The following is a 55,731-nucleotide window of genomic DNA, read 5'->3' as shown; positions in this document are numbered from 1 at the left end:
TTTTATCCCTGCTGAGTAGTTACCAAAATTCTTCATATATTCTCGATTACCGAACTGAAACCTAACATCTTATTAGATGACAAAAAGTCATATTCCCATCGGAAAGACGGCAAACATTTAATAATTAATAATAGACTTAGACTACTGTAATTATTATTTTAATCAATAATTTAAAATCAAAGATGAAATATAAATCATGTAGAAAGATGATAAAATGCAGTATTTACGACGGAAAGATTGCAAAATCCTAGAGTGTATAAATAAACATATGTTTCTTTGCCGTAAAATCAATGAAGAGTTACTCTATTTGATTAAGAAAATCCCCCCCAAAAATAATCGACAAATCTACAACCTCCCACCGTTGAGCTTTCCCAAGCAATGAATAACTTTCAGCAACAGCAAACAGGACGTTTGCTGTAAGTTCATACAGCACATCCATGTGCTGAATGAACTGGTGCGTTGAGAAAGTTATTGGTTGGTTGGATTAGAAAGCGATTCGCTATGCCTTTTTCTTTCATGAGTTTCTTTTAACAAAAAGTAAGTGACTTACTATAAGAGAAAAACAATATAAGTAATTAATTAAAAATACATTAACTAATATAAAAAATACCGATAAACTGAGCTTTTAGCTGTTAACAGTAGTAATTTACTAAGAACCTAAATTGTCATTAGCGCTTAAAGATATTTATGTATAATAAATTGTTAGCTTTACGCTATAATCAACTTTAATATTAGAGGTAATTATGAATAAAAAAATTGAAAGATATGGTGTAAATGCTGTTGAAAGACCTTCAATTAAAGCGACGAAAAACCTTGATTTATCGGGTGTATATGGTCAGCAAATTGTAAAATCTGAAACTAAACTAGCACTTAGAACACATAAAAAAACCTTTCAAAAGTTGGCTAATATGTAATGGATATTATTTGCTTTCCATTTGAAAGAGTAATTGAAATCAACAATATCATTTTATCAACCGAACCTGGTTACAAAGGATAAGTTGATGTAGCTAAGTTACAAGGTGCACTTGGACGCGTAGATAACGCAATTGTTTACCAAGGTCTTGATGATATTTTTGAAATAGCTGCCAAGTACACTGTTAGTATTTCTATTTCCCATGCCCTTCCCGATGCAAATAAACGAACAGGTCTAGCTGTAGCGCTAGAATTCTTATCTCTCAATGATTATGAACTCACTACTGATAATGACCTTTTTGCTGAAGCGGTCCGAGATTTAGTTATTGATGAGTTAACTGAACTAGAGTTTGCTGACCTTTTATATTCCCAATATATAAGCGAGCAATAATCTTAAGCGCATCACTATAGATATGTAGTAAGTCATCTTTTTTCTCTAGATATTCTCTTCAGACATAAAAAAAGCAAGCCGAAGCTTACTTATAAAGTTAGCGCTAAAACATATCTATGTTACAAAAGACACTTAGAAAAAGTTACTCAGCTGCTGGAGCTGCTTCTTTCATAGAAAGACGTACGCGACCTTGGCGGCTTATTTTAAAACCATGGCTTCTAGTACTTTAACTTTAACTTCTTGACCTTCTTTATTTTAAATAAATAAGAAGCTGCTAATAATGAGTAACCGAAACGTAGTTTCGCAGTGCGAAGAAGGAACTGATACTTTTTGAACACGCTCTTCACCATTATTTGAGGCATAGGTGGGATGTGAACTAAGCCGTCTTTTTCTTTATCAAACAATTTTCTTACAGGTATAAAAAAAGCAAGCCGAAGCTTGCTTATAAAGTTAGCGCTAAAGTGTCTCTATATTACAAAAGACACCTTAAAAAAATTACTCAGCTGCTGGAGCTACTTCAACTTTATCTGCTGCTTCTTTCATAGAAAGACGTACGCGACCTTGGCGGTCTACTTCTAGTACTTTAACTTTAACTTCTTGACCTTCTTTCAGGTAATCAGATACTTTTTGAACACGTTCTTCACAGATTTGTGAGATGTGAACTAAGCCGTCTTTACCAGGAAGAATATTAACGAAAGCACCGAAGTCAGCTAGACGTACAACTTTACCGTGGTAGATAGTACCTACTTCAACTTCAGCTGTAAGTGCTTTAATGCGGTTGATTGCATCTTCAGCTTGCTCACCAGAAGTTGCAGCAATTTTAACTGTACCGTCATCTTCGATTTCAATAGTTGTACCTGTTTCTTCACAAAGAGCACGGATAACTGCGCCGCCTTTACCGATAACATCACGGATTTTATCAGTGTTGATTTTCAGTGTGTGAATACGTGGAGCAAACTGAGAAATGTCAGAACGACCTTCAGAAATAGCTTCATCCATAACAGTAAGAATATGTAAACGTGCAGCTTTTGCTTGGTTTAAAGCAATTTGCATGATTTCACGTGTGATACCTTCAATTTTGATATCCATTTGTAAAGCAGTGATACCGTTAGTTGTACCTGCTACTTTAAAGTCCATATCACCAAGATGATCTTCATCACCTAAGATATCAGAAAGAACAACGAACTCTTCGCCTTCTTTAACTAGACCCATCGCGATACCCGCAACAGATGCTTTAAGTGGAACACCAGCATCCATAAGCGCTAGAGAAGAACCACAAACAGAAGCCATTGAAGATGAACCGTTAGATTCAGTGATTTCTGATACAACACGTACTGTGTATGGGAATTCTTCAACAGAAGGCATTACCGCTAATACACCACGTTTAGCTAGACGACCGTGACCAATTTCACGACGTTTAGGTGAACCAACAAAACCAGTTTCGCCTACACAGTATGGAGGGAAGTTGTAATGTAATAAGAAGTGATCTTTCTTCTCACCCATTAGGCTGTCGATGATTTGTGCATCACGTTGTGTACCAAGCGTAGCTGTAACTAATGCTTGAGTTTCACCACGTGTAAATAAAGCAGAACCGTGAGTACGTGGTAAAACACCAGTACGTACGTCAAGTGCACGGATGCTTTCAGGATCACGACCATCGATACGTGGCTCACCTTTAATGATGCGCGTACGTACAACAGTTTTTTCTAAATCATGTAGGTATTCGCCTACTTGTTTAGCTACTAATGCTTCGTCTTCAGCTAATAATTTTTCTTTAACTTCAGTAGTGATAGCTTTGATTGCGTCGTAACGCTCGCCTTTATCACTGATTTGGTAAGCTTGTTCAAAACGCGCTTGTGCTTCAGTTGCAATCGCAGCATCTAATGCTTCGTTACGAACTGGTGCAGACCAATCCCATTTAGGACGTGCAACTTCTGCAGCGAACTCTTTGATTGCTTCAACAACTACTTGTTGCTCATCGTGACCGTATACTACAGCGCCTAACATTACGTCTTCGCTTAGGATAGCGGCTTCTGATTCAACCATTAATACTGCGTTGTCAGTACCAGATACTACAAGGTTAAGATCACTTGTTTCTAATTCTGTTTTAGTTGGGTTAAGTAGGTATTGACCTTCTTTGTAACCAACACGAGCACAACCGATAGGACCGTTAAAAGGCATACCAGAGATAGACAGTGCCGCAGATGTTGCGATCATAGCAACGATATCTGGGTTAACTTCTGGGTTGATTGAAACAACAGTTGCAATCACTTGTACTTCGTTTTTGAAACCAGCTGGGAAAAGAGGACGAACTGGACGGTCAATAAGACGTGCAATTAGCGTTTCTTCTTCTGATGGACGGCCTTCACGTTTGAAGAATCCACCTGGGATTTTACCCGCAGCATATGTTTTTTCTTGGTAGTTAACAGTCAGAGGGAAGAAATCACGCTCTTGATCATCAGCATTTTTACCAACAACAGAAACGAATACACAAGTATCGTCCATGCTACACATTACAGCCGCAGTTGCTTGACGTGCAATTACGCCAGTTTCTAGTGTTACCGTATGTTCGCCATACTGGAAACTTTTTACAATAGGAGTCATTTTTTTTCCTTTAATAGTATTATTTTCATTTTGCTTTTTATCGCGCCGACAGTATACGTCAAGCAACGCGCTTTTAAAATTTTTTAGATGAATATTTTAAGATAAACAAACCTATAGAATCAAAAATTAACAGACACAGATTAAATGTATTAAAAAGTGTACAAATAAGTGAATACAACACCGACTTTATTTTTCGATACTAGCTCAGCTAACAGAGTACAGGTAATATATGACCAATTTACGTCTGTTTAATTGAGCCTATTAATGACCACACAATACTCCAACATGCCGATACTTTATTCACTGCAACATTGCCCTTATGCAATGCGAGCACGTATTGCGATTTTTAAATCCAAACAACCAGTATTAATACGGGCGATTAAATTAAATAATAAACCAGCAGAGATGCTCGCGTTATCAACGAAAGGCACCGTACCGATGTTGGTTTCTCAAGTAGATGGAATAGACACAGAAGTAGTTGAAGAAAGTCTCGATATTATGTTGAAGGTACTAAAGGACAACGACCCAAATCATTTGTTATCCTCTCAAGGTAACGAGCCTCTTGCTGAAGTTATTACAATTATTGATGACTTTGAAAAACACTTTTTTGTAGCGGTTGAGGCCTATAAATGTGCCAAACGTTATCAAGAAACCAATATCATTGAACGCCGACAAGCCTGTGAAGTGTATCTTCAAAAATTAGAAGTACGTTTATCTCAACACGCTTTTTTAAGCTCTGAACACGAAGGTTTATTAGATATTGCCTTGATGCCTTTTGTTCGCCAGTTCTCGAAGGTCGAGCGTCAATGGTATCAACAATCGCCCTACCCCAAACTTCGCGCTTGGTTAAATCATTATTTACAAAGCCCAATGTTTACTAAAGTAATGGCAAAGCATGAATTATGGGTTGATGGCCGTCGAGATATTATTTTTGGTGATGTGCAGAAGTAAAAGCTCACTATCAATATTTGGACATTGAGCTTAATGTAAAGTGTAAGACCAACACACCTAGACTATGTATTGGTGGCTATTGTTGATAGCTATTGTTGATGACTGTTTTTTGGTGACTATTATTGAAAATAATTATAAATAGCTATTATTTATAACAAGCATCAAAGAACTGTTTTTCTAATAACACCGCTTGTTGAAAGTAATCTTGCATTGTTTGTTGTTGCTCTACATCTGCATTATTAAATGCAGTATCAAGTTGAGAACGTAAATGCTCAACTACCGATTCAAAATATTCACCAGAATGTAAGGCAACCCATTCTCCAAAATAGAAGGGTAATGTTTTAATCAATTCAGCATAATCTGTACGTTCAAAAACAGGTTGTGCCCAACTTAAATACACCCACTCGGCAACACACAAAACAGCCACCATATTTCCGTATTCATCACTGTTAGCCGCTTTTAGCATTAACGCTTGAAAATCACGGGTTGGTTTTAATAATTCAGGGGTGACTCGTTCAGATTGAGCAACATCTAATATGTTAAAAGATCGTTGAAAATAGGTATTCTCCGGACCTGCGATATTCCCTAGAAAATGGGCTAATGGCAAACGGTCAGGAAGAGTTGGAGCATGGTGTATAGCAGAAGCCGCTAAGCGTACAAAGTTATCAATGAAAGTATAATCTTGAGCTAAATAAATTTTCATTTTATCTAATGGCAGACTGTCATCTGCAAGTTCAGCACAAAAAGCATGGTTTGTTGCTGCTGACCAATCGTCAATACACGTTTGTTTTAATTGTTCACTTGGGCGCATTACTCTTCCTAATTCAATTTATAATGATTAAAAGAAACAATATTACTAGTTTCAATTGATTATGTTCTTATTATATTTAATCCATTACCTATAAAGTCATTACCTATAAAGTCTAAAAATTGAATTTTTGTCGTCGCCCTCTCTTTAAACAAGCCTAACTTTACATAAAGTATATCCCTTGCTTGTTCGCTGTTACCCTTTGTTGGTTATTATTTAGGTTATCCATTACGTTAATTTTTTAGAAAGTAAATTATCACTAAGGAGAAAAGTATGTCCATGAACCCAGTCGGTTGGTTTGAAATTTATGTCGATGATTTAACCAGAGCTAAAACATTTTATGAGGCTGTGTTTGAGGTTATTTTAGAAGTACTAGGTGATCCTAATGACTCAAGCATTCAGATGCTGGCTTTCCCTTCTGATATGGAAAAATATGGTGCGACTGGCGCATTAGTTAAAATGGAGCATGTTATTGCAGGAGGAGGCGGCACCCTTGTTTATTTTGCATGTGATGATTGTGCTATTCAGGCTGAAAGAGCAAAAGCCGCAGGCGGTTCGATACAACGGCCTAAAATGGATATAGGTGAGTACGGGTTTATTTGTTTAGTGTTAGATTCTGAAGGTAATATGATTGGTTTACATTCAATGACGTAATTGCACTTACTATTCGAATCTAGGTTATGCGAATCTAGGCTATGGAAATCTAGAATTGGTAAACTATTTTCCTATAAAAAAAGAGCCCTTAGGCTCTTTTTACGTTACTGGAGTTCAGAGAACTTAAGCACCTAACAATAATTTATCATCATCTAACTCTTCGCCATCTGTACGTGCTTGGGCAAATAGATTTAATAAATCTTTCACTTCGTAATTAGCGCGTTGCTCACCGGCTAAATCAAAGATAATTTTGCCTTCATGCAACATGATTGTACGAGAACCGTGGTCTAACGCTTGACGCATTGAATGGGTTACCATCATCACGGTTAATTGCTTTTCAGCAATGATTTGTGAGGTGATATCCATGATTAATGCCGCTGTTTTTGGATCTAATGCTGCGGTGTGTTCGTCTAATAACAGAATAGTGCTTGGCTGTAGAGCCGACATCAATAAGCTCACCGATTGACGTTGACCACCAGATAATAACCCCATCTGACTTTCTAGACGGTCTTCAATGCCTAAATTCAAACGCGCTAACTGTTCACGAAAAATTTCTCGTGTTTTAGTGTTTAGTGCAGGTGAAAGACGTCCTCTTTTGCCGCGGCCATAAGCTAATGCCATGTTTTCTTCAACGGTTAAATCACCACAAGTTCCTGCTAATGGATCTTGAAAAACACGTGCAATATCTGCAGTTCTTCCCGTTGCAGGTACTTTAGTTACATCACGCTCACCAAATAGAATTTGCCCTTTGGTACTATTGATATCACCAGCAATTGTATTTAACAGTGTTGATTTACCAGCACCGTTAGAACCAATAACAGTAACAAATTCACCTTGCGGTATGGTTAAGTCAATACCACGTAATGCTAACTTTTCAGTGGGTAAACCACGATTAAACGTAACGTGTAACTCTTTACAACTAATCATGCTTCTTTCCTCGCTGCTTGTTTAGCTTTCCATTCATTACGTAGCTTAGGAAAGATCAATGCCAAGGCAACCAGTACTGCCGTGATCAAGTTTAAATCTGACGCACTAAAACCTAAGAAATCAGCATTAAGAGCCATAGAAACAGCTAGTCGATACAATACAGAACCAACAATACAGCTTAATACGATCACATACATTGAACGGCTAGCAAACAATGATTGACCAATTATTACTGCGGCTAAACCAACCACGATGGTACCAATACCCATAGTAGAATCGGCAAAGCCATTGGTTTGAGCAAACAATGCGCCAGCTAATCCCACTAACCCGTTGGAAAGTGCTAATCCAGCATAAACTTTTTGCTTGACCACAATACCGTTTGCTTGTGCCATACGCTTATTAGAGCCTACAGCGCGCATTGCTAATCCATATTGTGTTTTTAAGAACCAAGCGATTAATAACCCGCCAATCAACGCACAAACAGCTACAAATATAACGCGCATATACATATCAGGCAGACCAAATATGCCTTCGAAAGGCGTTAAAATCGTCGGTTCCATGATTAATGCTACGTTTGGTTTACCCATTACACGTAGGTTAATCGTATACAGAGCTGTCATGGTTAAAATACTGGCTAACAAATGTAGAATGTCAAAACGTAAGTTTAACCATGCAGTGACTAACCCTGCACATGCGGCTGCGATGGTACCTGCAACGGTTGCTAAAAAAACATTAACGCCCATTACGATCAGGGTTGCTGTCACAGCAGCCCCGAGTGTAAAACTACCGTCAACGGTTAGATCTGGAAAATCCAAGATACGAAAAGTAAGGTATACCCCAATGGCAACTAAGCCGTAAATGAGGCCAATTTCTAACGTACCTAAAAATGAAAAAAGTGACATATTGTTCCGTTCTTATTTAATAACTTTAGTTGCACGAGCAAGTACAGCAGCAGGTACTTCTATACCCATTTTTGCAGCCATTTTAGGGTTAACATAAAGGTCAGTTCCTTGCGCCATTTTGACATCAATTGAACCGGCTTTTTCACCTTTCAGAATACGCACAACGATATCACCCGTTTGACGACCTAAATCGAAGTAGTTGTAACCAACAGCGGCAACAGCACCACGCGCTACGGTATCTGTATCACCAGCAAAAACAGGGATTTGCGCATCGATACCCACTTTAATAACGGATTCAACAGCACTAATAATTGTATTATCAATTGGGCAGTAAATAGCATCTACTTTACCAACCAGTTGTTTTGTTGCGATCATTACGTCCGCAGATTTTGGCGCTGCAGATTCAATCACTTCAATGCCCATTTCCGCTGCTGCAATCTTTAATGCAGCGACACTTGATACTGAATTTGCTTCACCTGGATTGTAAGGTACACCGACTGTTTTTAAGTTAGGTACAAACTCTTTGATCAAGGCTAAATGTTGTCTCACATTCACCATGTCAGATAAACCCGTAACATTACTACCAGGCTGTTTTAAAGTAGGTACTAATTTAGCACCAATCGGATCCGTTACCGCAGAAAATACAACAGGGATATTACGACTTACACTCACAGCGGCTTGGGCTGAAGGTGTTGCAATCGCAACAATCACATCAGGTTCATCACCGACCATTTTACGAGCAATTTGTGCAGCAATAGCAGGTTGACCCTGAGCACTTTCGTAAGTGAATTTTAATTCGTCACCCGTGTAGCCATTTTCTTCTAATACTAATTTAACACCGTCTCGAACTGCATCTAGTGCAGGGTGTTCAACAATCGCTGTGGTTGCAACATAAACAGGTTTAGCTTGCAAACCTGTAGAGATGACTGCAGCAGCCAGTAAAGTACTTTTAATAATTGAATTTAGCTTCATAATTTAATCCCTTAGGTAATAGCAACCATAATAAATAAGTATTCTATTTATGACTAGAATCACGTATTTAATATAATCGATATAAGCTTTGTGTATAGAAGAGTTGATGTCATACCAATCAATAAACTTAAGATATTTATTTTCATTTGGCGTTAATATATTGAGCTTAACGGTACCAGTTAACTTCAATATTACCAAGTACCTATTGAAATACCTATGGGTAAAATGGTTAGTAGATCACTGTAATATTCTAATGTTCTTGTTAAGGCTAAGTCGACCGTTTTATTGTCTTAATTTAAGATCAAAAATATCTATGTTGATCATAAAAAATAGGACTTAAATTTTGTTTATTTGATAACAGGTAAATTTATCTATCAATTTACCTGAACACAAACAAAAAAAGAGCCCTTAGGCTCTTTTTGAAATCAGTGTTTAAGTCGAAATTAACGACGTAGACCTAATTCTGCGATTAATGCTGTGTAAGCTGCAACATTTTTACGCTTTAAGTAGTCAAGTAATTTACGACGTTGACTAACCATGCGTAATAGACCACGACGGCTGTGGTGATCATGGATGTGCTCTTTGAAATGGCCTTGAAGGTGGTTGATTTGTACTGTGTACAATGCAACTTGAACTTCAGGTGAACCAGTATCGCCTTCTGCGCGACCAAATTTTGCTACAATCTCAGCTTTCTGTTCTGCACTTAGTGACATAACGTACTCCGATATTTTGTGGTTATGTGAATAACCTATTTTAATTATTACTGCCGATCACTAATTCAGCAGTAAAGTGAAGGCCGAAGTTTACGGACTTTTCGACTTAGGTGCAACTATAAAACACGCTTATTTTAGTGCAATGATCCTTTATTAAAAAATAACTTCAACTCAATACAATGAAAGCCCTTCAGGATAATAATTTTTGCTTTATTGCTAGAAAAAATACTGCGACTAATCAGCAGCCGACTGGTAGCCAGCAATGATTCTTCTCAGTAATACTTGTACATATAGCCACGCTGTAAATATAACCACACTATAACGCTCATAATGTGGCTATATATTGCACGCTAAACCTATCTTAAAGGTTTCAATAGCTCTTTAATCACTGTACTTAAACTTAAAAATACAATTAATACCGCTAAAAGAGGAAGAACTAACCACATGCTCGGATGGAGTTGTATCGGTAATTCAAATCCCCAGGTCATTAAACTTGCTAATATAATCTCTGCGGCAATAGCGGCGACAAAACCAGCACTAACCGCTAACAAACCATATTCAGCCCATAAGGTATGGCTAATGCGTTTTTTGCTTGCGCCTAAAGTACGATATAAGGTGATCTCTCTTTTACGTTCGCTCAAGCTTAGACGCAATAAGGTAAAGATTAATAAGATCCCCGCCATCACACCTAAGGCAGCAAGGCCAGTCAAAGACCATGAGATTTGTCTTAATAACCCCTGTATTTTATCGGCCATGGTACGCAGATCTAATAACGTCACCGTTGGGTATGAACGTGCAAGTTCATTAACTAATGGCGTTTGATCTTGTCCGGCTCTAAAGCTCACCATCCACGTAGTTGGCAAATCAGCAATCACGTCTTCGCTAAAAATAAACACAAAGTTAGGTTTTAAACTTTGCCACTCCACCGCACGAATAGAATTAACCGTCGCCGTAAAGGGTTGGCTATTTACTTCAAAAGTAAGCTTATCACCTAAGGTAACCCCTAATTCACTGGCAACCTCCTGTTCAATAGAAACGGTTTTTTCTCCCGTCCATTCTCCAGCAATCACTTCGTTATAGACAGGTAACTGTTTCGCCCAAGTAAAGTTAATTTCACGTTTTAGAATACGCACGTCTTTATTTTGGTAAACAGCGAGTTCGGTAGTGCTGACTTCGTTGATATCCGTAATTCGGCCTCTAATAATTGCAAAAGCTTCACTACGTGGTAATTGCAGTTGATCGATCTGTTGTAAGTAACCTTGCTGTTGTTCAGGGCTAATGTTAATAGCAAATACATTGGGTGCATCGGCAGCTAACGTCTGCTCCCAGTCCCCTAATAGGTCACTTTTAATTAACCAGATTAATGCCACCAGCATCAATGAACCCGATAAAGCAGCCAATTGCATCATGCTATTTTTAGGTGAACGGTTGATACGACTTAACGCTAAACTAAATGCAGCACGCCATTTCAATTTACCTAGCGCTTTTAATAACCCGTAACTGAGTGATGCGAGTAAAACAAATAACACCAATAAACCAATTAACACCATCCATACTAATTTATTACTACCATAAAATACCACCAAGGCAGTGATCGGTAAGAGTAGTAACCACCAACTCGTTTTTGAATAACGTGTGGTCACCTGTTGTTGAATAACACTAATTGCAGGTGCATCTAACAGACGAGTTAAGGGGATCAATAATGCAGGCAAACCAATACAGAGTGCCACACCGATAGCAAACATAAATGGTTGTAAGCCAACAGTTGGTAATTGTTTAGGTAAAATATCAACCAATGGTAGGCGTAATAAGAACTCTAGTAATAATCCAGCAGCACTACCAACAACAAAAGCAACTACAAACATGATCAGCACTTGTGTACTTAACCACACTCGTAACCAAGCGCGACTAGCCCCCATACTTTTTAACATGGAGACGGTTTCGCTACGATTTCGAGCATAATGTAAACAAGTTAGGATCAAGGTAACGGCAGCCATTAAGATCACCATCAAGATGGTTAATGATAAATACTGCTTAGCTTTTTCCATTAATCCGGCAGCACGACTTTCTTTACTTTGATCAACCCAAGATTCACCTGCTTGTAATTCATAATCCTGTTGCAATTTGGCTAATGTGCTTAAGTCTCCGTTAATAAATAACCGGTAGCGTACACGGCTCCCAACCTGCACTGCGCCCGTTTTATCCAGATCGCTGGCATGAATAAATAGATTAGGAATGCTGTTGAAAGGGTTATAAGCTAATTCAGGCTCATCTTTAATTAATCCGGTAATAGTTAAATCTGCATCACCAATGGCTAAGGTCTCACCTATTTCAGCATCTAAAAGAGACAGTAAACGTGGCGCGATCCATAATTCTCCAGGGTTCACATGATGCGAGATGTAATTGCTTTTATTGGTTAAATTTAATGCACCTCGTAGTGGATAACTAGCTTCAACACTTTTAACTGTTACCAACTGCATTTTCAGATCACTAAATGCCATGGTCTGGAATCGACTTTGCGATGAAACCGTTAATCCAGCTTGCTTGGCCTGTTCTACCAAGGCATCGGGAATAGGATTAGAGGAACGAAATACGAGATCTGCAGCTAATAAAGAGCGACCTTGGTTAGTCATCACTTTTTCAACACGTAACGCCAGTGTTGATAAAGCAACCACACAGGCAATAATGAGTGTTAATGCCACCATTACTGGCCATAATTGCCCAAACCAGATCTCTCGCCAGCTCCAGCTTATTATCATTTTATTGGTTTTCATTCACTTTCCTGACATTGCCCATCGTTAATAATCAGCGTGCGTTGGCAACGCTTAGCGAGGTTTGCATCGTGGGTCACTAAAATCAGTGTTGTCCCCTGCTCTTGATTCATTTTAAACAACAGCTCAATAATATTTTGTGCGGTTTGTTGGTCTAAATTGCCCGTAGGTTCATCGGCAAAAAGAACTTTAGGCTCCGTGACAAAAGCACGTGCCAAAGCTACACGCTGTTGCTCCCCACCTGAAAGCTGTGTGGGTAAGTGAGTTTCACGACCTGTTAAGCCAACTTCTTTTAAAAGTTGTTTGGCTTTTTGGTTATTACTGCTTTCATCTTCACTACCACGTAATACCATCGGTAAAGTGACATTTTGTAATGCATTCAAAGAGGGAATGAGTAAGAAGTTCTGAAACACAAAACCAATTGATTCACTACGAATTTTAGCTCTTTGTTCATCGTCCATAGCTGAAATTTCTGAATCTAAGAGAGTGATCGAACCTGATGTAGGTTGGTCTAGCCCTGCAAGTAAACTCATCAAAGTTGACTTACCGGCACCCGAGGTTCCCATAATAGCAACCGATTCACCGGCATTGATGTTAAAGGAAATCCCCTTTAGGATAGATAGTTCGTTATCATTACTTATTACTGATTTAGTAATATTCTTAACACTTATAATGGATTGACTCATGATTAAACTCGTTTCCTTATTATTCTCATTGCTATTTTCGTCTTTGGTTTACAGTAACACGTTACTGATTGTAGGAGATAGCCTAAGTGCCGGTTACCAAATGCCAGTGGAGAAAAGCTGGCCAGTGTTATTACCTGAACAATTAAAACAAAAAAATCAAGAAATTACCGTTGTAAATGCCAGTATTTCTGGAGATACAAGCGGTAATGGATTAGCACGTATACCGGCTTTATTAAAAAAGCATCAACCTGATTTTGTTTTAATTGAATTGGGAGCAAATGATGGATTACGTGGTTTTTCACCCACTATTGTTAGTAATAATTTAAGCATTATTATTGATAATATCCAAGCACAAAATGCACAACCCATTTTAATGCAAATTCGAGTCCCAACTAATTACGGCAAACGCTATAGTGAGGCTTTTTCTAGTATTTATCCTGCCTTAAGCGAACAGAAAAATGTACCACTGATGCCCTTCTTTTTAGAGCATGTGATCACTAAACCTGAATGGATGATGCGTGATGGTTTACACCCAAAAGTTATTGCTCAACCTTGGATAGCAGAATTTATTGCAACCGAACTAGGCAAAATCATTAAATGATACTCAGCTAGCTAACAATAAGATCACTTAGCTAGCGATATTACTATACCCGTTATCATCCAAGGTAAAAAAATCAGCAAGCCCAAATGTAAAGGTATTTTAAATTTGAAAAGAAGCGCTAACGGCTCTTAATAAATAAGTGAAAACATTTGACTAATCAAAGCACTAAATAAAAGTAACAATAATTTAACAAAAAAGTGTTCAAAATCACAAGGTTGATTTTAAGTTATTCAAAAATTTAGCTTTTTAAAGTAAAAGTAATTTGAAATTAAAATGAGGCGGGAATAAAAACTTTCAAATTAAAGTCTCTCCGTATTAATACCATCAAATGTCTAACAGAGGCATCCCATAGAGTAACCCGCCATGATCAAAAACCAAAAAACCGCCACGCTATTTGCGCTACTTGCAGTATTGATGTGGTCGACAGTTGCCACTGCGTTTAAGATAACTTTAACTTACTTTAGTGCATTACAAATGCTGCTTGTAGCCAGCTTGGTCAGTAGCTTAGTTTTGCTATTTATTTGTTATCGACAACATAAAATCACTTTACTTAAAACGAGTTTTTTTAAAAGACCCTATTTCTATCTTTTAATGGGTGCAATTAATCCATTTTTATATTATTTACTGCTTTTCCAAGCCTATGATTTATTGCCTGCGCAACAAGCACAATCACTAAATTATACTTGGGCGATCACCCTCTCGTTATTAGCCGTGCCAGTACTAGGGCAAAAATTACGTAGAAATGACATTATCGCCATTACCTTAGGGTATTTAGGAGCATTGGTTATTGCCACCAAAGGCAATCTATTAGCGCTTGATTTTGAAAGCCCTACAGGTGTTGTTTTGGCTTTATTAAGCACTATCCTATGGGCCTGTTATTGGATATTTAATAGTAAGAATGATGCTGACTCAATGATTGCTTTATTATTATGCTTTTTATGTAGTTTACCCATGGTATTACTGACAGTAATAATATTCGATGATATCAATATCACTGCTTGGCAAGGTTGGTTGGGGGCAACTTACATCGGTCTATTTGAAATGGGTCTGGCTTTTGTGGCTTGGTTAACCGCACTTAAATACGCAGAAAGTACCAGTAAAATAAGTAATTTAATTTTTATCTCGCCCTTTGTTTCTTTACTGCTATTAAGTCAAATCATTGGAGAAACTATCTATCCTGCAACTATCATTGGGTTAGTCTTGATAATCACAGGGCTACTGATCCAGAAAAAGGCTTAGCCGCGCAAATACATCGCAAAAACTAAGTTTATGTTATGTCTGCCATTAATGTTTTTTAAGAAACCTCAACACAAAAGAAAAACGGGCTAAAACAAAAAAAGCACCAATCACAAGGATTGATGCTTTTTTAAAAGGCTATTTTATTAAACGACTTAATTACATTAGCTAATAATATCTAATAGTAATAATACCTAAAAATCGATCTAGGTATTGATTAAACATTATTTTTTCGCTTTACGTGATAATGAAAAACCAACTAACGCTAAGCCGAGAATAGCAATAGTGCTTGGTGCAGGCACATCAACAACTAATGATGCGTTATTAAATCCAGCGCCTTGGAAAACAGGCTCTTCACCAAAAAGAACAAAACCATTGTTTTCTGAGTCGCCGTTTACCCAACCTTGGATAATACTAGTAACATCAACACTGTAAGTGCCAAATGAATCTGTTTTAACGTTACCTAGAGCAACAGACTGGCTAGTTGATGAATTTGCGTATTCAAACAAAGGTAAAGAACCAGAAGCATCGCTCCATGCACTTTCAACTTGTCCTAATAAAACACTTAAGTCATTAATAGTATTAAGACGAGAAACAAAATCAATTTCAAACAATGCAGAGAACGTTGAAGCATTAACGACATCTGACGTTAAGTTACTTAAATCAAAATCAATAAAAGTGGCAATACGTAAGCCTCCCTGAGATTGATTACCTCGCTCACGTGCAATAATTTCAGTATTAGATAATGAACCACTATTAACAGAACCAGCTGAATTAAGGTCACCGTCTAATGAAACACTAACGATAGTATCTGGTGTTGAAGTAATCAAAGAAGCTTGTGCCGTTGTCGATATTAATGCTGACATTAAGCAAAAACTAGTTGTTACAGCAATCAATAATCTTTTTGAAGTTAACATATTATATTATCCTTTTAATTATTACCGTCATAAGTAGGTAATGCATACACTATTATTAGGTATCTCTAAAAGAGTATAAAGCATAATTCGTGCCGTTATATATATCTGTTTATTTTCAATAAGATAATTAAATTAACTCGTTGAGATTAACTTATATAGTAAAATAATCCGACACCTATTTCGGGCTATTTTTCAATTTTATGCAATAAAAACTATATTAAACCTGTTTTAATGTAAAAATAATCGACACTATGTGACTAGATAAAGCAACTGATTAACTACCAACTTACCTTCCAAGCGCTACAGCCTTGCAAAAAAGAAACCTACACAGCTAAAACCTACAAATTTTAGGCATGTCTAATAGCGTATTCTTTATTAAACAATAATTTATTTCACAACACTTATATCAAATTGTTCTATTTTGATAAAACAGTCCACTAAATAAAGCCATTAATAACGTTATTAGAGAAAAACATATTGCCAACCACTTACTTAATAAACAAAAAAACTGCTTGAGATCTATTTAAATAACCCAATCAGGATATTTAAACCAACAACAACGAATTGAGTTAGATTGATGAGTTATTAATATTATTTAAGGAGCTCAAAATAAGGAAGAGAGTAACAAAGACAATAAATTAGGATCTTGAATTTTAGATAAAGAAGAGGCTTAAATTTTAGATATAGAAAAATTAGCTTTAAGCTTGTTCTTTTATGAAAATTCTTTCTTGGAATGGACTTGAACCGCCACGACCAGAATTAGATGCGGGGATTTTAATATCAAAGAGCCGATATATTAGAGACTCAAATTTTAGATATAAAAAAACCAGCTATAAGCTGGTTCTTTTATGAAATTGGTGCCCGGAGACGGACTTGAACCGTCACGACCAGAATTAGATGCGGGGATTTTAATATCAAAGAGCCGATATATTAGAGACTCAAATTTTAGATATAAAAGAACCAGCTATAAGCTGGTTCTTTTATGAAATTGGTGTCCGGAGACGGACTTGAACCGTCACGACCAGAATTAGATGCGGGGATTTTAATATCAAAGAGCCGATATATTAGAGACTCAAATTTTAGATATAAAAAAACCAGCTATAAGCTGGTTATTTTATGAAATTGGTGCCCGGAGACGGACTTGAACCGTCACGACCAGAATTAGATGCGGGGATTTTAATATCAAAGAGCCGATATATTAGAGACTCAAATTTTAGATATAAAAAAACCAGCTATAAGCTGGTTCTTTTATGAAATTGGTGCCCGGAGACGGACTTGAACCGTCACGACCATAAGTCGAGGGATTTTAAATCCCTTGTGTCTACCGATTTCACCACCCGGGCAAAGATTGTAATGGAGGCGGAACCCGGAGTCGAACCGAGGTGGATGGATTTGCAATCCACTGCATGGCCACTCTGCCATTCCGCCAAAACATTTGGAGCGGTACACGAGACTCGAACTCGTGACCCCGACCTTGGCAAGGTCGTGCTCTACCAACTGAGCTAGTACCGCATCACTATGTTTATCTCAAGAAGAAGCAGTAACTGTTTCCCCTCTCGATGTGTGCGCATTCTAATGATTCTTCACAATGAGTCAATAGATATTATCGACTTTTTTACTTCTTTTAGGTTGTTCGACGTTTTTTTAGACGAAGCGTTTAGATATTCAGCAATTTACAGCTCATTACTCTTTTTTAATAAAGGCCATGCCGCTGCAAGATAAACAATCATCGACCATAGCGTTAATGCCGTTGCCACATATAAGAAAGTAAAGCCTACCCATTCCATTTCTATCGAGTGTTGCCAAATTAACAAAAATAACGCTAACATTTGCGATGCGGTTTTAATTTTACCAATAGATGAAACAGCAACACTTGCTCGCTCACCCAACTCAGCCATCCATTCACGTAATGCAGAAATAATAATTTCGCGGCCAATCATAATCATTGCAGGTACTGTTATCCAAATAACCGAATAATGTTCAACAATCATTACCAATGCAACGGACACCATGATTTTGTCTGCAACGGGATCTAAAAATGCGCCAAAGGGTGTTTGTTGATTTAAACGACGCGCTAAATAACCATCTAACCAATCTGTTACGCCTGCGAGCCAAAAAATAAAGGTGGCAAGGGGGGCTGACCAAGATATTGGTAGATAAAAGATAACTACAAATACAGGGATCAGAAGAATTCGAAAACAGGTTAATAAATTGGGAATGTTGAGCATTAAAATATCCTTTAAGGTAAGCCTGCTTATTTTTGCATTTTATGGTTTACATTTGCAAATGCTTAACTCATAAAGTAGGCAATTAATAGCAATATATTTCAGCTTACAAAATGAATCACCTCCATCTGCATTGATAAAGAGAGATAGATCAAAAAATACGGTGCATTAAATACATTACAGTAATAATGAAGATCGCACTTCGTATAGGAAATCAATGCCAGTATTTTCATTGAAGTGTATCGCGATGATGTTGCAAAATGATATTGCAAAATGATGTTCAAAAGTTAAAAGCTCTTGATTAATCGTTAAGACCTAACCCTACTTAATTTAAAAAACCTTTAACGCTTGTGTCCCTTATGAAAATTCACTATTAAACAATCAATACTAATGATGCAAGAGAGTCTAACTTTCTTTGATGATGTCTAATGATGCAAAACTTCATGAATCGTTTCGGCCAAACTTTTGCTTATTCCATTTAACTTAGCTAACTCATCAATACTCGCAGATTTCACTCCCTGTAAACCGCCGAAATGCTGAATTAAACCGTATAGCTTAGCATTTGGCGGCGTTTCACAGCTATGTACGAATCATGTCTAATGATGCAAAACTTCATGAATCGTTTCGGCCAAACTTTTGCTTATTCCATTTAACTTAGCTAACTCATCAATACTCGCAGATTTCACTCCCTGTAAGCCACCGAAATGATTGAGTAACATTTGGCGTCGTTTAGCGCCTACGCCAGCAATTCCTTCTAGCGTACTTGTACGCCTTACTTTATCTCGTTGCTGACGATGCCCCATGATAGCAAAGCGATGAGATTCATCTCGAATCTGTTGAATCAGGTGTAAGGCAGGAGAAGTACTGTCTATCTCTAATATTTCATGGCTATCAGCCAAAATAAGTGTTTCTTCACCCGCTTTACGTGCAACACCTTTAGCGATACCAATCAACAGCGGGTATTTATCGGGGAAGTTATGCTCCAGTGAGCTAACAATTGTTTCAGCTTGGCTCAATTGCCCTAAACCACCATCAATAAAGATAATATCAGGCGTTGTTTCTGCACTTTGTAAATCTTTAAAGCGACGTGCTAATACTTGCCCCATGGCCGCATAATCATCCCCAGGAGTGATCCCAGTAATATTAAAGCGACGGTAATCAGATTTTTTAGCGCCTTCACGGTTAAAGACAACACAAGAAGCCACTGTTTTTTCACCCATCATATGTGAAATATCGTAACATTCCATACGTTGAATAGGTTCGGTCAGTTCTAGTTTTTCTTCGAGCAAGTTATAACGTTGTAAGATAGATTTTTGCTGACTCAAGTGCGTGCTTAAGGCCACATTCGCATTCGTTTTAGCTAATTTAGTAAAGCGTAAGCGCTCGCCACGCATCACTATTTTAAGTTTAGTTTTATAACCACTATGCTCTGAGAACAGTTCTTCAAAAATTTCGCGGTCACTAAAATCATCACTTAATAATATTTCACGGGGAATAGCGCGACCATTTTGCCCAGATAGGTAAAATTGACTCAAAAAGCTACTAAGCACTTCTTCTTCAGAGCTATTTTTGGGCACTTTAGGAAAGTAATTACGACTACCTAATACACGCCCCTGTCGAACGAATAACATATGAATACTGGCAACACCATGCTGATAGCTAAAACCTAATACATCTAATTGTTCAACTTCACCGCTCACCCACTGTTGCTCTTGTACTTTTTTCAGGGATTGAATTTGGTCGCGTCTTACGGCGGCTTTTTCAAACTCTAGTGTTTGGCTCGCAGTCTCCATCTCATTCACTAATTCTTCAATTACATGCTGACTTTTACCCTGTAGAAAAGCGGTCGCTAAATCGACCTGATGCGCATATTCCTGCTCAGGCATCGCATTCACACAGGGCCCTAAACAACGCTTTAATTGGTATTGTAAACAAGGTCGAGAACGGTTTTTATAATAGCTATCTTCACATTGACGGATCGGAAATAACTTTTGCATTAAATGCAAACTTTCTCGTACCGCCCCACCACTTGGATAAGGACCGAAGTAAGTACCTTTGCGCTTTTTATTTTGCGAACGCACTAGGGTTAACTGCGGGTGTTTATGGTCACTTAAAAATAGATAGGGATAAGATTTATCATCACGCAGCAACACGTTATATTTAGGTTTATGCTGTTTGATGAAGTTATGCTCAAGGATCAACGCTTCCGTTTCGGTATGCGTGATAGTGACTTCAATACGAACAATATGACTCACTAAAGCCAATGTTTTAGGGTGTTTTTGAGTTAAGCTAAAATAACTGTTTAAACGTTTTTTAAGATTTTTAGCTTTACCAATGTAGATGATTTGATCTTTATCATCGAACATACGGTACACGCCAGGCTCAGTGGTCACTGTTTTTAAAAATGCATCTGAATTAAATTTGCTCATAAGCAGAATGTGGCTCACCGGTAAAGTTTAGTCGCTGATTAAGTGTAAACTGAGGATATAAAAAAGCACCTTATATTAAGGTGCTTTTTGAATTTTTTAACAAAGTATCTGTTTATAGTGTATCCGCATCCAGCATTCCATAACGAATAGCCAAATGAGTCAACTCTACATCTCCATGTACTCCTAATTTATCAAATAGACGATAGCGATAACTATTGATAGTTTTAGGGCTGAGACTTAATTGCTCAGAGATATCAACAACACGTTGTCCCTTGGTGATCATGATCATGATCTGTAGTTCGCGTTCAGACAACACACGAAATGGATCTTCATCATTAGGTGACAACTGTGATAATGCCATTTGTTGTGCGATTTCAGGCGTTAAATAACGCTGTCCTGAATGCACGATACGAATTGCATTTAACACTTCTTCAGGGCAAGCCCCCTTACTTAAATAACCAGCTGCACCTGCTTGCATTACTTTGGTTGGAAATGGATTTTCAGTATGCATGGTTAACATAATGATTTTAATATCTTCATTGATGCGCAAAATTTTATGCATCGCATCAAGTCCGCCAATACCTGGCATATTAATATCCATTAAAATTACATCTGGTTCATTACTACGGCACCACTTAACAGCGTCTTCTCCGCTTTCAGCTTCGCCAATTACTTTCATGCCTCGAACATCATCAATGATACGGCTTATCCCTGTACGAACTAATTCATGGTCATCGACCAGCAGGATATTTATCACTAAACTTCTCCGTATGAGTAAAGAATTACTCATGATACTAATATGAGCTAATACTAATTGTAATAATTAAACGTGCTATTTTAGTTGTTAAAATAGCTTAGTTTTTGGTGGTAAGTTAAATAAACGAAATAACCCTTTATAGCAACCTACACCGCAAACTAAACTATCTTTCCGCGTAAAATTTAAAACACATACATAATACAATCGGCATAACACTGATTTAACGTGCGTCATATTACCCAAGCTAAAACATATCGTATAAATAAAATGTACGATTTGTTAACCACTTAACAATTGTTACAATAGACAAGTGGCATTCGCTCCATTATATCAAACGATTTAAAGACTTAACCTGATCTTGCACCATTATGTATGCAGTTATTTTTGTCACTTGATTATTCATCTTTAGGTTCAGGAATAAAACCTAGCGCAAAAATAAACAATCAAAATAGCGCTCATTATTACAGTCTTTAAATCGAATGGTAGCCAATACTACTAGCATAAGATCGCTAAATAAAGCGCTTACCATTTGCTACTTTTTGCTAAAAACCAGCACTTTTTCAGTTAGATAATTTATTATCAGGAAAAAAAAAGGCCGCTCGAAAGCGACCTATCCTATCATAAAATAGGTTATTTACTTATATCGTCAAAAAATGTTTTTAAGCTATTCAAAAAACCTTCTGACTTAGGTTGATGCTTTTTACTACTACCTGAACCCAGTGAGTTTTCAAACTCTTTTAATAATTCACGCTGTTTGCTTGATAATTTAACTGGTGTTTCAATAGTCACTTTACACATTAAATCACCTGTAGAGTGACTACGCACTGATTTAACGCCTTTATTACGCATACGGAACATACGTCCTGTTTGCGTTTCTGCAGGTATTTTCAATTTCACGCGGCCATCTAAAGTAGGGACTTCAATTTCCCCGCCTAACGCCGCCTCTGTAAAGCTAATTGGGACTTCACAATATAAGTCATTACCGTCGCGCTCAAACACATCATGCGGACGTACATTCATCTGTACATACAAGTCACCAGCAGGTGCACCTTGTTCTCCCGCTTCACCTTCGCCGCTTAAACGGATACGGTCGCCAGTATCAACGCCGGCTGGAATTTTAACTGATAAGGTTTTACTGCGCTCGTAACGACCTTCACCGTGACACTTGTTACATGGGTCAGTGATAATTTTACCTTTACCACGACAAGTAGGACACGTTTGATTAACTGCAAAGAAACCTTGACGCATTTGCACTTGGCCTTGGCCATGACAAGTGCCACAAGTCTTAGTATCTGTGCCTTTCTTAGCGCCAGAACCATTACACTGTTCACAATGTACTAATGTTGGAATTTGGATTTCTTTAGAGATACCTTTAACGGCCTCTTCTAATGTTAGCTCCATGTTGTAGCGTAGGTCTGAACCTTGTTGAGGACGCTGCGCTCCGCCACGGCGGCCACCACCAAAAATATCTCCGAAGATATCGTCAAAACCGCCACCGCCGAAACCACCACCGCCTTGACCTTGCTGATTAACACCATCGTGACCATATTGATCAAATGCGGCTTTCTTTTGGGGATCGCTAAGAATTTCGTAAGCTTCTTTTACTTCTTTGAATTTTTCTTCTAGCGCATCATCACCTTTAGTACGATCTGGGTGGTACTTCATCGCTAAGCGTTTATAAGCTTTTTTAACTTCTTTCTCTGACGCATCTCGGCTTAAACCAAGTACCTCATAACAATCTCGTTTAGACATGGTTATTTCTCAAATCTCTGTTTATTGAAAACAAACACGCGGATTATAGATAAATCCATAACCCGCGAGTTGAAACGATCTTACTTATTTAGGGGTTACCTAATTATTTTTTCTCGTCTTTTACTTCTTCAAACTCAGCATCAACGATGTCATCATCTTGCTTAGCTTGTGCTTCTGGTTGTTCTGCACCGGCTTCACCAGCTTGTGCTTTTTGTTGAGCAACTTCAGCTAGTTTTTGTGATGCTTCAGCTAGCGCTTGAGTTTTAGTTTCAATTGCTTCTTTGTCTTCGCTTTTAATTGCAGCTTCAAGTTCAGTTAACGCAGCTTCGATTTTTTCTTTATCGTCAGCTGGTAGTGCGTCGCCTGCTTCTTCAATTTGTTTGCGAGTGCTGTGTACTAATGCATCACCTTGGTTACGTGCAGTTACCATTTCTTCGAACTTTTTATCAGCATCAGCATTTGCTTCTGCGTCATTTACCATTTTTTCAATCTCTTCATCAGATAGACCTGAGCTTGATTTAATCGTAATTTTTTGTTCTTGGTTTGTATCTTTATCTTTAGCAGATACATGCAAGATACCATCAGCATCCATATCGAATGTTACTTCGATTTGTGGTGCACCACGAGATGCAGCACGAATACCTTCTAGGTTGAATTGACCTAAAGATTTGTTATCCGCAGCACGTTTACGCTCACCTTGAAGAATGTGGATAGTTACCGCACTTTGGTTATCTTCAGCAGTTGAGAATGTTTGTGACTGTTTAGTTGGGATAGTTGTATTTTTATCAATAACTTTCGTTAATACGCCACCCATTGTTTCGATACCTAAAGATAACGGTGTAACGTCTAATAATAATACGTCAGTTTTGTCACCTGAAAGTACAGCACCTTGAATCGCCGCGCCCATTGCAACTGCTTCATCAGGGTTAACATCTTTACGTGCTGCTTTACCAAAGAACTCAGCAACTGCTGCTTGTACTAAAGGCATACGAGTTTGACCACCAACTAAGATAACATCATCGATGTCACCAACAGATAAGTCGGCATCTTTAAGTGCAATACGTAATGGCTCAAGTGTTGCTTTAACCATATCTTCAACTAAAGACTCTAATTTAGAACGAGTTACTTTAATGTTTAAATGTTTAGGACCTGATGCATCTGCAGTGATGTATGGCAGGTTGATATCAGTTTGTTGTGCAGAAGAAAGCTCGATTTTTGCTTTTTCAGCAGCTTCTTTAACACGTTGCATCGCTAGTGGATCTTTAGTTAGATCGAAGTTCTGGTCTTTTTGGAACTCTTTAACTAAGAAGTTGATTAGACGGTTATCGAAATCTTCACCACCTAAGTGCGTATCACCATTAGTTGCTAATACTTCAAATGTTTTTTCGCCATCTACTTCGTCGATTTCAATGATTGAAATATCGAAAGTACCACCACCTAAGTCGTATACAGCAACAACGCTGTCGCCTTTAGAATTGTTAACACCGTAAGCAAATGCAGCAGCCGTTGGCTCATTGATAATACGTTTAACATCTAGACCAGCGATACGGCCAGCATCTTTAGTTGCTTGACGTTGCGCATCGTTAAAGTAAGCAGGTACTGTAATTACAGCGCCAGATACTTTTTCACCTAGGTAATCTTCTGCTGTTTTTTTCATTTTTTTCAAAACTTCAGCAGAGATTTGTGGAGGCGCCATTTTATTGCCACGTGCTTCAACCCATGCATCACCGTTATCAGCTTTTACAATTTTGTAAGGCATAATTTTGATATCGCGTTGTACTTCTTCATCTTCAAAGCGACGACCGATAAGACGTTTGATAGCAAATAAAGTATTTGTTGGGTTAGTTACAGACTGACGTTTAGCAGGTTGACCTACTAAGATTTCGCCATCTTCTGCATAAGCAATGATTGAAGGAGTAGTACGTTCGCCTTCTGCATTTTCAATGATTTTAGCTACATCGCCATCCAGTACAGAAACACATGAATTCGTAGTACCTAAATCAATACCGATAATTTTACCCATTTTAACTCTCTCCACACTTGTTAATGTTGTTACTTGTTTAGTTGACTAACTGCACGCTGGCAGTGTCTGTTCGATACTTTATATATAAGGGGCTATTTTTTTGTTTCAAGGGCTACAAGCAAAAAAAATGACTTTTTTTTAAATAATGCTTATTGCAGTAAATCACTAAGCTGCCCTATTGTTTAAAAACAATGATTAAAGCGCTACATTTTTATAAAGCAACAAACAACCGCTCACTTGTCTTTAGGCATAATATTGATTTAATCAATATTATTTAAAGCAATGCCTTTAACCGCTCCTGCCTAACATTTAATAGTTAGGGCGATGTAGTCATAAAAAAAGGTGCTAAAGCACCTTTTTATTCATTTTTATTTTAGCCAATACTTTTACAAGCTTTTAGCTTTCAAAAAAATTATTCTGCAGCTTTTGAAACCACAACCATTGCTGGACGAATAACTTGACCGCCATTTAACTCATAACCTTTTTGCATAACAGCAACAACTTGGTTAGGCGCAACACCTTCAACCACTTGCATACTCATTGCTTGATGCTTTTCAGGGTTTAATGTTTCACCAATTGGGTCGATTTGTTGAATACCGATGCTTGCAATCGCTTTCAATAGTTCAGTTAAAGTCATTTCAACGCCATCAACCATAGGTTTTAAGGTTTCATTCTCTTTATCTGCGTGTTGAATTGCTAGTTCTAAGTGATCAACAACTGGCGTTAATGCATTAGCAAATGTTCTTAAAACAGATTTACGACGGTTTTCAGCGTCAATACCTGCTTTACGGATTTCATTTTGAGAGAAAGCTTGAGCACGGATCACAAGATCTTTTTGCTCTGATAATGCTTCTTCAGCCAACGCTAATTTTTTAGTTAACGTTTCAATTTGAAGAGCTTGCTCATCAACAACTTCGACAGCAACATCTTCAGTTATTGTTTCTGCATTTTGCTCGGCAGCTTCTTCGCCTAAAACGGTTTCAATTGCTTCTTCAACAGTCTTTTTTTGTTCTTCGCTCATAATTCAATCCTACTTAATATTATTTGGGTCAGTTTTATAAGCTCTATTATGGGGATAGTAATAATAGTTTCAAGCCTGTTAATAAAAACATTTATAACAGGTATACTGAAAGTCATCATTTTTTCGCAAGTAGGCATTCTATGAGTCTGGATAATCAGCAACAATCTGAATTTAAAACCATTGGGTTAATCGGCAAACCACAACACAGTGAAGCGCTACAGACACTAACTAGCCTGTATTATTTTTTAGAAGCTCGTGGTCATTCAATCATTGTTGACCTGCGTTTAGCAGATGATTTAGAGCTACCACAAATACGCTATGAAGATTTAGTGGGGATTGGCCAAAAATGCGATTTAGCGATAGTCGTCGGTGGCGATGGATATATGTTAGGCGCTGCTAGAGTGCTAGCACGATTCGATATTTCAGTGATTGGTGTAAATAGAGGTAACTTAGGTTTTTTAACGGATTTAGACCCTGATAACTTTGAACAACCACTTAGTGAGGTATTAGAAGGTAACTATCAAACTGAACATCGTTTTTTATTAGAAGCGCAAGTACATAGCCACGGCCATATGAAAAGCAGTAGTACAGCGGTTAATGAAGCAGTGTTACATCCCGATAAAATTGCACATATGATCGAATTTGAAGTATATGTTAATGATAACTTTATGATCAACCAACGTGCAGATGGTTTGATCCTATCTACACCAACCGGTTCGACGGCTTATTCTCTGTCAGGAGGCGGCCCAATTTTAACGCCAAAACTGGATGCGATTAGTTTATTACCAATGTTTCCTCACACCCTTAACAGCCGCCCTATTGTTATTGATGCCAATAGTATTGTGCGATTAAAAATGGCACAGTCTAATACGATAGAAATGCAAATCAGCTGCGACAGTCATGTTAATTTATCAGTGTTACCTGGCGATGAAGTCATTATTAAAAAGACGCAGCATAAATTGCACTTGGTGCACCCTCATAATTACAACTACTTTAACGTGCTTCAAACTAAATTTGGCTGGGGTAATAAACTGTTTTAATATATTTAACTGACTAAAAACCAGTACAGACTACCCAAGGTTTGTATTGGTTTAAGTGTTCCCCTAACCATTACCATTCAATCTCCCCTTTCAACACGTATTTGTTATTAACCAAAACAACATTTCTATATCAATAAGAAAATGAACAGTATTAATAAATTAACGAAAATTAGACAAACAGCACTTTACTGTTTAAAAAAACAGTATTAAACTGCAATCATAAACTGTTTATTTAAACAGTGCTTTTAAAACGAGTGTTTTAAACTACTGCTTTTAACTAATGGTCATTTCGTTGTTAATATAATCGTTAAGATAATCATAGGATATCTATTTTATGCTAAGCCAATTAACTGTTCAGAACTTTGCAATTGTGAAATTTCTAGAGCTTGATTTTCACCAAGGTATGACCACAATCACAGGTGAAACAGGTGCAGGTAAATCAATTGCTATCGATGCATTAGGCCTATGTCTTGGTGACCGCGCGGATGCAAGCATGATCCGCCAAGGTACAGATAAAGCAGAAGTGAGCGCTCGCTTTAACCTGAGTGACACACCAAATGCACTTGCATGGTTAAGTAATAATGATTTAGAAAATAGCCTGAGCGATAACCCTAACGAATGTTTATTACGCCGAATTATTACCAAAGAAGGACGTTCGCGTGCTTACGTTAATGCAACCCCTGTACCGCTTTCTCAGTTAAAAAGTTTAGGCCAGCTATTAGTTAACATTCACGGTCAACATGCACACCAAAGTTTATTACGTCCTGATATACAGCTATCGATTATTGATGAATATGCCAACCATCAACAACTAGTACAAAAAGTAAAAGACACTTACCAAGGCTGCCACTTTCTAAAAAAACAATTACAGCAACAACAGTTAAGTCAGCAAGAAAAACAAGCACGTAAACAGTTATTGGAATACCAAATCATTGAATTAGATGAATTTGCATTAGCAGAGGACGAGTTTACAGAAATAGAGTCCGAGCATAAAAAATTAGCTAACAGTGGCGCGCTCTTAGAGAATACACAAATCAGTTTAAGTTTATTAACGGATTCAGACGACGTTGATGCACTAACACTATTACAGAAAAGTATTTCATTACTTGAATCACAAGTTCAGCACGATAGTAAGCTTGAAAGCATTGTCACTTCGTTACAAGAAGCCGTGATTCAAATTGAAGAAGCAGGCTACGAATTACGCCAATACAGTGAACAACTAGAACTGGACCCAGAGCAGTTTGAGCAATTGGAGTCACGTTTAAGCCAAGCACTAACATTGGCAAGAAAGCACCAAGTTCAACCTGAAATGTTATATACGTTCCACCAAAAACTTAGCAAAGAATATCAACAACTTAATAATAGTGAAGCACAGATAGAGAAACTGACGATTGATCTTGATAGCGCAAAACATGACTACATTAAACATGCACAAAAACTCAGCCAAAGCCGTCAGCGTTACGCAAAAGAATTAAGTAAAAAGATTACTCAAAGCATCCAAAAGCTTAATATGGAAGATGGCCAGTTTGAAGTTGCAATGACTCAACACGGTGCTGACAACCTGAGCCCTCTTGGTATTGATGGCATCGAATTCCAAGTTGCAGCTAATGCAGGGCAAGGCTTACAAAATTTAGGTAAAGTTGCATCGGGTGGTGAATTATCACGTATAAGCTTAGCGATTCAAGTGATCATCAGCCAACGAGTTTCAACACCAACGTTAATTTTTGATGAAGTTGATGTAGGTATCAGTGGCGCAACTGCCGCAGTAGTTGGTAATTTATTACGTCAATTAGGTGAAAGTACACAAATATTTTGTGTTACGCATTTACCGCAAGTAGCAGGTAACGGTCATCAACATATGATTGTTAATAAACATAGTGACGGTAAAAGTACCAATACTAATATGCAATTATTAGATGAGTCAGAACGCATTCATGAACTCGCAAGGCTATTAGGCGGAGATAGTATTACCGAACATACATTAGCCAACGCAAAAGAATTGTTAATTTCATAAATGAGTTAATTGGTTAATTGGTTAATTGGTTAATTGGTTAATTGCCCGCCCCCATTATCAATCAAAATGCATTACTCATTAAAGGTAATGCATTACCTACCACCTAACTATTAAGCCTTGTTCCGCCTTCACTTATTTTTTGCAATAAAAACTAATTAAGTCCAGCGAGTAGGTAATATCAGTTATTACGCTGATTATGGAAACTAAGTGTAATGATACTGCGCAGAATAATGAAATCACGCAAAGCAATAACCTACCTCACAAAACAAAGCGGCGCTAAATAATCTATTAAATGTTTAAGGCGGTTAGTGAGACAAAACCAAAAGAACAAAGCGGTCACTAAAATAGTTTGATATATTAAAACCACTTTTCTCGACTGGCTTTAACAATGAAAAAATTACTTTCACTGATATTTATTATTACCCTCTCTGGTTGTTCTCAATTTAATAAATCAGATTCTGAAGACAATACGCTATTAACAAATCAGACTTGGGAACAGCAACAGCAAGCATTACAACAACTTGATCACTGGACACTCACCGGTAAGCTGGCTATTTTCCTTGAGTCGGATCGACAAAGTGCCAATATTTATTGGCAACAACAAGGTGATGATTATTCAATTCAATTAACTACTTTTATCGGTACTCGTATTCTACAAGTCACTAAAAATGAACAAGGTGTTGAGATTATCAACAATGATGATGAAGTGTTTACAGGACAAGATGCCAATACTTTAATTAAACAACTCTCCCCAGGTTTAGATCTTCCTATTGCTGCGTTACAACAATGGATCAAAGGTAATCCTGCGAATGCCTCTTACCAACTCAATGATCAACAGCAAGTCAGTGAACTAGTGGGTTTAGATGCAAGCCAAAACCTTTGGGAAGTTGACTTCCAACAATATCACGTTTTCTCTGGCACCGTTTTACCCACCAAAGTAAATCTTAAGCGCGATGATATCCGCGTCAAAATAGCTATTAATCAATGGAAAGTAACAAATTAATCGAGTTTATTATGCAAACTGAATCTATTCGCTGGCCTGCACCTGCGAAGTTAAACCTTTTTTTATATATCACCGGACAACGTGCCGATGGTTACCACGAATTACAAACCTTATTTCAGTTTATTGATCGCTGTGACCACCTCACCATAACTGCGAATAACAGTGGCAACATTAGCATCAGTCCTGCTATTGAAGGTGTGCCACTGGAAGGTAACCTTATCTATAAAGCTGCGATGTTATTAAAACAACATACAGGTTGCCCATTGGGTGCGCATATTGATTTAGAGAAAAACCTCCCGATGGGTGGTGGCTTAGGCGGCGGTTCATCCGATGCAGCGACAACATTAGTCGCACTAAATTACCATTGGGATTTAGATTTAAGTGAACAGACCTTAGCTGAGCTGGGTAAATCATTGGGCGCAGACGTACCTATTTTTATTCATGGAAAAGCCGCGATTGCGGAAGGCGTGGGCGAAATTTTGCATTCCGTTCAGCCGAAACAAGCTCATTATTTAGTAGCGGTACCAGATTGCCATATTTCGACCCCTGAAGTATTTAAAAATCCATATTTAAAAAGGGATACAAAAAAGCTTCAACATGAGCAACTTATGAGCAATAAATGGACAAATGATTGCGAACCTTGCGTCAAAAAACACTATCCGGTGGTTGCTAATACCATCGACTGGTTGCTAGAATACGCCCCGACTCAAATGACTGGGACAGGGGCATGTGTGTTTAGCACATTTGACCATGCTAATGAAGCTGAGTTATTAGCACAACAAACGCCAAAATGGTTGAATTGCTTCACCGCGGAAGGCTTAAATACTTCACCTCTACGTGAATTATTATCTACAAAAAAATCAGACTAATTAGTTGAAATTTCAACTAATTACACTTGTTAATGACATTGCGTCATTGACTAAATCAACAGGATGAAAGAGGTCCTCAAAGTGCCAAACATGAAACTATTTGCAGGTAACGCAACACCCGATCTAGCTCAGAAAATAGCAGATCGTCTTTTCATCAAATTAGGAAGCGCAGACGTAGGTCGTTTTAGTGATGGCGAAATTCACGTGCAAATTAATGAGAATGTTCGTGGTGATGATATTTTCATCGTGCAATCTACTTGTGCACCAACGAACGACAACTTAATGGAATTGATTGTAATGATCGATGCACTTCGTCGCGCATCAGCTGGTCGTATTACAGCTGTAATCCCATACTTTGGTTACGCTCGCCAAGATCGCCGTGTTCGTTCAAGCCGTGTTCCAATTACTGCTAAAGTAGTTGCTGACTTCCTTTCAAATGTTGGCGTTGACCGTGTAATGACTGTTGATTTACATGCTGAACAAATTCAAGGTTTCTTCGATGTACCTGTTGATAACGTATTTGGTAGCTCTGTGCTATTAGAAGATATGTTAGAGAAAAAACTAGAAAACCCAATGATTGTTTCTCCAGATATCGGTGGTGTAGTTCGTGCACGTGCACACGCTAAACTATTAGATGATGCTGATCTAGCAATCATTGACAAACGTCGCCCTAAAGCAAATGTTGCTCAAGTTATGCATTTGATTGGTGATGTTGAGGGCCGTAACTGTATTATCGTTGATGACATGATCGATACCGGTGGTACATTATGTCAAGCAGCTGCTGCACTAAAAGAACGTGGCGCATTATCAGTTTATGCTTATGCTACTCACGCTGTATTCTCTGGTTCTGCTGTTGATAACATCAAAAACTCTGTAATTGATGAGTTTATCGTAACGGATTCTATCCCATTAACAGATGAAATCCTTGCGACTGGTAAAGTTAAGCAACTGACTTTAAGCGGAATGTTAGCTGAAGCTATTCGCCGCGTGAGCAACGAAGAATCAATTTCTGCGATGTTCCATTACTAGGTTTCATGTTTTACTTTTATAACTAAGGAAACAACGAGATAGTTACCCTCTCTTTGTGTTCTATTTTGAGAAGCGCTTATTTGTTATAAATAAGCGCTTTTTTTATGCATTTAATTTGTACAAAAGCGTTTACTGAGTTACTATGGCGCGCCTTTTTTATACACCCTAACGGGGAAAAAGGCGGTTATCGCTGGTCGCAAACGATAATCTATTTTAATTTGAAAAGACATTTTGTTTTTTCAACAATGGAGTTTTACCATGTCAATTACATTAGTAGCAACAAGCCGTACAGATTTAGGGAAAGGTGCGAGCCGCCGCCTACGTCACACAAACCAAACACCTGGTGTTGTATACGGTTCAGGAAAAGATCCTGTATCTCTTACTTTCGAACACAAAGAATTAATGAAAGTTGAATCTATTGAAGCATTTTACTCTTCAGTATTGAACTTAGAAATTGATGGTGTTTCTGAGCAAGTATTGCTTAAAGCTATTCAACGTCACTCTTTCAAAGAGCGTATCCAACATTTAGATCTTTTACGTGTTGATGCAACACATAAATTACAAACAACTGTACCGCTGCACTTCTTAAACGAAGAAACTGCTACAGCTGTTAAAAATGGTGGCGTTATTGCTCACTTAGCAAATGAGTTAGAAGTAACTTGTTTACCAGCTGATTTACCTGCGTTCATCGAAGTTGATATCGCAAATGTTGAAATTGGTGGAACAGTTCACATCTCTGATATCACATTACCTAAAGGTGTTGAGTCTGCTGAGCTTGCTAAAGGCGAAGAGCATGATTTACCAGTACTAGCTATCACAGCTAAGAAAGTAGCTGCTGAAGGCGAAGAAGAAGAAGCAGAAGCAACAGAAGCAGCTGACGCTGCTGAGTAATCGTGTCAACTACGATTAAATTGCTTGTGGGCCTGGCTAATCCAGGCCCCGAATATGCAAATACTCGACACAATGCCGGACAATGGTACATACAACAACTCGCCTCACAAGAAAACATTCAGCTAAAACCTGAAGCAAAGTTTTTTGGTCTTACCGGTCGTATTCAGTTTGCGGGTAACGACATTCGTTTATTAGTTCCAACTACATTTATGAATCTTAGTGGTAAAGCTGTTATCGCAATGGCAAAATTCTACCAAATTAAACCAGAAGAGATTTTAGTAGCCCATGACGAGTTAGACATTTCCCCAGGAGTAGCAAAGTTTAAACTGGGTGGCGGTCATGGTGGGCATAATGGCTTGCGAGATATCATTTCCAAGTTAGGCAATAATAAAAATTTCTACCGTTTACGTATCGGCATCGGCCATCCGGGCGATAAAAGTCGTGTTAGCGGTTATGTACTTGGTAAAGCAACAAGTACTGAACAGAATTTGATCGAGCAAAGTATCGATGAAGCTGCCCGTTGCACACACATTTTAGGTGTTGACGGCATAGAAAAAGCGATGAATCGCTTACATAGCTTCAAAGCACAATAACAGTTAATTAATAGGATAAAATCATGGGTTTTAAATGTGGTATCGTTGGTTTACCCAATGTTGGTAAATCGACCCTTTTTAATGCATTAACAAAAGCAGGCATTGAAGCGGCTAACTTTCCTTTTTGTACAATCGAGCCAAATACTGGCATCGTTCCTGTACCTGATCCACGTTTAGATCAACTGGCTGCGATTGTAAATCCGCAGAAAGTTTTACCAACGACCATGGAATTTGTTGATATCGCCGGTTTAGTTGAAGGCGCATCAAAAGGTGAAGGTCTTGGTAATAAATTCCTAGCAAACATTCGTGAAACAGATGCAATCGGACACGTTGTGCGTTGTTTCCAAGATGACAATATCGTTCATGTTGCGGGTAAAATAGACCCACAGGAAGATATTGACATCATCAACACTGAATTAGCACTAGCCGACTTAGAAAGTTGTGACCGCGCTATTTTACGCTTAGGTAAAAAAGCCAAAGGCGGCGATAAAGACGCTAAATTCGAATTACCTATTCTAGAACGTATCAAAGCACACTTAGAAGCTGACGGTATGGTTCGTGGTTTAGAACTTGAAAAAGAAGAACGTGCAGCAATAGACTACCTAAGCTTTTTAACGCTTAAACCGACTATGTACATTGCTAACGTAGCTGAAGATGGTTTTGAAGATAACCCATTCTTAGACAAAGTACGTGAAATTGCAGAGAAAGAAGGCGCGGTAGTTGTACCTGTTTGTGCTGCGATTGAATCTGAAATTGCAGAATTAGATGATGAAGACAAAGCTGAGTTTTTAGAAGGTATTGGTCAAAGCGAACCAGGTCTTAATCGAGTTATCTACAGCGGTTACGAGCTATTACACCTACAAACTTACTTCACAGCTGGTGTTAAAGAAGTACGAGCTTGGACAGTGCCTGTTGGCGCAACTGCACCGCAAGCAGCTGGTAAAATTCATACTGATTTTGAACGTGGTTTCATCCGCGCTGAAATTATTAGTTTTGATGACTTTGTTGAATTTAAAGGCGAAGCCGGCGCAAAAGAAGCAGGTAAATGGCGTTTAGAAGGTAAATCTTACGTCACTAAAGACGGCGATGTGATTCACTTCCGCTTTAATGTTTAAAGGCTAATCTGCTTACTAAATATCAAAAGGCAACTTCGGTTGCCTTTTTTGTTTTTAGCTTTTTTCTTTTTTCCCTGCACAGTTAAAAACGATAAGCTAAGAAAAACCTAAATTAAGCAATTTCTAACCTGTTTCTACCATTCTTTTTCGCCTCATATAAAGCATCATCGGCACGTTTTAAAAAGCGTCCAAAATTTTCATCTTGCTCTGATATTTTAGCCATACCGATACTGATAGTGACATTAATATTGTGCGGGTTAAGTGATTCAATCGCATCCAATAAACCCACGGCTTTATTAAATGCCTCTTCATCTTCACAGGGATCAAATAGGATCACAAACTCTTCACCACCGGAGCGAGCAATCAAATCTTGATCGCTACAATCCTGCGCTAATGTTTCTGCTACTGCTTGTAAAACAACGTCACCCACTGCATGGCCATGGGTATCATTGATCTTTTTAAAATGATCAATATCTATCATTAAGACCCAAAGTGCAAAGTGATGACGTTTTGCAGTCAACACCTCTCTTTCTGCAATATCCATTAAATAATGACGATTATATAATCCAGTTAATTGATCATGAAAAGCCATTTGGTTGAGCTTATCTCGTTGCAATTTAAGCGTTAAATGTGTTTTAACACGAGCGACCACAATTGCAGGTCGAACCGGTTTAGTAATGTAATCAACGGCGCCAATTAATAAACCTCTTTCCTCATCTTTCTCTGCGTCTAAACCAGTAAGAAAGATCACAGGGATCGCAGCAGTCAGGGGGTTTTTCTTAAGCTGCTCGCAGACTTCATAACCATCCATATCCGGCATAGTGACATCTAATAAAATAAGATCAGGTTGAGGATGTATTTGAGCTATTTGCAAACATGCTGCACCATTAGTCGCAATTTTAACTTGATGCAAATCTTTTAGACATGAGGCTAATATTTTTAAGGTGACATGTGAATCATCAACAATCAACACCGATTCATTTTTAGACATAACTTTCTAAACTTCCCTATGTTTCGAATGCTGTTTACTATTATTCGCTTAAAAATATAGCATTTTGACTTTATTCTATTTACCTAATATTCCAGTGACTCATATTTCATTGGCTAATATTGCAGTTTATTAGCCTGTATAGCGTAGCTAACTTGGTATTGTTTGCAACTCATCGAGGTTAATCAGCGCAAATTTTAATATCAATCCCCTGCTCTGAAAATAAGGCTAATAGCTTAGGATCTGAGCTTGAATCTGTTACTAGGCAATCAATTTTGTGCGCATCACAAACTTTATGCGTCGCCATTTTACCTAATTTCAAATAGGACGCTAAAGTCACCACTTGCTCTGATTGCTCAATAATAGTGGATAATGTTTCCGCTTCATCAATATGATTAATGCTTAACCCTTGGCTTGGATGTAACGCACACACCCCTAAAAAACTACAGTCAAAATGAATCTTTCTTAACATAGCATTAGTGGTTGCACCAAGTGCCATCACCGAAGGTTTGAATATTTTCCCACCTAACAAAATCAACTCGATATTATTATGGTGGATAAGCTTAGTGGCCACCAGCGGACTTGGCGTAACCACGGTAAAATTAAAATGCGTCGGTAAATTCATTGCAAGTTGTAGGCAAGTACTTCCAGAATCAATCAGAATCGTTTGCCCCTCTTTAATTAACGGAATAGCAGCTAGTGCAACCCGTTGCTTTAAGGGGTCGATTTCTTCATGTCGTTGGCGATACTCTTGGCTTTCATGCTGCAAAGGCAAAGCGCCACCATGCACACGACGTAATTGCTTAAGTTCATCTAATAACTTTAAATCTCGGCGTACCGTATCTTCAGACACACCTAATTGCAGGCTCAATTCAGTTGCATAAACACGGCCTAATTGACTTAATAATTCAAGAATTTTGCTGTGCCTTTGTTGTTGTAACATATTATCCCCTGCGGTTTTTTTCATGATCTTACTTGATTATGCCGTAATATCTATTAATTATTCAGTGTGTTGTGCGCGAAAATACCTGCTTAAACCGTTAAAGCGCACTTTGTTTGTATTGGCGCATCACCGTTAGATCTTTAGTTTATGCCTACAACCTTTTATCTAACGGATGTCCTGCACCTTTTACGTACCAACTGAATCATCCGCAGCATTTGAATCTGCGGAAGCAGTACTACCAATAAAATGATATTCAGGGGCTAATTGACTAAATCCGGCTGACGCACCTTTAGTCACGTGAATTTGATGATTAATACGCTCTTTTAGTGCATCCACATGGGAAATAATACCAATCAGCTTTCCAGAGGCATTAAGTCTTTCAAGCGCCTCTAAAGCGACTTCTAAGGTGTTTCCATCAAGGGTGCCAAACCCTTCATCTAAAAATAACGATTCTATCTGTGTTTTATGACTCACCAAGTTTGATAATGCTAGCGCTAACCCTAAGCTCACTAAAAAGCTTTCACCGCCCGACAATGTTTTCACATCTCGCACTGTATTTGCTTGCCATAAATCCACTACTTGTAATGCTAGTTTGTCTTCTTGATTACGCTTTAATTGATAACGCTGGTGTAAATTTCCCATCTCTTGGTTAGCTAATTGCACTAGGTTATCTAAAGTTAGCCCCTGTACAAACTCTCGATACTTATTGCCGTCTGCAGCGCCGATCATCGTATTTAAGAGTTGCCAATATTCCGCATGTTCCTTACGTTTTTGTTGCTCAGCGATAATTCCCGCTTGCTTCTGTTGATTCACTTTATCGCTACTGAGCGTTGCTTTATCCGTTAACCATTGCTGATTAATCTGTTCATTTTGTTGCATATAAGTCGCGAGTTTTAACTCTAATTCAGTGAGCGAGTCTTTACTCACTTGCTGTTTAAGATGCGCTTGATGACGCTCAGTTAAAGCGGCTAATTTACTTCTATCACTTATTAGCTGTTCATTGAGTTTCGCTTGTAATGTCTGTAGCTGATTGATTTCTAATTCCGTTAACATCGCACTCTGCAACGCTTTTGGGTCATCAAAATCACTGGCTGCAAGTTTTTCAGCAAACAGCGTTTGTTGACGTTCCTTTTCTAACTGTTGTTCTTCAAGTTGCGTGTTAAGCGATGATAGTTGACCAGATGATTCATTTTGCTTATTCAATAATGTTTGTTGCACAGACAACGCCTGATCGCGCTGTAGTTCCGCAGCAACTTGCGCTTGTTTGATCTCATCCACTAATACTTGCTGTGGTTTATCACCAAACTGCTCAAGACGTTGTTGCTTATCTTTTGATAACTGCTCATCAATCAAGGTCAACGCAGCACTTAATTCACTTGAAGTCGCTTTAATTTGATTTAACGCTTGCTCCTTTAACAACACACTTTGATTAAGTTGCTGTATCTCTTCAGATAAGGTTTTTACCTGTTGTTTATCCTGTTCAAATTCATTGATTTTTTGTTGTTGCGTGGTTAACCAAGTTTGCGGTGCGGCAAATAATTGTTTCGCCTCTTCTTCGCTCAATAAAGCAGTGATACTTTGCTTTTGCGCCGCTAATAACTCATCCTCTTGCGCTAACAGATGTGCATTGGCATTAATATCAGCTTTTACACTGGCGATGTTTTGCTCACAACTGTTGAGCTTTTGTTGCTGTGCGCTTAGCTGTTGCTGTAACTGCTGCGCTTCATTCTGTGCTTTTTGTAATTGTTCATTAAATTGTTGTAACGAATTTTGCACATCGCTAAATTTCTCTAGCTTTTGTTTTAATTCAGGCAATTGCTCACGTAATTGATTTAAACTTTGCTCAAGGTAAGGTTGTTGATAGCCAGCTTGCCACTCTGCTAATAAAGCTTGTTTGGCGGTGTTCAGTTCCTCTAATTCATTAGTTAAATTAGAAAGTTGCACTTGTTGCGCTTTATAATCTGATTGTATTCCCGCGTAATCACTGCGTGCAGTAATTAACTCTTCTTCTTTATTTTGCAAACGCCTTTCAGTATTACCATCATCCACAGGTTGATAGTTTTCTAGCGCGGGATGATCTAATGACCCGCATAAAGGACAAGCTTGATCAGGTTGAACCTGTTGCTGTAAACCCGACAAGCTTAAGATAATTTGTTCCTGTTTAAGCAAACGCTTTAAATCAGCAACATTCTGCTTAAGGATTAATCCTTTATCTTTTAAGCCCTGTAACGTCAACGCCGTTTCCTGGTGTTGCGACTTTAATAGATTAACCGCCTGCATTTTCTTTGCATTAGCGTCACCATTCAACTGAATTTTTTCTGCTAATTGAATTTGCAAAGAAACAGTCTGTTGTTCATTGTATAACTGATTAATAGCGCTATTAAGCTGGCTTGAATCAGTTAACTGATGCGCTAAAAATAATTGTTCAATTTGTTGTTTTTTATGGCTAACCAACTGCTCAGCTTGTGACTGCTGTTGTACTAATAAAGCGCCTTTTTTTTGCTCTTCAGAGTGCAGGTTCTGCTGCGTAGTTAAATGCTCAGCTAATTTTTTATCTTTATTGTTAAGCGTTAATTGATTGTGTTGATGCTTGATGAAATCACTTATCTGATGCTCAACTAAAGGCAAGTTCTTCTGTAACTGCTCAAGCGCTGGCTGTGCAGCATTTTTCAACTCCAGAGCTGTTAATGTTTTCTGCTTACCGCTTAAACTCGATTGTTCTGCTAGCAATGCGCTTTGCTTTTCGTCTATCTGCTTAGCCAATAATGTAGCGTCATGCTTTTTGTCTACTAAGCTTTGCTGCGTTGATTTAATGCTCAGATCCAGCGGGATCAACAACTTATTAATCTCAGAGAGCTGTTTTTCACTACTTGTAAAAACCTTCTCTTTGGCTTCAGAAAGGTCAGAAACCTTAAGCGCTTGTAACTTTATTTCTTCTGCTAATTGATCCGCTTGTTGCTGTCTAGTAGTGAGCGTACTTTGTAACTGCAGGCATTTTTCAGTCACTGCCTGCAAATATTCAAAGCTTTGTTTTAAACGTTGTGCTTTTTCAGCTAGCTGCAAACGCGCTTTATCTACTTCAAAATCATTCACCGCTGTTTGCGCAGAATCGAATTGTAGTTGTTGCACGGTTAACTCGTCGGCTAATGACTGTGCCGTTTGGTGCCAACGAATAGCTAACTCTAATGCTTTAACGGATTTATCATTCTCTGATTTTTTAGTCTCTAATAATTCAATATTTGCCTGTAACTGAGTAACCTCTTCTTCACCGAGTAAGGTCAATACTTGAGACTGGGCACTTAACACTTTCAACTCTGCTTGCACGATTTTATTTTGCTCAAAAACTTGCCTTGAGATTTGCGCGTAAATCTCTGTGCCCGTTAACTCTTCTAATAATTCGCCACGCTCCTTGGCCGGTGCATTTAAAAAAGCAGCAAACCCACCTTGTGCTAACAACATAGACTTTGTAAAACGAGAGAAATCTAATCCTGTTATTTCGACCACTTGCTTTAAAACGTCACTGACTTTACTGGCAATAATTTTTCCGTTGTCATCGGCTAACTCAGCAAAGGGAGGTTGTAACTTACCCAAAGCACTTTTTCTGGCTCGGCTTTGTCCCCAAAAAACACGATACTTTTTACCTTTAACAGCAAACTCAACCTCTGCTTCACAATCCCCTGTGCCACGAGTCATTAGCTCATTTTTACTGTGCGTTATTTTATCTAAGCGCGGAGTTTGTTGGTATAAAGCCAAACATAGCGCATCTAAAATAGTACTTTTACCCGCGCCCGTTTGCCCAGTGATAACAAATAACCCATTATCGACAAAAGCTTGCGATTGAAAATCTATTTTCCAATGACCTTTTAATGAATTTAAGTTTTTAAAGCGTAAGCTACAAATTCTCATGATTGCGCCTCCACATCGGCTAACACTTGTTTGTATAACAAGGTTAATTGTTCCTGCTGAACGTCGCTGAGATGTTCCTCGCTGCTTAACCGGTATTCAAATAACTGCGTAGGTGTTAACGTTTCAAGTGTCACCCCTTGCTGTTCGCTCCATTGGCTGGACTCATTCACCTGCGGACTACTCACTTTTAAAATCTCAATACCACTATCAACCACTATTTCATTCAATACCGACTGTAAATCTATTTCCACATAAGCTTGCTTTAATTTCACTTCAGCCCAAATTTCATCATCCTTTGACTCATTAACTAGCGCCGTTAATTGCTCACTTACTTGCTTTAAATCCCCCGTGATCACCATCAATGGCTGAAAACAAGGAATTGGATATTCATTAACTGATAAATCTTCCCCATCAGCTTCAATAATAACCACTTGTTTTTGGTGCTTACTTTCATCAAAACTTAAAGGGATAGGTGAACCTGAATAACGAACCGTATTATTTTTTTGCACCATTTGAGAACGATGAAGATGACCAAGCGCAATATAATCAAAGGCAGGAAATAAGGTTGATGGAAAAGCCGTTAAGGTACCGATATAAATATCGCGAACAGACTCAGTAACGGAACACCCGACAGCGGTTAAATGACCAGTTGCCATTACTAGTTGATGTTGCTCAGTTTGTTTTTGTTTTGCTAACTGATAAATGTCTTCATAGGTTTGTGCGATACCCTGTTGAAGATTCATCTGCTTTTGTTTGGCAGATAAACCATGCTCGCCACTCATCACATCCGTTGCGCGTAAAAAAGGTAAAGCACAAACCAGCCCTTTCTCACCTTTACTGTTACTTATTTCAATTATATGGTCGTTTAAATTTTCACTTAAACCAGCAAGCACAGCGACATTTAACGCGTTTAATAAAGATTTACTTTCATTTAACACCGCAACGCTGTCATGGTTACCTGAAACAATCACTAACTGTGAACAATAACTCTGCTGTAATTGCACCACAAAGTCTGCATACAACTTACGCGCATAAGAAGCAGGCGAAGCACTATCGAAAATATCACCCGCGACAATCACAGCATCTACCTTTTGGTCGTTCACTGTTTCAATTAACCAGGATAAAAATTGCTGATGTTCTTTTTCACGCGTTTTCATCATAAAATACTGGCCAAGGTGCCAATCTGAGGTGTGTAATATTTTCATGTTTCACTTTTCTTGAATTAAATGAGAGCCAGTTTATCTTTTTCAGCCATATAAAACTCTATTCAGCGTTGTTTTTGATTATGTTTGCACAAAATAAAAACAACTTGATTAGCAATTAAGCAAAAAAACAAAAAAACGTTTTTTTTATTAAAAAATAGTTGACGAGGTTCACTGATATCCGCATAATGCGCCCCATCGAAACGACGTACTGTTCTGCAGCGGTTGTTAAGATTAAAGTAAAAAATGGCTACATAGCTCAGCTGGTTAGAGCACATCACTCATAATGATGGGGTCCCAGGTTCAAATCCCGGTGTAGCCACCATTTACTTTACGCGGAAGTGGCGGAATTGGTAGACGCGCTAGATTTAGGTTCTAGTATCGTAAGGTGTGAGAGTTCAAGTCTCTCCTTCCGCACCATTCTTTATTCAATAAAGAATCCAATCAGAGAAGTTCAACTCTTTAAAAAAACAATTCGGCGCAAGCCAAGAGATTAAACTCTTAAAAATAGTAATTGGGATATCGCCAAGCGGTAAGGCACCGGGTTTTGATCTCGGCATTCAGAGGTTCAAATCCTCTTATCCCAGCCACATTCTCTAATTCGTTTTTAACGGATTGGAATCCTTGAAGAAGGCTAAACTTGAAAGAGAATAAACTCTCTAAAATTTACAACTGGGATATCGCCAAGCGGTAAGGCACCGGGTTTTGATCTCGGCATTCAGAGGTTCAAATCCTCTTATCCCAGCCAAATTTTGCGGAAGTGGCGGAATTGGTAGACGCGCTAGATTTAGGTTCTAGTATCGTAAGGTGTGAGAGTTCAAGTCTCTCCTTCCGCACCATTCTTAACCACACCAGTTAAGAAATAAATTAACCAGCTTATTAGCTGGTTTTTTTATGCCTAAAATTTGAGAAATTGCAAAAGACTCTCAAATTTAAACTTACGAAAGTGGCGTAATTGATAAACACACTAGAATTAGGTTCAGCTATTAATACCAATGTAGTTAACTATCTAACCTACCTTACTGGTTAAAATCAAAACTACCTGCGTTGTTTTCAATCCCAATAGCTAGCTATTACTCAATCAAACGCCTTGCTACTTTTTATTTTTCCTGCGTAATATACGGTCATCTACTCAACTAGATTGGTATAGAACGCGTAAGGTGTGAAAGCTCAAGTCTCTTCATTCCGCACCATTCTTAACCACACCAGTTAAGAAATAAATTAACCAGCTAATTGCTGGTTTTTTTATGCCTGAAATTTGAGGAATTGCTAGACGCACCAGAATTAGGTTCAGCTAATCCCAAAGAACGCGTAAGGTCTGAGAGCTCAAGTCTCTTCATTCCGCACCATCTATTTTTGAATAAAGAATAATTAAATCAGTTTTTACTCCTGAAAATAAAACAGACAACAGAGGCTTGAATCTTCTGTATTTTCGTTATGAATATAGAATATTTCTATTGTTTAATTTTTTTAAACTTTATTAACAACTTTAACTAATTGATTTATTGTTTCAGACAGGTATTGTTCTATGGAATTTAAATAAATTAAAGGTATTGCGATATGGGAATGGATGAATCTATAAATGTATTTGGTGAAGCACTAGAAGTTTGTTGTGGGGACCCAATTACTGGTTTTTACCGTGATGGCAAATGTAATACCAATAAAGATGATGTTGGTTCACATACTGTCTGCATTAAAGTAACAAAAGAGTTCTTGGAATATTCAAAACTTAGAGGAAATGACTTATCTACTCCTGTACCTGAATTTAACTTTAAAGGTTTAAAGCCTGGAAATTGTTGGTGTTTATGTGCAATGCGGTGGTTGGAGGCAGAAAAAGCTAATATGGCCCCCAGAATTCATCTCACAAGGACTCACATTAAAGCGCTAGATATTGTGTCAATGGAATTACTAAAAAAATACGCAGTGGACCTAAATTAAGGCGTAAAAAAATAACTAGTTTATCGCGCATATAGCCAGCAACTTAGTAAAGTCTATCAAAGCGCTCCTTTATTAAAATTTAAATATTATCGTATAGCTATTTTAATTGATTTACTTAACTTTGTAGGTATTTCTAATTTTTATTGCGAATTTAAAAGTCCTAATGCTAGTAATTTCTTTAATTTAAATAACCCTCCATATTAATAAAAAGTTATTCGCTGGCATTGGTACTTTATGAGCGAGCTGCATGCCAATCGCCCACTCTGTTAGCTCTTCGATATCTCGAATTCCACCGCAATCACTCTCAGCAAGGTGTTGATCAAAAGATCGGTTACCGTCACTTGTGTATTCACCATTAACATTAAAAGGACCATATTGACAAAACACACCGCCACTAGGTAAATGGGTTGCCACCATTTCCATCATCAACTTAGCTTCTTCACGTTGCATAATATGCGTTGTATTAGCGGTGAAAATTGCATCGATATCTAAATCTGGCCAATCATTTTTACCAAAGTGAAACTCGATAGGATCAACAATATTCTTTACCTCCTCATCTTGCTTCCATGCTTTAATACTCTTGTGATTATCAAGCATATCACTAGTGTTCCATATTAAATGCGGCAGAGATTGCGCAAAAAACACAGCATGTTGTCCTGTACCCGAGCCTATTTCAAGTACTTGTTTACTATCTTTAAAATAAATAGAAAGTTGCTCTAAGATAGGTTGCTGATTGCGTTCACAAGAAATAGAAAAATCTTTCGACATAATAAAGTCACCAATGAAAAGAATAAAAATATTTTTAAGTTAATGTTATAAAGAAGAGCCTAATAGTAAATTTATGACCTTAGAGTTACTGTCTCGATATTAAAATTAATGTAAGGCGATCGCCTAGACAATGTAATCAAAGGAAATTATCAGCCTGCTCCTCACTTTAGCTAACACTTCGCATTAAACTGAGGAGGTTAAACTATTTTCCCGTTTAAAAATCATGTCAACAATTATACTTATTTAAACTACACTCTGGTTTTATTAAGCAGCCAATAAAGCGAATGAAGTGTGGTCATGGGATATCACTTATTGCCACTCAAAAGTGCGGGGGCAATATTATTATCTGTACATCGACAGAGTGCTGGACAAAGTGCTGGACCCCCATAAACTTTAATTAAGATTAATACTTTATTAACAACCACTTAACTTGCTATGAAGTTAATTACCTAACCTTCTTTACCCTTCGTGTCTTCGTGGTTAATCGGCTTTTTATCTTTCTTTTGCTCTTTAAAGAATCAAGTAATCACGAAGCGAGAAATTAGTTATATTGAGCATAATAAGTATCATCGGCCTCAATATACTATGAGGGTGACTTATTTGCTTCCCCTCTACAAAATCGATTGAAATAAACAAAAAGAGCAGGACACCCACAAACTTTAATCAATATTTATACTTTACTAATAACGACTTAACGTCGTATGAAGTTAAGTACTTAACCTTCCTCACCCTTTGTTGTTGCTTTGACTTTAAAAATTAAAGCAACCACGAAGCGCTACGCTTCACGAAGAACACGAAGTAAAAACCTTAAGGTGCAAAAAATAACTATTTTGACCTTACCTTCCCCCCTCTTCGTGCCTTCGTGGTTAAACCGCTTTTGACTTTAAAAATCAAGCAACCACGAAGCAAGGCTTAAAAACATAAAAGTTATTGTTATGACCTAACCTTCAAACCTTCCTAGTTAATCAGCTTGTGATTTTAAAAGTGCAAAACCCAACAACGTTACTTTTTCACAATTGGAAGCTGTGATAATAAAATTAAGGTCGCAGAGTCATAGTCTGTTTCTGCTGTTATCTCTGGCAATGGTTTAGCTTCTGTATTATTCATTCTGGCTTCTGTGAGGGTTTTAATCGCCTGTATTCCACTATTAGCCGTTTGCAATGAAGCTTGGCCTGTTAGTAAGTTCATCGACGCAGGTAAAGGATTCTTAGCCCAAAAATTCATAAATGGAGTCATTAATTGTGCTTGATAATCTTGCGCTAACATTAGATAAAGCGGTAATCGACTCGCATTATCTCCATATTCAGCAGAGATAGCATCTTGTAAACTTACTTTATCATCTGACAGAATCATCCAATCCGCAGGTAAGTTCCAATCACCAAAGCGAGCTGTTTCCAACAGTGATGTTCCTGATTTATAGACTTCAGCCCAAATAGGATCGCCTGTTACTTCAGTAAATAGATTTAAAGCGGGGAATACCCAGTAGGATAAATTGAACTGAATGCTGTCAGCGGGTAATTCAAAATCTGTTTCACTTGGTAAGATCAGCTGATAACCGAATTTTTGACGAATAAGTTTAGTTTTAATAGCATCTAACACTCGCAACCCTTCAACAAGATAAATTTGACGATCCCATTTATTTTCTGCCGCTAATAAAGCCCACGCAATAATGATATCGCCATTGCTTGCATTGCTTTGAGCAGAGATACATTGATTATCACACAGCCCTTTTTCGGTAGCCGTATATTGTTGGCGGAATAAGTGATCTTCGCGCTGCATATTTTTTTGTGTCCATGCCCACATCTCTTGAAACTGATCTCTATCATTAGAAAATACGGCAAACAATAATGCAAAACCCTGTCCTTCGCTGCTTGAGATATTATTGTTCTCACCATCAAGCACTCGTCCGGACTCGATGAATTGTTGTTTGTAAGTAATCCAATTTTTTTGAAATGGCGTTCGCTCAAAAGAAAGAAATTTTGGTAAAAATGATATTGCAATCAACGACACAATTATTGCTATGAATATAGTTTTCTTCATTTTCCGAGGGTCCTTAGGCTTTTTTAAGATAATGCGGTATAGAAAAATAGGTCGCCATGATAAAGCTGAACATAATAAAAAGCACCCATAATAAAGCTTTGCACCTAACCTTCTTACTCTAAGTGCCTTGGTGGTTAACCCGCTTTTTGACTTTAAAGACAATAAGCAACCACGAAGCGCTGCGCTTCACGAAGAGCACGAAGGAAAACAACACAAACCAACCAAATAAATATTTAAAAAAGCTTTTGACCTTACCTTCTTCACCCTTCGTGCCTTCGTGGTTAAATCGCCTTTGATTTTAAAAAAATAAGCAACCACGAAGCGCTGCGCTTCATGAATAACACGAAGAAAACCAACACAGACCAACCAAATAAATATTTGAAATTTTTTGACCTTACCTTCTTCACCCTTCGTGCCTTCGTGGTTAAATCGCCTTTGATTTTAAAAATAATAAGCAACCACGAAGCGCTGCGCTTCACGAAGAGCACGAAGAAAACCAAAAAAGACCAACCAAATAAATATTTAAAAAAGCTTTTGACCTTACCTTCTTCACCCTTCGTGCCTTCGTGGTTAACCCGCTTTTGATTTTAAAAATAATAAGCAACCACGAAGCGCTGCGCTTCACGAAGAGCACGAAGGAAAAACTTAAAAGTAGAAAAAATTATTATTTTGCTCTTACCTTCTTCACCCTTCGTGCCTTCGTGGTTTGCTTGCTTATGCCTGAAGCTTAATCATCGGATAGGTGAATAAAAAGAAGTGGCACACATTTACTAACCAATGACATAAGATTGCCCACTCTAAACGCTGGGTTTTATAAAAAATATAACCATAACCAAACCCTGCCACAGCTGAAACCAAAATGTAATTAACCCCGCCCATAAAGTGCGCCAGCGCAAAAATACAGGCAATGATGATAGGTGCGAGTATTGCAAATCGAGTAGATATGATTTGTTGTGAAAGCTTAGTTTGCAAAAGTCCTCTAAATAAAGCCTCTTCTGCAACGCAGGTAAAAAGTAAATTGATCGCAATAAATGCCAACCAAAAATCAGGTACTTTAGGGTTAAATCTGACAATACCAAGTAATAAAGCCACAATAAGTGTCGCTAAAATAGTACCGATAATGATTAGAGCAGGTTGTTTTAAAGTTAGTTTTTTTGAAGATAAACTTTTTGAGTCTATGCTCTTTAAATCTATGCTCTTTGAGTCTATGCCCTTTGAATCTAAAGTTCGCTGTCGTTTTGGCGCTAGCGTTGAAAAGTAGTAAGCGCTCAATAACAAACCCGCAATAGCCTTATCGAAGTTAGCGTAAAGCGTATAAGCGATAGCATCACTGCTAATTTGCTCATTAACAACAATCGGTAAGTTATTAAAACCAGGTACATAATGCAGTGCAAGACCCAATGCTGTGGCTATAAATAATATCGTTATTACTTTGTTTATTATGGGCTGTTTTATATTGAGTGTGCCGTAATATAAAGCAACATAAAACGTAATAGCCACCAGCCCAACTATATTGATATAACCTTCGAGAGCGGCACTGAGCATACTCAACATCAATAACCATAGCCAAACTGGTTGCTTAAAAAATGCTATTTTGCAGAACGGAAACACAGATAAAATCGCTAGGCCTAAAATATAAAAAGTCATTATATTGTGCTCATTTTTATTTTCTTGTTAATCGGCTGCTGAGTTGAGTTCGCTCAATGTGATAAATAGCGAATGCTAAAACACAAAAGGAGCCTAAATGGCCCCTTCTTTCGATTCATTCAATAAGCATAAACTGATTATGCGAATTTAAGCTAGCTAGTTACTTACTATTTATTTAGCACAGCATTAAAACGATCAAAACCTGCTTCTAAATCGGCAATTAAATCATCAGGACTCTCTAAACCAATATGTACACGGATCAAAGGTTTACTGCTATCCCATTTGGTCACAGTTCTAATCTTATCGATACCCGATACACTTAAAATTAAGCTTTCAAATCCACCCCATGAAAAGCCCATTTTAAAATGATGCATATTCTCGACTAAAGCCGTTAAAGCATGACTATTACCTTCTTTTAACACAAAGGAAAATAATCCATTTGACGCGCTAAAATCACGTTTAAAGAACTCATGCCCAGGACAAGATTCAAAGGCAGGATGGCGAATATGATCCACTTCTGGACGTGTAGCTAACCAGTTGGCAACTTGTAATGCATTCTTTTCATGCTGCGCCATTCTCACACCTAATGTGCGAAGACCACGACTGGCAAGGTACACATCATCCGGTGATGTACATTGCCCCATCAAATAACTGTTTTCACGTAACTGCTCCCAATGTGCTTCATTCGAGGTCGCAGTTCCCATCATCACATCGGAGTGCCCTACTATGTATTTGGTCGCCGCTTGAATAGAAATATCAACGCCCATATCAAATGGACGAGAGTTAATTGGTGAAGCCCAGGTATTATCTAACATCACTACCACACCGTGCTCGTGGGCGATTTTACTCAATGTCGGTACGTCTTGGATTTCCATGGTGATTGAACCTGGAGATTCTAAAAATAATACTTTGGTATTGTCTTGAATAAGGTCTTTAATGCCAGCACCAATCATTGGGTCATAGTAGGTGGTTTCTATACCAAAGCCAGCGAGTAAAGTGTCACACAATGCCCGCGTTGGTTCATAAGCACTATCAACCATTAATAGATGGTCGCCAGATTTTAAGAAAGACATAAGTGAATTACTAATTGCTGCAGAGCCCGATGGGTATAAAGCGGTACCTACGCCACCTTCTAATTCTGAAATGGCAGCTTGAAATGCAAAATGTGTTGGTCCACCACGGCGACCGTAAAACAATGAACCGTTTGCTTTATTTTTTGCAGCAAAACGCATCTCTTCCATGGTTTCAAATGTCATGGTAGACGCACGCACTACCGGTGGATTAATCACGCCATTTGCCCATTTTTTATCACGGCCTAAAGTTACTATCTGCGTTTCTTTTTTCATTTTACCAATCCATCCCATTATTAATAAAGCATTGAAGAATATGATTATATGTTACCACTTCAAATGAAGATAAACAGCGACAAAATTATCATAAGATAGTCTCGATAAATTAGCTCACGGTGGAGAGAAGAAGGTATAATCGTTATTTATATTTTTAGACAAGATAGGTTAAGCATGCAGTTTGAAACGCACTTTATATTAGACCGAGCACATTATGGCGAATGCTTTGACCAATCGATGCTATTAAAAGGACCACAAAAGCCGCGTTTAGTGTTTATGGCAGGTTTAATTTTAGCGGGTTTGTTTTTTTTGTTTGCAACTGAAGTGCAAGGTTTACTAGCATGGTTTTTCTTTGGGATTGCGGTATTAGAATATTTTAGCTTTAAATACCGTCGTTCATGGTGGTTAATGCGACAAATGATGAGTAAAAACGCAGGTAACAAAATCACCCTTATTTTCGATGAACAAGGTATTGAAAATAAAAGTGTTTACATCAACAACCAATTATCTTGGCAGTCTATTAATAGTTTTTGTGAAACAGATGTAGGCTTTATGCTGAATTTAGAGCAAGGTGGACAACAATATTTGAGTAAATCTTGTTTAGATGCACCTATTCAAGATTATATAGAAAAGCAGTTAAGTGGTAAAAAGGTGACTGCCCCATCGCAAATTAAGTAATCAGTTATCTATCACACAGACCCCTTTAGTGATTTTGTTTAACAAACTCTAAGAAGGTTCGATCAGCTATAGATAAGTAGCCTTTCTTCCTCCATGCGATGGAAATATCAAGGAAGATAGGCTCTTCAAAAGGAATGGAAATAATATCGGGCTCTTTTTCAGTCGCGAGTTCAAGTAAGGCTGAAATGGCAAAATCACGTTTTACAATCTTCAGCATAACCGCCAGTAAATTAGTCTCAAAGGAGAAGTTAGCCGTTAATTTTTGTTGTCGGCAAATATCATCTAATATTTCACGGTGAAAGTACCCCTGCTTAAACATGATTAACTCTTGAGAAAAGAATTCTGCAAAGGAAAGTGACTTTTTATCGGCAAACTCATGTTCAGTATGCACCACAGCTACCATTTGTGAACGGATCAGATGTTCTGAATCCAATGCTTCCGGCAAGTTACGCGCTTGGATAATCCCTAGGTCAATATCGCCATCGAGTAACATTTTTTGTATCGACTGCGCACCAGCTTCAATCATCACCAGTTTTAATTTAGGATAGCGGCTTTTAAATGCCATTAGTACATCGGGAAAATAATAGGAGCCCATGATACTGGGCACACCTAACCGTACTTCCCCCTTCTCTAGCCCTCTTAATTCTTTCATGGCAAGCGTTGCATCATCTAATTGTTGAATGATCTGTTTTGCATGACCCAGCAATATTTCACCTTCATGAGTAAGCGTAATTTTTCGTTCATTACGACGAAACAGATCCAGCTCTAGTTGTGCTTCTAATTTTTTAATTGCAACACTCAAAGCAGGTTGTGCGATATGAAGCGCCTTAGCCGCATGGGTGATATTTTGATACTTTGCTACTGCAGCAAAATAGGTGAGAAGTCTTGTATCCATACTATAACCAAAAACTATTGAAGTGATAATTATTATATATTTTCACTATTCCCAGTAACTTGCTACTGTTTTGCTCTTGTTTCCTATTGGTGATCACGTTGATGATTGAGTTTCGCAGTAAAGCCTATTATAAAGTTAGTGCCGCACTCGCTTTTGGTTCATTTTTAGTATTTTGTAATCTCTATTTATTTCAACCTATGTTACCCGTTTTAGCGGATCACTTTGCTGTATCTGCTACCCACATCAACTGGTTATTAGCTGCGGGCACCTTGACCCTAGCATTAATGTTATTACCTTGGGCCTTTGCCTCTGAACGAATAGGCCGCCGCAAAGTGCTGCTAATTAGTTTGTTTTTATTACCCGCCATTGGTTTAACTTCATTACTGACTGACAGTTTATTATTGCTGATCATTAGCCGCGCTTTAATGGGCATGGCGCTGGCTGGGTTCACCGCTGTCGCTGTTGCTTATATGGCTGAGGAGTTTTCAGCAAAAGCTTTTAGTCACGGTATTGGTGCGTATATCAGTGCCAACTCTTTAGGTGGAATTTCAGGGCGTTTATTTGGTGGCATGCTTACGGACTATTTCGATTGGCAAACAGCGGTGGCTTGTATGGCGCTGCTAAGCTTAATTGGTGCGGTAGTGGTTGCTTGGGTGTTACCTCAACCTAATCAGCAAAATACAATACAAAGCAGTCCTTTATCTCAATACCACCATATTATTATTGAGCATTTAAAGAATAAAAAAATCTATTTTGCGATGTTAATTGGGGGAGTCAATTTTGCCATTTTTATTAATTTATATACGGTGACAGGGTTTCGCTTAGTCAGTGAACCTTATGCGATGCCTGTTAGTATCGCGGCGATGATTTTCTTATGTTACTTATCGGGAACGGTCAGCTCTCGCCTAGTGGGAATATGGTGTCAACGATTTAGCCCTATTACAGGTATGTTAGCTGGTGCAATAATGGGGTTATTAGGCATGCTAGTCGCTAGCCATGATTCCTTAGTGGTCATTTTTATTGGCTTAAATTTATTAAGTTTTGGGGCTTTCTTCACCCACTCTTTAGCTTACGGCTGGGTTAGCCAACAGGCAAAAAGATCTAAAGCCACAGCGACTGCGTTATACCTAGTTCATTATTATGTTTCCGGCAGCTTGGGCGGTTTCTATCTGATTTACTGCTGGCAACATGGTGGATGGACGCAAGTAGTAATTGGTGCGGGGTTATTATACGCAGTTGTATTTTGGTTATGCTGGCGTTTAGGGCATTTTGTACATGACAAAAAAGAGCACACCTTGCAGGCGGCACAGTAAGTTATTTACGTTATTGATTAAGGTTATTTATTAGGAACCTTTATTAAAGCTATCTAAGGTAACAATAGGTAGCGCACCATAGGCGACTTCTTGATAAGGATGAGCCTTGATTAATGCGCTCAATGCGGCTTTAAGTCGATTTTCTTTACACACCATTTCAACTCTGTATTCATTTAATTTGCTTAACTCATCTGGCTGTCCAATATGCGGAGTCGCATTTTCTGATGGCTTAAATTGTCCTTTCCCTAAGATTTGCCAAGCACATTGTTGATACTCGCCAAGGTCACCCGCTCCCGCATCAAACATCGCTTTTTTCACGGCATCGAGTGCATTTTCAGGTACATAAAAATAAATTTGATACAGCATATATTCCCTATACTTTTACGTTAGCGAGTTTTAGCACTTGCTCGCTTAGCAATGATAAAGCCCCCCCAGCAAGGCAAACAAACGATCATAGTTGAGAGAATATCAAACCATGAATGGTAGTGTAAGACGGTCATCAACCAGCCATAAATGAGGACACTAAGCAATGCATAAAACCCGACACTATAACTAAAGCTTAATAGCGCACAGGCTATCACCATTACCGCGGCGGTATGGGAACTAAAGTTAGCCCCCATTGCTAACCACCATCCAAAATGAAACTCTATGAAAGCGAAACCATAAACAGCCAAGTAAGCAATGATTAAAGATAATGCTAAACTTTTACTCATCTTTGTTCTTAAATAATACACACAAAATAGCGCTAATAGAGGCGAATACAAATCGGCAATAATCGCTAACATATTAAACTATCTCTAGTGTACTGAGGCTGTGTTTTAATTATAGAGTCTGGCTGCACTTTAGGTCTCTGGCTGTACTTTAAAGCTCGGCTTTAGCTTTAGAATAATCAACAGTATGATCGCAATTACCTTGTTTTTCACAATCATTAACACCGTCATGGTCAAGGTCCCAGCTTTCATGGATCGCGGTAATACGTCTAAAGGTCGCATTCTTATCATCCTTCGGATCTAATGCCACCAGCTGTAATGTTATTTCATTTTGTTGTGTTGGGTACTGTGCTGCCGTTTGATCTGGGCCTAGACTTTTAAAGTTAACCTGGATTGAGCCTTCTTGTACAAATACATTATTTTTCACCACACTACTTTCTTTTAATGTAATTTTTTCTTCTTTAATGCGGTTCCCCAATAACACAGAACTTAGGTGTTTGGCTTGCTGGCTAGTAAAATCATAAGAAAAAAGTCCAACATAAACAAACACACTATTCCCAGCAGTATTGATAATAAAAGGCGCAGCAAAATAAGTGAGATCTTTGGTGTGCTTATCTAACAATGTTACTTTGCTGATATTGAGGTAAACAGATCCACGATCATAAACGGCCTCATTACCGTCGCTAGCCGCTTTTACTAAAGTTTCATAATGACCGCGAAAATAAACGTAATCCTCTATTTGTTCAACTTTATTCAAGCTAACTAAGCGTTCGCTGTCAGGGTAAACAATAGCAACCGGATGAGGTTTAGATAAAGATTGGAATATCACCTGTTGTGTTGGTGTTTTACAAACAGCTTCTTGTGCATCCCATAATCCATCAATATTGGCACAGGCTTCCGGAGTATTAGCGCGATTTTGCAAAAAATAAGCAACTATCATAATCAACACTAGGCCGAGTAGTACTTTATTCAAGGTTGTAAACATAGTTATTCTCTAAACTTATAAGGTAAATTAATATCAGACAACACGCGTAAAAAGTCACCGGTTATTGGTGCGTGTACCTCAATTTTTTGCTCTGTTTTAGGGTGAGTAAAACTCAAGTATGCAGCATGTAATAATAAACGATGAATAGCAAAGTTCTCTCTGAACATAGTATTGTGTTTACCATCTCCGTGCGAGGTATCACCAACAATAGGGTGACGCAAATGCTTCATGTGTCGGCGTAATTGATGTTTACGTCCGGTTTTAGGTATTAGCTCCATCAGTGCATAACGAGAAGCGGGATAAGGGCCAACAGCAATTGGGATTTCAGTTTTAGCTAAACAGCGGTATTCAGTCACTGCCTCCTGCGGAGGTTTGGTCATATCGGCTTTTTTATCTGCTATTTTATCGTACTGATATTTGAGGGGGTAATCTAAAATCCCTTGGTCGAGATGACCTCGAACCACGGCAAGATAATTTTTCTCGGTAGTTTGATCGATAAACTGCTGCATTAAATGCCTTGCACTGTCTTTGTCTAATACAAATAACAATACACCTGAAGTCGGTCTGTCTAAACGATGTACTGGATAAACGTGTTGACCGATTTGGTCACGCAGCTTTTGCACAGCAAACTCGGTGGCGTGGGTATCCAACCAACTACGATGTACTAGCAAACCAGAAGGTTTGTTGATCGCAACGACATAATCATCTTGATATAAAATTTCTAACTCAGGTGTACTGCTTTGCACACTAATATCCTGTTGCTCAGCAACCGTGGCTAACATGCCCTCTATATTATCTAAGTTGTCTAGATGGTCAAAATTGTCTGATTGATCAAGGGTGTCAGGTTGATCAGGGTTGTCTGGGCCTTCAATGCCTGCAGTTGTTTTTTGTTGCGTCATATTATTCACTTACTAATAAATCGATTGTCGACAATAATTTAAAAATGGCTACGTCGTTAGGCAACACCTGAGCCGCCATCGGCGCAATACAGAGTGTCGATGGTAATGTTGATGGCTGTTTTAGCATCTGTTTAAAACGCACTAAAAAAATAAACTGCAGCCATTGTGGAAACGTCAAAGTATCAATTGCAAAAGGTTGAACACTGGCTAATTGTTGTTCGCTAGGCGCTTCATCTTGCCAGTATCCTCGATGCTTTAACAGGAGAGCGAGTTGATCTAATAAGTCCAACAGTTGGTGCGATTTTAGTAGTGCAGACGTTACAGGTAGTGATTGATTTAGTCTATTTGCAGTTGACATGATTTAGGCGCCTATATAATAAGCGGCTAATATACCCGTGATACCTCAAGATGCAAAGTCAGCGCGAAAATTAACACTCACTCTACCAACCCATCTTATTAATAATATTCCCCAACTGTTCACTCCATGTTGTCGTTTCTTTCTTCCCTTCGTCAAATTTATCATTGATACAGCATCTTTTAGTTATGTTACCAATGATTAATGTTTTATATAAAAAAGACTATTACCCGTTTTGTGATCAACTAGATTCTTTTAAAATAAAATTCGCTAAAAAACCGAAATTGTTGACAATATTGTTGATAATCATAT

At 38.1% G+C, this 55,731-nt stretch carries 46 protein-coding genes, 8 tRNA genes and 1 pseudogene; 22 read left to right on the top strand and 33 right to left on the bottom strand.

Annotation, left to right across the window (positions count from 1 at the left end; genetic code table 11):
• Positions 1-743: 743 nt before the first annotated feature.
• Both MT390_RS16105 and MT390_RS16100 read left to right on the top strand, forming a co-directional pair.
• Positions 744-914, top strand: coding sequence for an acetyltransferase (locus tag MT390_RS16105; protein WP_166372195.1), 171 nt, complete (start codon positions 744-746; stop codon positions 912-914).
• Positions 914-1,303 (top strand): annotated as a pseudogene (locus MT390_RS16100) (type II toxin-antitoxin system death-on-curing family toxin). Before MT390_RS16105 ends, MT390_RS16100 begins: the two are co-directional and overlap by 1 nt.
• Before the next feature lie 495 nt (positions 1,304-1,798).
• On the opposite strand, the gene pnp reads toward MT390_RS16100, so the two are convergent.
• Entirely contained in the window at positions 1,799-3,907 is a 2,109-nt protein-coding gene (pnp, locus tag MT390_RS16095; protein WP_499442108.1) for a polyribonucleotide nucleotidyltransferase, read from the bottom strand.
• A 264-nt stretch (positions 3,908-4,171) separates the two neighbouring features.
• Here pnp and MT390_RS16090 point away from each other — a divergent pair, with 264 nt between their 5' ends.
• Complete coding sequence (locus MT390_RS16090) at positions 4,172-4,858, top strand: glutathione S-transferase (protein ID WP_499442107.1); 687 nt, start codon at positions 4,172-4,174, stop codon at positions 4,856-4,858.
• A 145-nt stretch (positions 4,859-5,003) separates the two neighbouring features.
• Here MT390_RS16090 and MT390_RS16085 read toward each other — a convergent pair whose 3' ends face one another.
• On the bottom strand, positions 5,004-5,669 hold the full coding sequence (locus MT390_RS16085; RefSeq protein WP_499442106.1) for a TenA family protein: 666 nt from the start codon (positions 5,667-5,669) through the stop codon (positions 5,004-5,006).
• A gap of 270 nt (positions 5,670-5,939) precedes the next feature.
• Between MT390_RS16085 and MT390_RS16080 the strand changes: the two genes are divergently transcribed.
• Positions 5,940-6,320 carry a VOC family protein gene (locus tag MT390_RS16080; RefSeq protein WP_499442105.1) on the top strand — a complete coding sequence of 127 codons (381 nt, stop codon included), beginning with the start codon at positions 5,940-5,942 and terminating at the stop codon, positions 6,318-6,320.
• A 123-nt stretch (positions 6,321-6,443) separates the two neighbouring features.
• On the opposite strand, the gene MT390_RS16075 is transcribed toward MT390_RS16080, so the two are convergent.
• The 6 genes from MT390_RS16075 to MT390_RS16050 form a co-directional block, all read right to left on the bottom strand.
• Positions 6,444-7,247, bottom strand: a complete 804-nt coding sequence (locus MT390_RS16075; protein ID WP_166372190.1) for an ABC transporter ATP-binding protein — start codon at positions 7,245-7,247, stop codon at positions 6,444-6,446.
• Positions 7,244-8,149, bottom strand: coding sequence for an ABC transporter permease (locus MT390_RS16070; RefSeq protein WP_499442104.1), 906 nt, complete (start codon positions 8,147-8,149; stop codon positions 7,244-7,246). Before MT390_RS16070 ends, MT390_RS16075 begins: the two co-directional genes overlap by 4 nt.
• Positions 8,150-8,161: 12 nt before the next feature.
• Positions 8,162-9,121: an ABC transporter substrate-binding protein gene (locus MT390_RS16065; protein ID WP_166372188.1), complete on the bottom strand. Its 960-nt coding sequence runs from the start codon at positions 9,119-9,121 to the stop codon at positions 8,162-8,164.
• A gap of 443 nt (positions 9,122-9,564) precedes the next feature.
• The gene (gene rpsO, locus MT390_RS16060) at positions 9,565-9,834 is read right to left on the bottom strand and encodes a 30S ribosomal protein S15 (RefSeq protein ID WP_028870486.1); all 270 of its coding nucleotides are present in this window, start codon (positions 9,832-9,834) and stop codon (positions 9,565-9,567) included.
• Between the two features lie 356 nt (positions 9,835-10,190).
• Entirely contained in the window at positions 10,191-12,608 is a 2,418-nt protein-coding gene (locus MT390_RS16055; protein WP_499442103.1) for an ABC transporter permease, read from the bottom strand.
• Positions 12,605-13,291 (bottom strand): ABC transporter ATP-binding protein, encoded by a 687-nt coding sequence (locus MT390_RS16050; protein ID WP_499442102.1) that lies wholly within the window; start codon positions 13,289-13,291, stop codon positions 12,605-12,607. Before MT390_RS16050 ends, MT390_RS16055 begins: the two co-directional genes overlap by 4 nt.
• Here MT390_RS16050 and tesA point away from each other — a divergent pair.
• Both tesA and MT390_RS16040 read left to right on the top strand, forming a co-directional pair.
• Entirely contained in the window at positions 13,290-13,892 is a 603-nt protein-coding gene (gene tesA / locus MT390_RS16045; protein ID WP_499442100.1) for a multifunctional acyl-CoA thioesterase I/protease I/lysophospholipase L1, read from the top strand. The genes MT390_RS16050 and tesA overlap by 2 nt on opposite strands.
• 363 nt (positions 13,893-14,255) lie before the next feature.
• Positions 14,256-15,131 (top strand): DMT family transporter, encoded by an 876-nt coding sequence (locus MT390_RS16040; protein WP_499442099.1) that lies wholly within the window; start codon positions 14,256-14,258, stop codon positions 15,129-15,131.
• Positions 15,132-15,352: 221 nt separating this feature from the next.
• On the opposite strand, the gene MT390_RS16035 is transcribed toward MT390_RS16040, so the two are convergent.
• The 11 genes from MT390_RS16035 to grpE form a co-directional block, all read right to left on the bottom strand.
• The gene (locus tag MT390_RS16035) at positions 15,353-16,045 is read right to left on the bottom strand and encodes a PEP-CTERM sorting domain-containing protein (protein WP_499442098.1); all 693 of its coding nucleotides are present in this window, start codon (positions 16,043-16,045) and stop codon (positions 15,353-15,355) included.
• Between the two features lie 1,257 nt (positions 16,046-17,302).
• Positions 17,303-17,388 (bottom strand) — tRNA-Leu (locus MT390_RS16030).
• 11 nt (positions 17,389-17,399) lie between these two features.
• A tRNA-Cys gene (locus MT390_RS16025) sits at positions 17,400-17,473 on the bottom strand.
• Between the two features lie 8 nt (positions 17,474-17,481).
• Positions 17,482-17,557 (bottom strand) — tRNA-Gly (locus tag MT390_RS16020).
• A gap of 161 nt (positions 17,558-17,718) precedes the next feature.
• A complete protein-coding gene (pgsA, locus tag MT390_RS16015; RefSeq protein ID WP_166372184.1) occupies positions 17,719-18,273 on the bottom strand; it encodes a CDP-diacylglycerol--glycerol-3-phosphate 3-phosphatidyltransferase in 555 nt (184 codons plus the stop codon).
• A gap of 422 nt (positions 18,274-18,695) precedes the next feature.
• On the bottom strand, positions 18,696-18,785 hold the full coding sequence (locus tag MT390_RS16010) for a hypothetical protein (RefSeq protein ID WP_499442097.1): 90 nt from the start codon (positions 18,783-18,785) through the stop codon (positions 18,696-18,698).
• A gap of 81 nt (positions 18,786-18,866) precedes the next feature.
• Positions 18,867-20,699: an excinuclease ABC subunit UvrC gene (uvrC, locus tag MT390_RS16005; RefSeq protein WP_499442096.1), complete on the bottom strand. Its 1,833-nt coding sequence runs from the start codon at positions 20,697-20,699 to the stop codon at positions 18,867-18,869.
• Positions 20,700-20,811: 112 nt separating this feature from the next.
• Entirely contained in the window at positions 20,812-21,456 is a 645-nt protein-coding gene (gene uvrY, locus MT390_RS16000; protein WP_028868868.1) for a UvrY/SirA/GacA family response regulator transcription factor, read from the bottom strand.
• 630 nt (positions 21,457-22,086) lie between these two features.
• A complete protein-coding gene (gene dnaJ / locus MT390_RS15995; protein WP_166372181.1) occupies positions 22,087-23,208 on the bottom strand; it encodes a molecular chaperone DnaJ in 1,122 nt (373 codons plus the stop codon).
• 103 nt (positions 23,209-23,311) lie between these two features.
• Positions 23,312-25,231, bottom strand: coding sequence for a molecular chaperone DnaK (gene dnaK / locus MT390_RS15990; RefSeq protein WP_299668852.1), 1,920 nt, complete (start codon positions 25,229-25,231; stop codon positions 23,312-23,314).
• Positions 25,232-25,643: 412 nt separating this feature from the next.
• Complete coding sequence (gene grpE / locus MT390_RS15985; RefSeq protein WP_166372179.1) at positions 25,644-26,252, bottom strand: nucleotide exchange factor GrpE; 609 nt, start codon at positions 26,250-26,252, stop codon at positions 25,644-25,646.
• Positions 26,253-26,392: 140 nt separating this feature from the next.
• On the opposite strand from grpE, the gene nadK reads away from it, so the two are divergent.
• The 8 genes from nadK to ychF all read left to right on the top strand — a co-directional run bounded on the left by nadK (position 26,393) and on the right by ychF (position 34,806).
• Positions 26,393-27,292, top strand: a complete 900-nt coding sequence (gene nadK / locus MT390_RS15980; protein ID WP_166372178.1) for an NAD(+) kinase — start codon at positions 26,393-26,395, stop codon at positions 27,290-27,292.
• Positions 27,293-27,626: 334 nt separating this feature from the next.
• Positions 27,627-29,306: a DNA repair protein RecN gene (gene recN / locus MT390_RS15975; protein WP_499442095.1), complete on the top strand. Its 1,680-nt coding sequence runs from the start codon at positions 27,627-27,629 to the stop codon at positions 29,304-29,306.
• Between the two features lie 388 nt (positions 29,307-29,694).
• Positions 29,695-30,309 (top strand): lipoprotein insertase outer membrane protein LolB, encoded by a 615-nt coding sequence (gene lolB, locus MT390_RS15970; RefSeq protein WP_499442094.1) that lies wholly within the window; start codon positions 29,695-29,697, stop codon positions 30,307-30,309.
• Positions 30,310-30,320: 11 nt separating this feature from the next.
• Positions 30,321-31,178, top strand: a complete 858-nt coding sequence (gene ispE / locus MT390_RS15965) for a 4-(cytidine 5'-diphospho)-2-C-methyl-D-erythritol kinase (RefSeq protein ID WP_499442093.1) — start codon at positions 30,321-30,323, stop codon at positions 31,176-31,178.
• 81 nt (positions 31,179-31,259) lie between these two features.
• Positions 31,260-32,207 (top strand): ribose-phosphate pyrophosphokinase, encoded by a 948-nt coding sequence (locus tag MT390_RS15960; RefSeq protein ID WP_299668834.1) that lies wholly within the window; start codon positions 31,260-31,262, stop codon positions 32,205-32,207.
• Positions 32,208-32,465: 258 nt separating this feature from the next.
• Complete coding sequence (locus MT390_RS15955; protein WP_499442092.1) at positions 32,466-33,098, top strand: 50S ribosomal protein L25/general stress protein Ctc; 633 nt, start codon at positions 32,466-32,468, stop codon at positions 33,096-33,098.
• A gap of 2 nt (positions 33,099-33,100) precedes the next feature.
• Entirely contained in the window at positions 33,101-33,691 is a 591-nt protein-coding gene (gene pth / locus MT390_RS15950) for an aminoacyl-tRNA hydrolase (protein WP_028866982.1), read from the top strand.
• Between the two features lie 23 nt (positions 33,692-33,714).
• Complete coding sequence (gene ychF, locus MT390_RS15945; protein WP_166372172.1) at positions 33,715-34,806, top strand: redox-regulated ATPase YchF; 1,092 nt, start codon at positions 33,715-33,717, stop codon at positions 34,804-34,806.
• Between the two features lie 112 nt (positions 34,807-34,918).
• Here ychF and MT390_RS15940 read toward each other — a convergent pair whose 3' ends face one another.
• From MT390_RS15940 to sbcD, 4 genes are all read right to left on the bottom strand, one after another.
• Positions 34,919-35,797 carry a GGDEF domain-containing response regulator gene (locus tag MT390_RS15940; RefSeq protein WP_166372171.1) on the bottom strand — a complete coding sequence of 293 codons (879 nt, stop codon included), beginning with the start codon at positions 35,795-35,797 and terminating at the stop codon, positions 34,919-34,921.
• Positions 35,798-35,975: 178 nt separating this feature from the next.
• Positions 35,976-36,761 (bottom strand): DeoR/GlpR family DNA-binding transcription regulator, encoded by a 786-nt coding sequence (locus MT390_RS15935; protein ID WP_240923655.1) that lies wholly within the window; start codon positions 36,759-36,761, stop codon positions 35,976-35,978.
• A gap of 162 nt (positions 36,762-36,923) precedes the next feature.
• Complete coding sequence (locus tag MT390_RS15930; RefSeq protein WP_499442091.1) at positions 36,924-40,643, bottom strand: AAA family ATPase; 3,720 nt, start codon at positions 40,641-40,643, stop codon at positions 36,924-36,926.
• Positions 40,640-41,848 carry an exonuclease subunit SbcD gene (gene sbcD / locus MT390_RS15925; RefSeq protein WP_499442090.1) on the bottom strand — a complete coding sequence of 403 codons (1,209 nt, stop codon included), beginning with the start codon at positions 41,846-41,848 and terminating at the stop codon, positions 40,640-40,642. The genes MT390_RS15930 and sbcD overlap by 4 nt, the downstream gene beginning before the upstream one ends.
• A gap of 245 nt (positions 41,849-42,093) precedes the next feature.
• Between sbcD and MT390_RS15920 the strand changes: the two genes are divergently transcribed.
• The 6 genes from MT390_RS15920 (at position 42,094) to MT390_RS15895 (ending at position 43,783) form a co-directional block, all read left to right on the top strand.
• A tRNA-Met gene (locus tag MT390_RS15920) sits at positions 42,094-42,170 on the top strand.
• Between the two features lie 10 nt (positions 42,171-42,180).
• Positions 42,181-42,265, top strand: a tRNA-Leu gene (locus tag MT390_RS15915).
• Positions 42,266-42,360: 95 nt separating this feature from the next.
• Positions 42,361-42,435, top strand: a tRNA-Gln gene (locus MT390_RS15910).
• A gap of 83 nt (positions 42,436-42,518) precedes the next feature.
• A tRNA-Gln gene (locus MT390_RS15905) sits at positions 42,519-42,593 on the top strand.
• Positions 42,594-42,599: 6 nt separating this feature from the next.
• Positions 42,600-42,684: transfer RNA gene (locus tag MT390_RS15900), tRNA-Leu, on the top strand.
• A 721-nt stretch (positions 42,685-43,405) separates the two neighbouring features.
• Positions 43,406-43,783, top strand: coding sequence for a DUF2237 family protein (locus MT390_RS15895; protein WP_166372168.1), 378 nt, complete (start codon positions 43,406-43,408; stop codon positions 43,781-43,783).
• A 183-nt stretch (positions 43,784-43,966) separates the two neighbouring features.
• On the opposite strand, the gene MT390_RS15890 is transcribed toward MT390_RS15895, so the two are convergent.
• The 4 genes from MT390_RS15890 to MT390_RS15875 all read right to left on the bottom strand — a co-directional run bounded on the left by MT390_RS15890 (position 43,967) and on the right by MT390_RS15875 (position 49,584).
• Entirely contained in the window at positions 43,967-44,551 is a 585-nt protein-coding gene (locus MT390_RS15890; RefSeq protein WP_499442089.1) for a DUF938 domain-containing protein, read from the bottom strand.
• A 1,002-nt stretch (positions 44,552-45,553) separates the two neighbouring features.
• Positions 45,554-46,591 carry a family 8 glycosyl hydrolase gene (locus tag MT390_RS15885; protein ID WP_499442088.1) on the bottom strand — a complete coding sequence of 346 codons (1,038 nt, stop codon included), beginning with the start codon at positions 46,589-46,591 and terminating at the stop codon, positions 45,554-45,556.
• A 714-nt stretch (positions 46,592-47,305) separates the two neighbouring features.
• Positions 47,306-48,238 carry a CPBP family intramembrane glutamic endopeptidase gene (locus MT390_RS15880; protein ID WP_499442087.1) on the bottom strand — a complete coding sequence of 311 codons (933 nt, stop codon included), beginning with the start codon at positions 48,236-48,238 and terminating at the stop codon, positions 47,306-47,308.
• 167 nt (positions 48,239-48,405) lie between these two features.
• Entirely contained in the window at positions 48,406-49,584 is a 1,179-nt protein-coding gene (locus tag MT390_RS15875; RefSeq protein ID WP_499442086.1) for a cystathionine beta-lyase, read from the bottom strand.
• Between the two features lie 174 nt (positions 49,585-49,758).
• Here MT390_RS15875 and MT390_RS15870 point away from each other — a divergent pair, with 174 nt between their 5' ends.
• Complete coding sequence (locus MT390_RS15870) at positions 49,759-50,262, top strand: YcxB family protein (protein ID WP_499442085.1); 504 nt, start codon at positions 49,759-49,761, stop codon at positions 50,260-50,262.
• A 25-nt stretch (positions 50,263-50,287) separates the two neighbouring features.
• Here MT390_RS15870 and MT390_RS15865 read toward each other — a convergent pair whose 3' ends face one another.
• Entirely contained in the window at positions 50,288-51,157 is an 870-nt protein-coding gene (locus MT390_RS15865) for a LysR family transcriptional regulator (protein WP_166372163.1), read from the bottom strand.
• A gap of 101 nt (positions 51,158-51,258) precedes the next feature.
• Here MT390_RS15865 and MT390_RS15860 point away from each other — a divergent pair, with 101 nt between their 5' ends.
• Complete coding sequence (locus MT390_RS15860; protein ID WP_499442084.1) at positions 51,259-52,470, top strand: MFS transporter; 1,212 nt, start codon at positions 51,259-51,261, stop codon at positions 52,468-52,470.
• Between the two features lie 30 nt (positions 52,471-52,500).
• On the opposite strand, the gene MT390_RS15855 is transcribed toward MT390_RS15860, so the two are convergent.
• The 5 genes from MT390_RS15855 to MT390_RS15835 form a co-directional block, all read right to left on the bottom strand.
• The gene (locus MT390_RS15855; protein ID WP_499442083.1) at positions 52,501-52,836 is read right to left on the bottom strand and encodes an NGG1p interacting factor NIF3; all 336 of its coding nucleotides are present in this window, start codon (positions 52,834-52,836) and stop codon (positions 52,501-52,503) included.
• Between the two features lie 20 nt (positions 52,837-52,856).
• Entirely contained in the window at positions 52,857-53,183 is a 327-nt protein-coding gene (locus MT390_RS15850; RefSeq protein WP_499442082.1) for a hypothetical protein, read from the bottom strand.
• A gap of 148 nt (positions 53,184-53,331) precedes the next feature.
• Positions 53,332-54,165, bottom strand: coding sequence for a hypothetical protein (locus tag MT390_RS15845; protein WP_499442080.1), 834 nt, complete (start codon positions 54,163-54,165; stop codon positions 53,332-53,334).
• 2 nt (positions 54,166-54,167) lie between these two features.
• A complete protein-coding gene (gene truC, locus MT390_RS15840) occupies positions 54,168-54,947 on the bottom strand; it encodes a tRNA pseudouridine(65) synthase TruC (protein ID WP_499442112.1) in 780 nt (259 codons plus the stop codon).
• 118 nt (positions 54,948-55,065) lie between these two features.
• Positions 55,066-55,422 (bottom strand): YqcC family protein, encoded by a 357-nt coding sequence (locus MT390_RS15835; RefSeq protein ID WP_499442079.1) that lies wholly within the window; start codon positions 55,420-55,422, stop codon positions 55,066-55,068.
• Between the last annotated feature and the right edge of the window lie 309 nt (positions 55,423-55,731).

This window comes from Vibrio sp. 2-Bac 85 (assembly GCF_037546705.1).
Classification (GTDB): domain Bacteria; phylum Pseudomonadota; class Gammaproteobacteria; order Enterobacterales; family Psychromonadaceae; genus Psychromonas.
This window is presented reverse-complemented; position numbering and strand designations above follow the sequence as displayed.

Excerpts from the sequence above, each read along its gene's own strand:
- MT390_RS16105 (WP_166372195.1), top strand. The coding sequence starts at position 744 with ATGAATAAAAAAATTGAAAGATATGGTGTAAATGCTGTTGAAAGACCT.
- pnp (WP_499442108.1), bottom strand. The coding sequence starts at position 3,907 with ATGACTCCTATTGTAAAAAGTTTCCAGTATGGCGAACATACGGTAACA.
- MT390_RS16090 (WP_499442107.1), top strand. The coding sequence starts at position 4,172 with ATGACCACACAATACTCCAACATGCCGATACTTTATTCACTGCAACAT.
- MT390_RS16085 (WP_499442106.1), bottom strand. The coding sequence starts at position 5,669 with ATGCGCCCAAGTGAACAATTAAAACAAACGTGTATTGACGATTGGTCA.
- MT390_RS16080 (WP_499442105.1), top strand. The coding sequence starts at position 5,940 with ATGTCCATGAACCCAGTCGGTTGGTTTGAAATTTATGTCGATGATTTA.
- MT390_RS16075 (WP_166372190.1), bottom strand. The coding sequence starts at position 7,247 with ATGATTAGTTGTAAAGAGTTACACGTTACGTTTAATCGTGGTTTACCC.
- MT390_RS16070 (WP_499442104.1), bottom strand. The coding sequence starts at position 8,149 with ATGTCACTTTTTTCATTTTTAGGTACGTTAGAAATTGGCCTCATTTAC.
- MT390_RS16065 (WP_166372188.1), bottom strand. The coding sequence starts at position 9,121 with ATGAAGCTAAATTCAATTATTAAAAGTACTTTACTGGCTGCTGCAGTC.
- rpsO (WP_028870486.1), bottom strand. The coding sequence starts at position 9,834 with ATGTCACTAAGTGCAGAACAGAAAGCTGAGATTGTAGCAAAATTTGGT.
- MT390_RS16055 (WP_499442103.1), bottom strand. The coding sequence starts at position 12,608 with ATGAAAACCAATAAAATGATAATAAGCTGGAGCTGGCGAGAGATCTGG.
- tesA (WP_499442100.1), top strand. The coding sequence starts at position 13,290 with ATGATTAAACTCGTTTCCTTATTATTCTCATTGCTATTTTCGTCTTTG.
- MT390_RS16050 (WP_499442102.1), bottom strand. The coding sequence starts at position 13,291 with ATGAGTCAATCCATTATAAGTGTTAAGAATATTACTAAATCAGTAATA.
- MT390_RS16040 (WP_499442099.1), top strand. The coding sequence starts at position 14,256 with ATGATCAAAAACCAAAAAACCGCCACGCTATTTGCGCTACTTGCAGTA.
- MT390_RS16035 (WP_499442098.1), bottom strand. The coding sequence starts at position 16,045 with ATGTTAACTTCAAAAAGATTATTGATTGCTGTAACAACTAGTTTTTGC.
- pgsA (WP_166372184.1), bottom strand. The coding sequence starts at position 18,273 with ATGCTCAACATTCCCAATTTATTAACCTGTTTTCGAATTCTTCTGATC.
- uvrC (WP_499442096.1), bottom strand. The coding sequence starts at position 20,699 with ATGAGCAAATTTAATTCAGATGCATTTTTAAAAACAGTGACCACTGAG.
- dnaJ (WP_166372181.1), bottom strand. The coding sequence starts at position 23,208 with ATGTCTAAACGAGATTGTTATGAGGTACTTGGTTTAAGCCGAGATGCG.
- dnaK (WP_299668852.1), bottom strand. The coding sequence starts at position 25,231 with ATGGGTAAAATTATCGGTATTGATTTAGGTACTACGAATTCATGTGTT.
- grpE (WP_166372179.1), bottom strand. The coding sequence starts at position 26,252 with ATGAGCGAAGAACAAAAAAAGACTGTTGAAGAAGCAATTGAAACCGTT.
- nadK (WP_166372178.1), top strand. The coding sequence starts at position 26,393 with ATGAGTCTGGATAATCAGCAACAATCTGAATTTAAAACCATTGGGTTA.
- recN (WP_499442095.1), top strand. The coding sequence starts at position 27,627 with ATGCTAAGCCAATTAACTGTTCAGAACTTTGCAATTGTGAAATTTCTA.
- lolB (WP_499442094.1), top strand. The coding sequence starts at position 29,695 with ATGAAAAAATTACTTTCACTGATATTTATTATTACCCTCTCTGGTTGT.
- ispE (WP_499442093.1), top strand. The coding sequence starts at position 30,321 with ATGCAAACTGAATCTATTCGCTGGCCTGCACCTGCGAAGTTAAACCTT.
- MT390_RS15955 (WP_499442092.1), top strand. The coding sequence starts at position 32,466 with ATGTCAATTACATTAGTAGCAACAAGCCGTACAGATTTAGGGAAAGGT.
- ychF (WP_166372172.1), top strand. The coding sequence starts at position 33,715 with ATGGGTTTTAAATGTGGTATCGTTGGTTTACCCAATGTTGGTAAATCG.
- MT390_RS15940 (WP_166372171.1), bottom strand. The coding sequence starts at position 35,797 with ATGTCTAAAAATGAATCGGTGTTGATTGTTGATGATTCACATGTCACC.
- MT390_RS15935 (WP_240923655.1), bottom strand. The coding sequence starts at position 36,761 with ATGAAAAAAACCGCAGGGGATAATATGTTACAACAACAAAGGCACAGC.
- MT390_RS15930 (WP_499442091.1), bottom strand. The coding sequence starts at position 40,643 with ATGAGAATTTGTAGCTTACGCTTTAAAAACTTAAATTCATTAAAAGGT.
- sbcD (WP_499442090.1), bottom strand. The coding sequence starts at position 41,848 with ATGAAAATATTACACACCTCAGATTGGCACCTTGGCCAGTATTTTATG.
- MT390_RS15895 (WP_166372168.1), top strand. The coding sequence starts at position 43,406 with ATGGGAATGGATGAATCTATAAATGTATTTGGTGAAGCACTAGAAGTT.
- MT390_RS15890 (WP_499442089.1), bottom strand. The coding sequence starts at position 44,551 with ATGTCGAAAGATTTTTCTATTTCTTGTGAACGCAATCAGCAACCTATC.
- MT390_RS15885 (WP_499442088.1), bottom strand. The coding sequence starts at position 46,591 with ATGAAGAAAACTATATTCATAGCAATAATTGTGTCGTTGATTGCAATA.
- MT390_RS15880 (WP_499442087.1), bottom strand. The coding sequence starts at position 48,238 with ATGACTTTTTATATTTTAGGCCTAGCGATTTTATCTGTGTTTCCGTTC.
- MT390_RS15875 (WP_499442086.1), bottom strand. The coding sequence starts at position 49,584 with ATGAAAAAAGAAACGCAGATAGTAACTTTAGGCCGTGATAAAAAATGG.
- MT390_RS15870 (WP_499442085.1), top strand. The coding sequence starts at position 49,759 with ATGCAGTTTGAAACGCACTTTATATTAGACCGAGCACATTATGGCGAA.
- MT390_RS15865 (WP_166372163.1), bottom strand. The coding sequence starts at position 51,157 with ATGGATACAAGACTTCTCACCTATTTTGCTGCAGTAGCAAAGTATCAA.
- MT390_RS15860 (WP_499442084.1), top strand. The coding sequence starts at position 51,259 with ATGATTGAGTTTCGCAGTAAAGCCTATTATAAAGTTAGTGCCGCACTC.
- MT390_RS15855 (WP_499442083.1), bottom strand. The coding sequence starts at position 52,836 with ATGCTGTATCAAATTTATTTTTATGTACCTGAAAATGCACTCGATGCC.
- MT390_RS15850 (WP_499442082.1), bottom strand. The coding sequence starts at position 53,183 with ATGAGTAAAAGTTTAGCATTATCTTTAATCATTGCTTACTTGGCTGTT.
- MT390_RS15845 (WP_499442080.1), bottom strand. The coding sequence starts at position 54,165 with ATGTTTACAACCTTGAATAAAGTACTACTCGGCCTAGTGTTGATTATG.
- truC (WP_499442112.1), bottom strand. The coding sequence starts at position 54,947 with ATGTTAGCCACGGTTGCTGAGCAACAGGATATTAGTGTGCAAAGCAGT.
- MT390_RS15835 (WP_499442079.1), bottom strand. The coding sequence starts at position 55,422 with ATGTCAACTGCAAATAGACTAAATCAATCACTACCTGTAACGTCTGCA.